Source organism: Bifidobacterium sp. VU/mBH4 (B4) (assembly GCF_058199535.1).
Genome location: NZ_JBVPQJ010000002.1, coordinates 230,687 through 288,357, shown reverse-complemented (window position 1 = coordinate 288,357; position 57,671 = coordinate 230,687). Strand labels below are relative to the sequence as shown.

48 protein-coding genes and 5 tRNA genes (2 of these 53 running past the window's edge) are annotated in these 57,671 nt (G+C 58.8%); 16 read left to right on the top strand and 37 right to left on the bottom strand.

Translation table 11 applies throughout. The features are described 5' to 3' along the window. On the bottom strand, nt 1-211 hold the 5' end (the start) of the coding sequence (locus AC0AII_RS04415; protein ID WP_490446268.1) for a UTP--glucose-1-phosphate uridylyltransferase. Its footprint begins 1,220 nt before the window's first position; only the first 211 of its 1,431 coding nucleotides appear in the window; it begins with the start codon at nt 209-211; its stop codon lies off the left edge, out of view. Between the two features lie 179 nt (nt 212-390). On the opposite strand from AC0AII_RS04415, the gene AC0AII_RS04410 reads away from it, so the two are divergent. Further along, a tRNA-Pro gene (locus AC0AII_RS04410) sits at nt 391-464 on the top strand. Between the two features lie 235 nt (nt 465-699). Here the strand turns inward: AC0AII_RS04410 and AC0AII_RS04405 are convergent. Further along, nucleotides 700-1,269: an ATP-binding cassette domain-containing protein gene (locus AC0AII_RS04405; protein WP_490446267.1), complete on the bottom strand. Its 570-nt coding sequence runs from the start codon at nt 1,267-1,269 to the stop codon at nt 700-702. A 225-nt stretch (nt 1,270-1,494) separates the two neighbouring features. Between AC0AII_RS04405 and AC0AII_RS04400 the strand changes: the two genes are divergently transcribed. Next, a complete protein-coding gene (locus tag AC0AII_RS04400) occupies nt 1,495-1,725 on the top strand; it encodes a hypothetical protein (RefSeq protein WP_490446266.1) in 231 nt (76 codons plus the stop codon). A gap of 272 nt (nt 1,726-1,997) precedes the next feature. On the opposite strand, the gene AC0AII_RS04395 is transcribed toward AC0AII_RS04400, so the two are convergent. The 4 genes from AC0AII_RS04395 to AC0AII_RS04380 all read right to left on the bottom strand — a co-directional run bounded on the left by AC0AII_RS04395 (nt 1,998) and on the right by AC0AII_RS04380 (nt 6,999). Then, nucleotides 1,998-2,294, bottom strand: coding sequence for a hypothetical protein (locus AC0AII_RS04395; protein WP_490446265.1), 297 nt, complete (start codon nt 2,292-2,294; stop codon nt 1,998-2,000). 1,614 nt (nt 2,295-3,908) lie between these two features. After that, nucleotides 3,909-5,450 (bottom strand): MBL fold metallo-hydrolase, encoded by a 1,542-nt coding sequence (locus AC0AII_RS04390; protein WP_490446264.1) that lies wholly within the window; start codon nt 5,448-5,450, stop codon nt 3,909-3,911. Between the two features lie 326 nt (nt 5,451-5,776). After that, a complete protein-coding gene (locus AC0AII_RS04385) occupies nt 5,777-6,544 on the bottom strand; it encodes an MFS transporter (RefSeq protein ID WP_490446303.1) in 768 nt (255 codons plus the stop codon). A gap of 2 nt (nt 6,545-6,546) precedes the next feature. After that, nucleotides 6,547-6,999, bottom strand: a complete 453-nt coding sequence (locus AC0AII_RS04380; protein WP_490446263.1) for a hypothetical protein — start codon at nt 6,997-6,999, stop codon at nt 6,547-6,549. Nucleotides 7,000-7,227: 228 nt separating this feature from the next. On the opposite strand from AC0AII_RS04380, the gene AC0AII_RS04375 reads away from it, so the two are divergent. From AC0AII_RS04375 to AC0AII_RS04355, 5 genes are all read left to right on the top strand, one after another. Then, a complete protein-coding gene (locus tag AC0AII_RS04375) occupies nt 7,228-7,377 on the top strand; it encodes a helix-turn-helix domain-containing protein (protein WP_198199079.1) in 150 nt (49 codons plus the stop codon). A gap of 152 nt (nt 7,378-7,529) precedes the next feature. Then, nucleotides 7,530-8,036: a hypothetical protein gene (locus AC0AII_RS04370; protein WP_490446262.1), complete on the top strand. Its 507-nt coding sequence runs from the start codon at nt 7,530-7,532 to the stop codon at nt 8,034-8,036. Between the two features lie 527 nt (nt 8,037-8,563). Next, complete coding sequence (locus AC0AII_RS04365; RefSeq protein ID WP_490446261.1) at nt 8,564-9,565, top strand: dolichyl-phosphate beta-glucosyltransferase; 1,002 nt, start codon at nt 8,564-8,566, stop codon at nt 9,563-9,565. 201 nt (nt 9,566-9,766) lie between these two features. Further along, nucleotides 9,767-10,909, top strand: a complete 1,143-nt coding sequence (locus AC0AII_RS04360; RefSeq protein WP_490446260.1) for an ArnT family glycosyltransferase — start codon at nt 9,767-9,769, stop codon at nt 10,907-10,909. Nucleotides 10,910-11,647: 738 nt separating this feature from the next. After that, nucleotides 11,648-11,974 carry a mannosyltransferase YkcB-related protein gene (locus AC0AII_RS04355; RefSeq protein WP_490446259.1) on the top strand — a complete coding sequence of 109 codons (327 nt, stop codon included), beginning with the start codon at nt 11,648-11,650 and terminating at the stop codon, nt 11,972-11,974. Between the two features lie 382 nt (nt 11,975-12,356). Here AC0AII_RS04355 and AC0AII_RS04350 read toward each other — a convergent pair whose 3' ends face one another. From AC0AII_RS04350 to AC0AII_RS04320, 7 genes are all read right to left on the bottom strand, one after another. Continuing rightward, entirely contained in the window at nt 12,357-15,179 is a 2,823-nt protein-coding gene (locus AC0AII_RS04350) for a TrlF family AAA-like ATPase (protein ID WP_490446258.1), read from the bottom strand. Nucleotides 15,180-15,893: 714 nt separating this feature from the next. Further along, the gene (locus AC0AII_RS04345; protein ID WP_490446257.1) at nt 15,894-16,427 is read right to left on the bottom strand and encodes a ClbS/DfsB family four-helix bundle protein; all 534 of its coding nucleotides are present in this window, start codon (nt 16,425-16,427) and stop codon (nt 15,894-15,896) included. 281 nt (nt 16,428-16,708) lie between these two features. Next, nucleotides 16,709-18,097: a hypothetical protein gene (locus tag AC0AII_RS04340; RefSeq protein WP_490446256.1), complete on the bottom strand. Its 1,389-nt coding sequence runs from the start codon at nt 18,095-18,097 to the stop codon at nt 16,709-16,711. A gap of 32 nt (nt 18,098-18,129) precedes the next feature. Continuing rightward, nucleotides 18,130-18,861 (bottom strand): ABC transporter ATP-binding protein, encoded by a 732-nt coding sequence (locus AC0AII_RS04335; RefSeq protein WP_490446255.1) that lies wholly within the window; start codon nt 18,859-18,861, stop codon nt 18,130-18,132. A 315-nt stretch (nt 18,862-19,176) separates the two neighbouring features. Next, nucleotides 19,177-20,217, bottom strand: coding sequence for a zinc-dependent alcohol dehydrogenase family protein (locus AC0AII_RS04330; protein WP_490446254.1), 1,041 nt, complete (start codon nt 20,215-20,217; stop codon nt 19,177-19,179). A gap of 302 nt (nt 20,218-20,519) precedes the next feature. Next, entirely contained in the window at nt 20,520-21,089 is a 570-nt protein-coding gene (locus AC0AII_RS04325) for an endonuclease III domain-containing protein (RefSeq protein WP_490446253.1), read from the bottom strand. Nucleotides 21,090-21,263: 174 nt separating this feature from the next. Beyond that, nucleotides 21,264-21,938: an HAD family hydrolase gene (locus tag AC0AII_RS04320; RefSeq protein ID WP_490446252.1), complete on the bottom strand. Its 675-nt coding sequence runs from the start codon at nt 21,936-21,938 to the stop codon at nt 21,264-21,266. A gap of 284 nt (nt 21,939-22,222) precedes the next feature. Between AC0AII_RS04320 and AC0AII_RS04315 the strand changes: the two genes are divergently transcribed. Further along, nucleotides 22,223-22,561 carry a metalloregulator ArsR/SmtB family transcription factor gene (locus AC0AII_RS04315; RefSeq protein WP_101432353.1) on the top strand — a complete coding sequence of 113 codons (339 nt, stop codon included), beginning with the start codon at nt 22,223-22,225 and terminating at the stop codon, nt 22,559-22,561. Between the two features lie 10 nt (nt 22,562-22,571). Then, nucleotides 22,572-23,300 (top strand): SdpI family protein, encoded by a 729-nt coding sequence (locus AC0AII_RS04310; RefSeq protein WP_198189723.1) that lies wholly within the window; start codon nt 22,572-22,574, stop codon nt 23,298-23,300. Between the two features lie 217 nt (nt 23,301-23,517). On the opposite strand, the gene der is transcribed toward AC0AII_RS04310, so the two are convergent. Both der and AC0AII_RS04300 read right to left on the bottom strand, forming a co-directional pair. After that, complete coding sequence (der, locus tag AC0AII_RS04305; RefSeq protein WP_490446251.1) at nt 23,518-25,626, bottom strand: bifunctional cytidylate kinase/GTPase Der; 2,109 nt, start codon at nt 25,624-25,626, stop codon at nt 23,518-23,520. Then, nucleotides 25,623-26,396, bottom strand: coding sequence for a pseudouridine synthase (locus tag AC0AII_RS04300; RefSeq protein ID WP_490446250.1), 774 nt, complete (start codon nt 26,394-26,396; stop codon nt 25,623-25,625). Before AC0AII_RS04300 ends, der begins: the two co-directional genes overlap by 4 nt. Nucleotides 26,397-26,566: 170 nt before the next feature. On the opposite strand from AC0AII_RS04300, the gene AC0AII_RS04295 reads away from it, so the two are divergent. Further along, nucleotides 26,567-27,796 carry an MIP/aquaporin family protein gene (locus tag AC0AII_RS04295; RefSeq protein ID WP_490446249.1) on the top strand — a complete coding sequence of 410 codons (1,230 nt, stop codon included), beginning with the start codon at nt 26,567-26,569 and terminating at the stop codon, nt 27,794-27,796. Nucleotides 27,797-27,802: 6 nt separating this feature from the next. Here AC0AII_RS04295 and AC0AII_RS04290 read toward each other — a convergent pair whose 3' ends face one another. From AC0AII_RS04290 to AC0AII_RS04210, 17 genes are all read right to left on the bottom strand, one after another. Continuing rightward, nucleotides 27,803-28,150, bottom strand: a complete 348-nt coding sequence (locus AC0AII_RS04290) for a DUF3017 domain-containing protein (protein ID WP_232349588.1) — start codon at nt 28,148-28,150, stop codon at nt 27,803-27,805. A 133-nt stretch (nt 28,151-28,283) separates the two neighbouring features. After that, nucleotides 28,284-29,657 (bottom strand): NAD-dependent succinate-semialdehyde dehydrogenase, encoded by a 1,374-nt coding sequence (locus AC0AII_RS04285; protein WP_198200569.1) that lies wholly within the window; start codon nt 29,655-29,657, stop codon nt 28,284-28,286. A 129-nt stretch (nt 29,658-29,786) separates the two neighbouring features. Further along, the gene (gene purH / locus AC0AII_RS04280) at nt 29,787-31,388 is read right to left on the bottom strand and encodes a bifunctional phosphoribosylaminoimidazolecarboxamide formyltransferase/IMP cyclohydrolase (protein WP_490446248.1); all 1,602 of its coding nucleotides are present in this window, start codon (nt 31,386-31,388) and stop codon (nt 29,787-29,789) included. Between the two features lie 52 nt (nt 31,389-31,440). Next, complete coding sequence (locus AC0AII_RS04275; RefSeq protein WP_490446247.1) at nt 31,441-32,817, bottom strand: cell division protein PerM; 1,377 nt, start codon at nt 32,815-32,817, stop codon at nt 31,441-31,443. Then, a complete protein-coding gene (gene sucD, locus AC0AII_RS04270) occupies nt 32,814-33,737 on the bottom strand; it encodes a succinate--CoA ligase subunit alpha (RefSeq protein ID WP_490446246.1) in 924 nt (307 codons plus the stop codon). Before sucD ends, AC0AII_RS04275 begins: the two co-directional genes overlap by 4 nt. After that, the gene (gene sucC, locus AC0AII_RS04265) at nt 33,734-34,948 is read right to left on the bottom strand and encodes an ADP-forming succinate--CoA ligase subunit beta (protein WP_490446245.1); all 1,215 of its coding nucleotides are present in this window, start codon (nt 34,946-34,948) and stop codon (nt 33,734-33,736) included. Before sucC ends, sucD begins: the two co-directional genes overlap by 4 nt. A 22-nt stretch (nt 34,949-34,970) precedes the next feature. Further along, the gene (locus tag AC0AII_RS04260; protein WP_490446244.1) at nt 34,971-35,555 is read right to left on the bottom strand and encodes an adenine phosphoribosyltransferase; all 585 of its coding nucleotides are present in this window, start codon (nt 35,553-35,555) and stop codon (nt 34,971-34,973) included. Between the two features lie 108 nt (nt 35,556-35,663). Continuing rightward, nucleotides 35,664-36,257: a preprotein translocase subunit YajC gene (locus tag AC0AII_RS04255; RefSeq protein WP_490446243.1), complete on the bottom strand. Its 594-nt coding sequence runs from the start codon at nt 36,255-36,257 to the stop codon at nt 35,664-35,666. 66 nt (nt 36,258-36,323) lie between these two features. After that, entirely contained in the window at nt 36,324-37,400 is a 1,077-nt protein-coding gene (gene ruvB, locus AC0AII_RS04250) for a Holliday junction branch migration DNA helicase RuvB (protein WP_229281692.1), read from the bottom strand. Between the two features lie 3 nt (nt 37,401-37,403). Then, nucleotides 37,404-38,015 carry a Holliday junction branch migration protein RuvA gene (gene ruvA / locus AC0AII_RS04245; protein WP_198184166.1) on the bottom strand — a complete coding sequence of 204 codons (612 nt, stop codon included), beginning with the start codon at nt 38,013-38,015 and terminating at the stop codon, nt 37,404-37,406. Nucleotides 38,016-38,058: 43 nt separating this feature from the next. Next, a complete protein-coding gene (gene ruvC / locus AC0AII_RS04240) occupies nt 38,059-38,640 on the bottom strand; it encodes a crossover junction endodeoxyribonuclease RuvC (protein ID WP_490446242.1) in 582 nt (193 codons plus the stop codon). Nucleotides 38,641-38,644: 4 nt separating this feature from the next. Next, nucleotides 38,645-39,400, bottom strand: coding sequence for a YebC/PmpR family DNA-binding transcriptional regulator (locus tag AC0AII_RS04235; protein WP_490446241.1), 756 nt, complete (start codon nt 39,398-39,400; stop codon nt 38,645-38,647). 61 nt (nt 39,401-39,461) lie between these two features. Then, entirely contained in the window at nt 39,462-40,748 is a 1,287-nt protein-coding gene (locus AC0AII_RS04230) for a glycosyltransferase family 4 protein (RefSeq protein WP_490446240.1), read from the bottom strand. Then, nucleotides 40,723-41,733, bottom strand: a complete 1,011-nt coding sequence (locus AC0AII_RS04225) for a phosphatidylinositol mannoside acyltransferase (protein ID WP_490446239.1) — start codon at nt 41,731-41,733, stop codon at nt 40,723-40,725. Before AC0AII_RS04225 ends, AC0AII_RS04230 begins: the two co-directional genes overlap by 26 nt. 4 nt (nt 41,734-41,737) lie before the next feature. Continuing rightward, nucleotides 41,738-42,412, bottom strand: coding sequence for a phosphatidylinositol phosphate synthase (gene pgsA, locus AC0AII_RS04220; protein WP_490446238.1), 675 nt, complete (start codon nt 42,410-42,412; stop codon nt 41,738-41,740). Between the two features lie 3 nt (nt 42,413-42,415). Continuing rightward, nucleotides 42,416-44,461, bottom strand: coding sequence for a threonine--tRNA ligase (gene thrS / locus AC0AII_RS04215; RefSeq protein ID WP_288804544.1), 2,046 nt, complete (start codon nt 44,459-44,461; stop codon nt 42,416-42,418). A gap of 76 nt (nt 44,462-44,537) precedes the next feature. Beyond that, nucleotides 44,538-45,368, bottom strand: coding sequence for a PAC2 family protein (locus tag AC0AII_RS04210; protein ID WP_015021823.1), 831 nt, complete (start codon nt 45,366-45,368; stop codon nt 44,538-44,540). A gap of 162 nt (nt 45,369-45,530) precedes the next feature. Here AC0AII_RS04210 and AC0AII_RS04205 point away from each other — a divergent pair. From AC0AII_RS04205 to AC0AII_RS04190, 4 genes are all read left to right on the top strand, one after another. Beyond that, nucleotides 45,531-45,603, top strand: a tRNA-Gly gene (locus tag AC0AII_RS04205). Between the two features lie 27 nt (nt 45,604-45,630). After that, nucleotides 45,631-45,701: transfer RNA gene (locus AC0AII_RS04200), tRNA-Cys, on the top strand. A gap of 23 nt (nt 45,702-45,724) precedes the next feature. Next, nucleotides 45,725-45,796: transfer RNA gene (locus AC0AII_RS04195), tRNA-Val, on the top strand. A gap of 31 nt (nt 45,797-45,827) precedes the next feature. Further along, nucleotides 45,828-45,900, top strand: a tRNA-Val gene (locus tag AC0AII_RS04190). A 601-nt stretch (nt 45,901-46,501) separates the two neighbouring features. Here the strand turns inward: AC0AII_RS04190 and AC0AII_RS04185 are convergent. From AC0AII_RS04185 to AC0AII_RS04175, 3 genes are all read right to left on the bottom strand, one after another. Next, nucleotides 46,502-47,155 carry a helix-turn-helix transcriptional regulator gene (locus tag AC0AII_RS04185; protein WP_101432380.1) on the bottom strand — a complete coding sequence of 218 codons (654 nt, stop codon included), beginning with the start codon at nt 47,153-47,155 and terminating at the stop codon, nt 46,502-46,504. A gap of 753 nt (nt 47,156-47,908) precedes the next feature. After that, on the bottom strand, nt 47,909-51,343 hold the full coding sequence (locus tag AC0AII_RS04180; RefSeq protein WP_490446237.1) for an RCC1 domain-containing protein: 3,435 nt from the start codon (nt 51,341-51,343) through the stop codon (nt 47,909-47,911). 257 nt (nt 51,344-51,600) lie between these two features. Next, on the bottom strand, nt 51,601-52,476 hold the full coding sequence (locus AC0AII_RS04175) for an undecaprenyl-diphosphate phosphatase (protein ID WP_029678827.1): 876 nt from the start codon (nt 52,474-52,476) through the stop codon (nt 51,601-51,603). Between the two features lie 145 nt (nt 52,477-52,621). On the opposite strand from AC0AII_RS04175, the gene AC0AII_RS04170 reads away from it, so the two are divergent. Next, the gene (locus AC0AII_RS04170; protein ID WP_490446236.1) at nt 52,622-53,416 is read left to right on the top strand and encodes a fructosamine kinase family protein; all 795 of its coding nucleotides are present in this window, start codon (nt 52,622-52,624) and stop codon (nt 53,414-53,416) included. A 10-nt stretch (nt 53,417-53,426) separates the two neighbouring features. Here AC0AII_RS04170 and dnaJ read toward each other — a convergent pair whose 3' ends face one another. Both dnaJ and hrcA read right to left on the bottom strand, forming a co-directional pair. Beyond that, complete coding sequence (gene dnaJ / locus AC0AII_RS04165) at nt 53,427-54,563, bottom strand: molecular chaperone DnaJ (protein ID WP_490446235.1); 1,137 nt, start codon at nt 54,561-54,563, stop codon at nt 53,427-53,429. 84 nt (nt 54,564-54,647) lie between these two features. Then, entirely contained in the window at nt 54,648-55,721 is a 1,074-nt protein-coding gene (gene hrcA / locus AC0AII_RS04160; RefSeq protein ID WP_144085722.1) for a heat-inducible transcriptional repressor HrcA, read from the bottom strand. A gap of 184 nt (nt 55,722-55,905) precedes the next feature. On the opposite strand from hrcA, the gene tkt reads away from it, so the two are divergent. Next, nucleotides 55,906-57,671 carry the 5' portion of a transketolase gene (tkt, locus tag AC0AII_RS04155; RefSeq protein ID WP_198200551.1) on the top strand. Its footprint extends 337 nt past the window's final position, so the window shows 1,766 of its 2,103 coding nt (coding positions 1-1,766); its start codon is at nt 55,906-55,908; the stop codon falls past the right edge of the window.

Below are 57,671 nucleotides of genomic sequence, written 5' to 3'. Positions count from 1 at the left end.
CGTCTAGGGCCATGTCCATATCCATGGAATCGTGGATGTCCTTGGTGCGGGGCACGTCCTTGAGCGGCGTGACATCCTTCTCTCGCACACAGGCCTTGGCTTCTCCCCGCCTCCAGGTTTCGTAGAGGTGACTGAACTGGTTGATGGAGACTTCGCTCATGCCCTTGTCGCGCATCTTTGCGGCCGAAAGGTCGAAAACGTCTGTGCTCATGGAACCCCTTCCGGGCTGGGACGACTTGCGGCCGACGCGGGTTGCGCCGACCGTCAAGAATCATGATAGCAAGTTGATCATGTGGCCCCGTCTGTCTGCACTTGTCTGCCGGGACTCGCCGGGCCATTGTCGGCCCGGTGACGCTGTGCTACTATCTCTACTCGGTGCTGATGCACCGTCGGGCCGTAGCGCAGTTTGGTAGCGCACTTGACTGGGGGTCAAGGGGTCGCGGGTTCAAATCCCGCCGGCCCGACGAGATAGCAATGATTCCAAGGTCTTAGGCCTTGGAATTATTTATTATCCGTATATTCTGCACAGGGCGCATATTTGACATATCACCGGTGCTTCTCGTTTTCGCTCTTTCAGTTGTACTGCGTTGCGGCGGATTGGGGCGGCATTTTTATATGAAAGGCACATGACAACCGGTATTTCACTAACTCGTATCCCCTAACTCGCATACCAATATCAGGCTGATGGGTGTCCTGGAATCATTCGACTTCCCAGCGGATTGAGCATACAGCTTCCAGAAGGCCTTCATCGTGGGAGACGACCACTAGAGCTCTGTGGTAGGGCGCCAGCACCTCGGCCAGAGCTGCCTGGGAGCGAAGGTCTAGATGATTGGTCGGTTCGTCCAGGATCAGTAGCTGCGGATGCTTCAAGAATCCGAGGCACAGCAATAGTTTGCGGCCCTCGCCCGCAGAGAGTTCGTGACCGGCCAGGAGATCTTCTAGGTCAGCGTTGAGCTGGGCGTAAGCCGACATCAGTTTCTTTCTCTGAGTCCCCGGCAGCGCAGCCGCGTCTTCCAGGGCCCTTTGTATTCGTGCCGAGCCAATGATCTGAGGCAGGATCAGCCGGGGCAGATCCGTGGGCAGACGGGCGGCAAGCAGCTCGAGCAAGGTGGACTTACCACGTCCATTCGGACCACTGATGCCGATGTGGTCTTTCGGCCTGATTCTGATGGTCTCTAGGGCTGGCCCATGCTGGCTGTCTACCCCGCTGTCTGTAGCTGCATTCCCGCGCAGATACAGGCAGAAGTCTTCGACGTCATGCCCTTCCATCTAGTCATGTAGGTCGCCGCCATCAACCCGGACCAGTTCACGTTTGTGGCCGGCTTCGGTCTGCAGGCTCATGCTCCCGCCATCGCGTTTTGCGGCAGTCTGTAGGTCGGCGTTCTTTCCGCTGGTCGTGGTGATGCGCGCGTCAGCCTGCCGATAGCCGCGGGCAACTGCCTTTCCCGAGGCCCCGGGCCTGGCCAGTTTGTGAGTGTTCCGTGCGTCGCGGCCGTGTGGATCGATTCGGCCTCCCTGCCGTCACGGGGCATCTACATGCTGGAGTTTCTGGAAGCGGGCAACCTTGAACCGCATAAGTCTGTCCAATTCCCGGCGATTGCCATCCAATTCCTTCGGGGTCTTCTGGGCGTGACGGTCTTCACTTCACCCTTCTCCTGCTCCTCGGTCCGCGCCAGCCTGCCCTTGAACTTGGTCAGCGTCAGCACATCGCCAGCCTGCGTGTGACGTGTGCGGAAAAACCAACGACCTAGGGCAGCTGGAGTCAATCAGGGCCCGGTCGTGAGAGATTAAAAGATCGATGCCTGCGAAACTGTCCATAGCTTGGCCGATGCGGGTCCTAGTCGCTGCATCCACATGGTTGGTCGGCTCATCCAGGATCAACAGGTCAAGTTTCCGGCTGAGGGAACAGGCTACTTTAGGCGCTTTGCCTCGCCGCCGGACAGGGTCGAATATCTGAAGGCCCAATCATCTGCTATGCCCAGGGTCCGCCTTATAGGCTACGGTCCGTTTCGACCCGTCGTTGGCGAAATCGTCGAGGTCACACGGTTGTTTGGCGATGTCCTGGGGGCAGTATTCGCAGACCAAGCCCTGGGTTTCGGGCTGATTCGTCCCTTGGTCGGCGATAGGTATCCGCGCAGAAGCAGAGCCAGGGTGGTTTTAGCGCAGCCGTTGTCGTCGAGCAGGGCGGTCCAACCCCGGTCCAGGATAGCGGGCAAATGCTCAAAAATGTCGTATGGGCTGTCCGGGTAGGCGAAGCCGAGGTCGGTGATAGTGATGATACTAGGGTTGGGCATGGGTTTCCTTTGATACTGATGCGGTCTGGTTCATCATAAGGGGAATCGTCGTCTGTGCCTAGCAGGTCGGTTGCTCCGCACGTCACCTTGTAGCTGCGGTCCACTGGCATCATGTGGGCATTATTGCGGCGGATGGTGCGAATGTGACCGGCAGGAGTTTTTGTTTGAGGAATCCCCCTGCTTGGGACTGTCGCAGTTAATAACCGGGTAGCTCATATTTTGGCCGCTTCATTAGGACGGAGGACTGGAAACAGAGCTCACCAATTTTGACGGTCTATGCCGACCGCCTAGGCAATGTCTCATCACAGAAGCAAGTCGAGATCCTCTTTCACTTGGATGGGACAGTCTTTCAGAATAGCTTTCCTCAATCAACTTTAACCTAGAATCTTCTCTTTTGCATGGAGCTGCCTCCGGAATGCTTGTTTCAGGGTTGCCTGTGGCGGTTTGGTCTAACAAGCCGGCAGGATTTTGATTCTCGCCGCTAGGCCTTTACGGATCCGAAAACGGCTCGGACTGGTGGACGGTCAGAGCTGATGTCCCCCCATACTGACCGGGACCACCAGGAGTGTACTAATGCAACTGCGGGAGCACGGCAGATAGGCATAATCAGATCCACCGCACTGGTTCTGGCTCAAGACGCCATCTCGTTTAGTCTCGTCTACGCCCAGTCTTAGCCCTGAGCAACAATCGAGTCTTGAAGTTTTGTTCGGCACCCGCACGATGTATAGTTAGTTTTGTTAGAAGTGGCCACTGCCTCCATTGCTTGCGAGGTGGAATCACATATTATAGCGGTTTTTTACTTGGAAAGCACGTGGAATGTGAAACTCCAACCAAGCTGCTATTTCACCCTAACCATATTTAGCGCGATTCTGCAGACCGGGCTCAGCTGCTTTTGAACGAAGTGTTAACAGGCATCAGCATTCAGAACCTCGCGGATCGTTTGGGGACGGTAGGCTATTTGCGTCTCACGGGTTACTGGTTTTCCTTAAGCCTAGTATGCTCATTGTATTCGTTATTATCGCAACCGCTTTCATAACCACCGTTTTCAGCTGTATTGGCCTACGTCTACTAATAGGGATTATTTTATAGAGTGCTTAACTGACTAGCAAAAGCAGTCTGCATAAAACCATCACTGGCATGCGGCAAGTACAGATCAACGGCTGCATCTGTCTCCTCAACCAAATGTCATATCCTCCTAGAGCAGATACAGAATCAATTTACTGTTACTTTGCTACAGGACATCTCTCACCATTATGAAGTATGGTCCCCACGTTTCAACTAAACAATCGCCTAGTGGCATTCGCAATTTCGTCGGCATCATCCTTCAAGCAAAGCAGCCTAATGGTTCCAAAAAAATTTGGTCTATTAAATCTACATAAACCATACACTGATGCCAATAGCATAAATCAGGAAGCACACACGTATTAGCCATTGAGTGAATATACGCCACGAGTTATATTGGCCGGAGTTCTTGAAAGTATTGCATTTCCATATAGGTGTCTTTTGTCTTGGCGGTTCCATGTTCACTCCTGCGCAAGCATTAGTAATTTTTCATGCGGCAAACTCACTTGGATACACCACTCCAATTATTTAGAATATTCTGATTAATATATACTACTTCCATTTTATTATCTCATGAAAAGTTGTATAAATTCTTTTCGTTACCAGAACTGGTATCATTCCACCTGAACGAATAGAGTTCATGGCCTCGGCATGCGGGTGGTGATATCTTTTGCGATAGGGATCACACGATAAAAGGCAAATAGCCCCTTGCATCAAAGCCGGTATTTCTCTGGTGGCAAAACCATTTCTAGACCCATGGTGCGGGGCAGCGCAACAACCAACTCTTTTTATTAGTTTACAGAAGTGTTTTATAAATTTTTTTACTAATTGATCTTTATCGAAATTTAAATCACCTAACCCCATCCATGACCAATAACAGTCTCTTTCACAGATTGAAGAGACTGGTATCCAGTCCGAACTATAATAGTGATGTAATTGTTCTTCTCTACTTTCCTTACCTTCATCATCTTCTATACAGGCAATAGGATTTTTCTTTTTATTACTACCTGAATTATCATGACTGTAACAAATTAGGTTTTCCGGGTCATAGGTACTTTCGTCAGATGACCCTGAGTATAATCGTCTTAATTCGAATTGGACTGAGAGGTTAGCTGCTCCTGAATACAGAGCTATGCTAGTCATGTTCATATCTTTGTAGCCGTAAATATCTTCGAAGGTTACGCCTCTCTTTAGAAGTTCTTCTGGCTTGTATAATTTATCAGTAATAATCTTATTGATGGTTTCTGTGTGAGCTTCTACGTATGGATCTCCTTTTGGGCGCGTCTTGTGCTGCTTTTCCGCTGATCTATAATCATCTAGTTTTGTTTTCGCAGACTTTAAAAATAATCCAATTAGTGTTTTACGAGCTTTCGCATTGAGAGCCGGAAATCCATCGTCTGGCTTGTTATAGTAAAAGGCGAGTCTCCAAAACGCTTTATGTGTTTCGTCGCTACTAACATCAATTTGCTGCGTATGGTTTATGATTAGAGGGTTGCCTGGAGAATTTGCGTTATCGGGAAATTCGTGGACTATAATTTCTGGATTCGAAGATTTATCTTCATTTGGCTTATCTGTCAATAAAATGACTTGCGGTTTGGGCAAGTCCATCCGTTCTCTGTTATTACGTTTATTGAGAGACAGGACATCGATGAAACCTTCTGTTCCCTTGTCTTCAAGACCTCTGATCAAACGTTTTGTACGTCCAGCAGAAGGCCAAGAACCTTTTAACCTTGCTTTGTCATTTATTGTCGCTGCAATAGTTTCGATTTCGAAAAAATTATCTTCTGGAGTAAGCAATGGAGCAATAAAGTATCTAACAGTGATTTCTTTTGTCACCTGGTCAAACAGATTAAAGTGATCTGCATGAAAATGTGACAAAATTAGATAGTCCAATGTAGAATCTGACTTATCTTTTAATCGTTCATGAACAAAATTAACACTTGCTATAGCACTGGAATTCTTCCCCCTTGCGCTCAAAGTGCCCGCATCATATATTATAGTTAATGGACGTTGTTGGCCAAACAACCATACTTCTTCATAATGGAATAGCCCTTGACCTACTGCCAAAGTCCAACGTTCAACTTCAAGTTGCATGATTACACTGTCATTCTGCTAGTACCAAAATCAGTATTCTACATTGATTTACAGACTTAATATCAAATCTTAGCTTCATAAGTTTGCATTGCAACTGAAACTGTTGCGGACGTAGGTGGCAAAACCGTACAGAAAGTACTGGCTATATACATGGTGTTGTCAGACCGCTTCCAATTCGTTTATAATAATCTCGCGCTAAAGCGTTTAACCCGAGTGAATTGTTCGACTACACCACTGTGAGGTGGAGCTTTCTGCCCAATTCTTGGAATAGCTTGTATCCCCTATTGGGCAGAATCAACAATGAATAGCGCTGAGCTGATCGAACGCTATCTGCTCAAGCTTCTTGACCTATGGCTCAGCAATTGGATGAGCGTATCGGCAGCGGGCAAAACAGTCTCTACGAGGGCCACTCTGGCCCATCCCCAAATTGTCAGGATTGGCGTCACTAAGGATGAGCCTATAGCCCCAGCCGTGTAATAGAGACTGAGATACACGCTGCTGTAATTGCCGGACTGAGGTGGATCGATGGATACTACGGCGACCTGGTTAGCTGTTTGGGCACTGAAGCAACCGGCATCAAAGTCGGCGAGCCCGGTCACGCAAAGAACGGAGTTACCGATATCAATGAGCAGGATAGCCGCACTGATTAGACAGCCAATGACAACGACATGCGGACCGTGACGGTCAGTCAGGCTGCCAGCCCATCTGGTCACAAACAGTCCCAGGACACCGGCGAGGCTATAGAGTCCAATCTGCGTAGGATTCAGACTGTACGGAGGTTTGGAGAGTGCTATCGAAAGGCCGACCCAGACAAGACTGAAAGCAGAAAAATAGAGCATGCCGGTTGCCGACGCCAGTCGAAGTGCTGGAGAAATGCGGAGCAATCGAGGAAGCGCTCGCATAGTGGCAAAGCAGGAACCTTTGTTGCCGGTTTGTTCCTGATGCCTAGGCAATATGATTGCGTCGAGCATGCCTGTCGCTACGCGCAGGGTTGCGAAGCAGGCGAGTATGCCGCGCCAGCCAAGCAAGCTTGTCAGGGTTCCTCCGACAAAACAACTGAGAAGAATGCCAGCCGAATTTCCTGCAAGAACGATTCCTACCCGACTGCTACGAACCTCAAGCGGCGTAAACGCCCGACGACGGAGACGGCTTCTGCAGCGACTTTGGAAGTGACCCCGACAAGTCCGAATACGCCTACCGATACTCCTGCAGTGGGAGCGCTTGCTGCGGCAGCTAGCACGACGGGAAGTCCTGCCAGTTGAACGGGAACTAACCGACCTGGCGAAAAGCGATTAGCCAACGGAACCAGCAGTACCAGTCCGATAAGATACCCGGCCATTACAGCAGTGACAATCTTCCCTGTGACAGCTGCTGAAACTCCAAAGTCAGTGGTGATGCTGCCGAGTGCCAGTTGTACCGCATATTGTGTCGCCAGCGACGTGCCAGAAGCCAAAGCAAGTGCTGTGGCTGCCAGCACAGTGATGATTGCACGGTTTCCGTGGTTTGATGTATCTTGCTGCTTTTCTTCTTCCGACGACGGATTAGTCATACAAGCACCGCCTCCGTTGCTTAGGCTGCCCATATGCGTTGAAGATGAAAGCCGCGGTAACGGTAATCATTATCCGCTAGTAACCGGCGCTGTCGTTGCCAGGAGTAATGAAACTGATGTGTTCACTCATCTGCACCCCTTCTTTCAGCGATATACGCCACCTCGGTAGTTAACAAAATGCAACCACTGAGGTAGTACTAGTGCTAATTGACTGGTGAGATTGAGTACGTGCCCAATACCACAAATCTCTTTTCAGCTCTCACCCGACTAGGCTTCAGCCGCTACGAAGCGAAGGCCTACGTTGCCTTGGTTGACCAACCGCCGATGAACGGCTCTGAGGTAAGCCGTCTGACAGAAATGCCGCCATCAAAGATATAGGAACGCTGGCTCGCCTTGAGGCAAAGGGCGCTGTCCTGGTTAACCATTTTGAACCAGCCCGATATACGACCGTATCGCCTAAGGATGTTCTCACCGTCCTCAAGGACAAGTTCGCAGCAGACCTGTTAACCGCTCAAGAAGAGCTTGCGGATTTGCCGGAGAATAGAGAACCGGGTCTGGTTTGGTCCCTGCACAGCCGCGATGCAATCGTGCAGACGTCAATCTGGCTGATCAACGAGGCGAAGCACAGTGTATTCGCCGGGGTTTGGGATGGAAAGATGGACGATCTTGGGCCGCTGCTTGACAAAGCTGCCGTCCTAAATCTTGACGTGCATGTCGCCATCTACGGCACCAGTACTTTGACGCACCCGCACACCTATGACATGAACGAATGCGGCGCCTCCGCCAGGTTGCGATTCTCTGGCCGACGTGTGGCTGTAGTGGTGGCCGATGATGATCACACCTTGGTTGCTTCTTTCGGTGACCGTACGCCTGACGAAGCCGTGCTTACCACCAACCCCGTAACCAGTTTGCCGGCCGTCGAGTACATCAAGGCGGATATTTCCGGTCGTCTCATGATCAACGCCATAACTCCGCAGGCCCATCAAGACTTGTTGAAGACTCAGAACATGCAAGACATGCTTGTGCATGTCGAATAATGGGTCTGCCCTTGAGCCATTGCTTTTAGACACAGTATTAGCCATCGATGGAGTGAAAAAGACTGGGTTTATGGTCAAGCAATTTTCGATTTACCAATCCTTCTGAAATCCAGCAAAGCTTGTCTGTACGTTGGGCCAATTGTTCCTGGTGGCTGCAGGAAAACAAACACTAAGATACAAAATTAATTGCATCTATATGGAACTTGTTTAATGCATTGCAGCAGTTGATTGAAGAATACCCTACAAAGGCACGAGCGCTTCCATAACCGTAGCTGACAATTTATAGTCTAGATATGTTTGCCAAATGCCGATAATTTTCTGTATCACGTAAATATCTATGGTTCGGGCATGATGGGGAGGGCATGCGATGCAAATTTGATCGCTCTGTAAAGGATATTGACCATTAATCTCGATACGGCTGTATCAGCAAACATTGAGAAATCCTCATGATTCTTTTTAAAGAGTCCAATCAGTTTATAAAGATAAGTTTGAGGAATAGCCCAAGAAGCTGCTGTTTACTATGAGGCATGAACGCAACGAATATTCTCGAAAGAGACATTGCTAGGCAGTCCAATGTGCCTGGCAGGCGCTCTTCTGGCAGCGGGCAAATCCCAGAGGGTGAGGTTGATTCGCCTATCTACTACGGCAGCCCAGCCGCGGTCGACGCCGATATTGTCATTCCTATATATAACGAGGAAGTTCAGCTGGCTGACTCCGTATCCACCTTATGCAGCTTCCTGGATCGTCACGCCAGAGATCTGACACCCTTTAGCTGGAACGTCGTGATTGCGGACAATGCCAGCACAGATGCCAGTTGGCAGATAGCCAAGGCTTTGTGCGACTGGTGCCCCAACCAGGTTCGTGTCTTGCACCTCGTGAGAAAGGGCCGCGGGTACGCCCTGAAACAGGCCTGGCTCAGCTCCAGGGTGGCAGTCGTCGCATATATGGACGTGGACCTATCCACTGACATCGGCTCTACGGGCAGCCTTATTCTTCCCCTGCTCCAGGGCGGGGCCGACATCGCCTTTGGCTCGCGTCTTATGCGGCAGTCTCAGGTCACTCGCTCTCCCAAACGTGAATTCATTTCGCGCACCTACAACCTCATGCTCCGCTCATATCTGGCGGTCTCCTTTCATGATGCCCAGTGCGGTTTCAAGGCCATTACTGCCCAGGCTGCACATGTCCTGCTGCCTCAGGTGAAGGATGACGAGTGGTTCTTCGATACGGAGCTGCTTGTGCGCGCCCAGCAGGCTGGGATGACCATGCTGGAGCTTCCTGTTCGCTGGGTGGAGGATGCCAGCTCGACGGTCGACATTCCCGACACGGTGAAGAAGGATCTGGAAGGCATGCACCGGGCCAGGGAGGGTATGGAGGCCCGAACCGTCGAGGAGATCCGTATTGACCTGGACTCCCCTGCCGTCTGGGATCAGATCCGCCAGTATGAGCTACGTGGGTTCCTCTTGCCTGCCAAAGAGGAAAACCCGCATTCACATATGCAGAATCCAGGCAAAGAAACTGCCGTTTGTTGAGCGGCTGACAGCAAACGAAATCTCGTACAGAAAGAGCAAACTACACTTATCATGAACGCTTCATTGGCTTCTCACAGCAGCTATGGCTTCTCCCAGCATTCGCGGACTTTCAATCCGCCACGATCAACAAACGCAGATGCAGTTGCTGATGAGCACGCTTCCCGCGCGTATATTCTGCCGCGACGGACCCGTGGAGACTGGGTGGTACTGGGAACCATGCTGTTTGCGGCCTGTGCAATATTCTTCATCAACCTTACGGCCTCCGGGTATGCCAACGAGTTTTATTCAGCTGCGGCCCAGGCTGGTTCGGTTAGCTGGCAGGCCTTTCTCTGGGGGTCCCTGGACTCAGGGAACGCCATCACCGTGGACAAGCCGCCGGTAGCCCTTTGGCTGATGGCGCTTTCCGTGCGCATCTTTGGTCTGAATTCCTTTGCCATCCTCCTGCCCGAAGCACTGATGGGGGTGGCGACCACCTACCTGCTCTATGCCACCGTGCGTAGGTACTGGGGCAACTGGGCGGGCATTGTCACCGGCTTCATCTTCATGCTCACTCCGGTAGCCGCACTCATGTTTCGCTTCAACAACCCCGATGCCTTGCTGGTGTTATTGATGACCGGTGCTACTCATGCGCTCCTCAGATCCATGGAGTATGCCAACCATCCTTCTGGCAATCGAAAGCGGACCTGGTGGATGGTCCTGGCCGGTGCTCTGATCGGATTCAGCTTCCTTACCAAGCAACTGCAGGTGCTGCTCGTACTGCCTGGTTTTGCCCTGGCTTTTCTTCTGGCCTCGCCTACAGGCATGGTTCGTCGCATCCTGGATTCATTGGCTGCCATTGCTTCCATGATCGTCGCTGCTGGCTGGTGGGTTCTACTGACAGTGATCGTGCCAGCCAGCGACAGACCTTATATAGGCGGCTCCCAGCGCAACTCCTTCCTTGAGCTCACCTTTGGCTACAACGGTTTTGGACGCTTGACCGGCAGTGAAGAAGGATCGGTCATACCTGGCCACGACCATAAGGGAGGCGGCATGCCGGCTGGTGGCGGTCGTGGCGGTGGCAAGTGGGGCCAGACTGGACTCAATCGTTTGTTCAGCGGCGAGTTTGGAACGCAGATTTCATGGCTGGCTCCTCTGGCTTTTGCAGGCATTGTCATCAGCTTGCTTGTTATCGGCAGGGCCTTCCGCACTGACGTGCGCAGGGCCAGTGTCATTGCTTTCGGAGGTTGGCTGACCGTCACCTGGCTCGTTTTCAGCTTTATGGCCGGCATTTTCCACCAGTATTACACCGTGGCTCTGGCACCTGCCCTGGCTGCGATGGTTGCCATCGGCGCATTCAGTTTGTGAATCGCCCGGGACAAGCTCTGGGCCAGGATCGTCACGCCGATTCTTGTCGCCTTCACGGCCTTCTGGGATTTCAGCCTGGCAGGTCGCTCCCAGTGGCTCCCCTGGCTGAAGTGGGCCTTACTCATAATCGGTCTCATGGGCGCCCTCGGTTTTGCACTGACTGGACTCTTGCGAATACGACGACTCGCTCTTGTAGCCCTAATTCTCTCAGTCGTAGGGCTTATGGCTGGACCTGCTGCATGGACGCTGTACACCGTATCCCAAGGACACATGGGATCAATCGTCCTAGCCGGACCTAACCTGACTTCAGGGAGCATGGATGGCGGCCCCGGTGGTATGCCCGGGGGTGCTCCTGGTGGCGGCCAGCATGGTGGTGGTCAGGCGGGCGGCATGGCACCTGGCAATATGCAGCAAGGTATGCCACGTGGTGACGGTGGTCCCATGGGCTCATATCAAATGGGTCAAGACCCGATGGATCAGCAGGGGCAGTCGAGCAAGCAGGGCCAGATACCCGGTGGTAGTTCGAATAGTCTACAGGCTCCCAGCATGGGTTCTCAAGGGCCAGGTCCCATGGGCCAGGATTCCACGGGGTCACATGGAGAATCCAGCTCTTCGGGTGCGCCCTACATGCACTCACAGCGCAGGGGCAAATCTGGATTCCAGGGTGGACCAGGAGGCAGAAGGATGAAAGGAGGGAATCTACTTGGTGGAGGCCGGTCCAGTTCCAAGGTCGTCGGCATGCTGGAAAAGTCATCCGACTCCCATCGCTGGGCTGCTGCCACGACAGGATCCCAGCAGGCGGCGGGCTATCAGCTGGCCTCTGAAAAGCCGGTTATGGCCATTGGCGGGTTCAATGGTTCCGACCCCTACCCCAGCTTGGAACAGTTCAAGCAGTACGTGAAGGATAAGCAGATTCATTACTACATAGCTGGTGAAATGGGTGGCCATCAGATGGGAGGTTCCGACACCGCCACAAAAATCTCGCAGTGGGTAGCCAAGCACTACACCGCAACCACGGTTGATGGAGTCACTGTGTATGATCTGACCCAGCAGAAGGCTCGGTAAGCGGCGGGAGCTCAACTCCCAAGAAGCAGACTTGTCATCTGTCGGTTAAAAGCATTGATTACCACTTTACTAGGAAATGTATGATGACGGTGAATACTACATAAAATGTTAGTCTACTACATATCTTTATTGCTTTAACTAATCAAATAAAGCATAGAATTATCCAACGCTGTAACACCAAGATGGTGTTACAGCGCTTTTCTTTATTAAGATCTGACTTAAAATGAATATGGTTTATGCTATTTCTTGCATAATCCTTATGCAGCCAAGTAAGTGTCATGACTAAACGACAACATAATAAAAGTTAGACCAACATCGACTAAAGACAACATGTAAAAACCTTCTTTTGCCGGTATTTGTAATGATGTAATCAAAAAAAGCATCAAATAAGCTTGTATTTTTCTTCCCTTTTCTGAAAAGCTTCTGCGCCTCCATCAAGGATTTCACACGCGTGTTCTCTAATGCCACATTTCTCCAGAACTGTTTGGCAGTTTACGTCATTTGGTTTTGAGTATTCCAGTGAACCAGACAAATATGAAAACAGTTTGTGATTCGCATTTTTGCGGTCTTCGCCATCACGATTTGCTACGATGACCTCTTCAGAATCAGCACCAATCACCAAATTTGCGTTATGCGTTACCATGATTATTTGGCGCTTCTTCTTGCTTTTAACTAAATAAGGAACGATTGTGTTGTAGATAGATCTACTATCAAGATCATCCTCTGGCTGATCAATGAGTAACGGCCATGGTTCGTCAGAATCGCTCAAAATTAAGGTCAATGCAAACAGCGCTTGTTTTCCAGGCGTCATTGATGATTTTTCGAAGCCACCAATATGATCGTTGTCCAATATAGCCCCGAATCGAATCTCGTCTGATAATTTAAAAACGTCTATTGCAGCATTGACCTTTTCATATCCCTTATTTACTTCGAGTGAGTTATTGAACAGTGATTTCAGGAAAGCCTCTGGTTCGTCTTGTGCTTTGATATAATTGATATCATCTCCTCTGTGCTGAATATAATCGTTATTAGAACGTCTATTAAATTCACGGTTTGCTTGCTCAATGCTACTGGGATCAATTCCCTTCTCAACTGTAAAAGTTAATTCTTCAAACTCTCTACCAGCTGAATTAAATTGGCTTACAAAGGATGAAATTAATTCTCTACGCGTAACCAAAGCTCGGGTTAACGATTTAATGCTTTCAGCATTTTTATTATAATACGATTTTATCTTTTCTTCTATGACTTCAATATTTTTGATATTCTTTTCGAGAGTCGTTATTTTTTCCGAAATACACGATATTTCTTTGTTCTCTTTATCTTTGTTTATGAGCTTAGAATTTGTTTTCTGGATTGATTTAATTTGTGATTTTGTATCCTGAATGGCAATTTCCAATTTGGAAGCATACTGATTGATTATCTGCTCAATTTGAGATGTAAGTTTCTTTGCCGTACTTGTTTGGAGGTCAGTAATTATGTTCACCAAGTCAACGGGAAGGTCTGTTAGCTCAGGCTCTATTTCGATATGAACAGCTATAGTGCCAGGTTGTATATGAACTACATTCTGATTGTTGCTGATGTCTTTAGGGAAAACCGACATCAGTATTTTACGGTTTTTGTCCAGCTCCTCTGAAGTACTCTTTAGATCTGCTATCTCCTTTAATATATTTTGTAACATTTTTAGGTCATCACTGGATAAACCATTACTTTGTATAGAGTTTATTTTGTTATGTAACTCACTTATTTCCTTTGAAATTGCTTTCGAATCACCACAGTTGCGTAAATTATTTTTCTCTTGCTTAATTAGTTCAGAGTTGGAAAACCAGGATTTTATAGATGTTTCGATTATATTTTCCGTCTGTTTATTTCGTGTTTCGTAGTATTCATATGCAGCTTTAACTTCAGGATATTTGTTGAACAGAACAGGACGTATCTTACTAGTAATTTCTTTAGGTTTCTCACTTAAAGAGTATAGACCGTTCTGCGGAATGTAAATCACGCGACCACCTACACTACCAGATAGCCATTCTACATGGCATGAATCATGTTTTACATCATCCCATGTATATCCTGCTGCCGGTCCCACTTGATTTTTATCAGGTATATTTGACACCTTAAGTTGAGTTGCAACTGTAGAGTCTGGATCGACTGCATAAGCTATATGAGCGAGTAATGCTGACTTGCCTGATGATCGACTGCCGATAATTGAGTTTAAATTTTTGTTTAGTACAATCTTTTCAGGAAAATTAGAATTACTAGGAAAGGTAATTGTATCTATAATATGATAAGTATGTTTTTCATCAGGTTCGTTTGGTTGTAGTGCTACTCGATCTTCGGGTTCAACCAGTGTTTGCAATAACCCGCTATATGTAAGATCTGCCTTGATCCATAGCACGTTTCGATGATCTCCACCAGTGTTAATGCTCTTCCCGAGGCGTTTATTCAAGTCATCAAAATTATGTGCGTCAGATCCGTCGAATACTGGCTTAGCCTTGACCTTTTCATCTGTTTCGAGACGAGTTACATCTAGAAAATAGTCGCGTGAACTTTCGTTTGCAAACACTGCATCTGAAAACTTATCTATCTCATCAGTGAGTAGTTTCTTTCTCTCTATTCCGGCACCACCTGGCCGGATCCCATCGCCTTTGGCTGAGACTACAACTAACAAATATTGCTGACGATGCTCTGGAACGAGTGCATTTGGTCCAAAAGTATCTTTTATTGCTGCTTCAATGGCTTTTTTGTCGACGGTGGCTTTCTTGAACTGCTCTTCTGTATCTAATTCATCACAAGAAACAGATCTGCTGTCCGGGCCGATAGTTTCACTAGTACGTAATGCATGCATGAAATTATTAATTTCTGCTTGATCCAAGTTGGGGTTGAACAATAAGTGAATATTAATAACTTCACCAGAACGATTAACTGCCGTTGTCAAACGTAATTCAAGATTTGGAATAAATAGTTTATCGTCCTGAGGGAATAAAAACCTATAGTGCTTCCTTGCTAAGAAGAAAGTGTTTAAGGAGAAGTAATCGGTCAGTCCAAAAGCCTGTACATCAGAATCATGAAGAATTGTGCAGAACCGATCTAAAACAGTGCTGTTCTCTTCTATGCTACCGTATCCATTATTCAATTTTGTTCCAGGAAGGTGAACATGGAGATCCCATTTGCGCCACTCAGAGCCTCTTTCGAAATGTATAGTCATTACCAAACTCCCCTAATCGACAGACTGTTCAATCAATACAATTGTATATAACACGTTGTACTGCGACGTGCTTCTTTATATTTTGGAGTTACGCAAATATCTAAGAGAATTATGAGTTCGTCTTATTGGCTTATCGTGGTTTGATCTTGTTCCTGCTCCACTAGCCACAAAAGAATACGGAACTTCCGTAGTTTGGTATAAGCGTATCCCAACCTTTTATTTATGCGCTTCTGTAAACTAATTTGAGAGAGTCGTAAACCGTTTTGATGTAGAACTGGTTTCACTACTTCATATTTTAAATTCAGCAAAAGGACATATTCATGTCATTGACTTATACACGTTGATCATCAGACATGCTGAAATTTGCTGCTAATGCTGGTAATGAAAATAGAGTTCTCGGTTGTCACCCATAAGATCTATAAATGACAACTCAAAAAGCCTGCAACAGGTGTATGGAAACTCCATTGACACTTTCGAAATTCTGTGCAAGTTGAATAGCTAGATTTAAATCTATCTACTATCAGGTTGGTATGTTTGGCCATCAAAAAGAACAAAGGCAGATTCTGCGGAAATACACATTCTCAAATAGCATCTGTCCTAAAAACTGCAGAGAATATGCTTTTCTCTTCATATTTATGTTGTCTCGCTCCATAACATAATAAGGGTTGGTTTTGTTCATTATTAGATTCATTAACAATACTCCAGTTTTTGCCGTTATTTGCGCCCCTTCAAGTACTTCCGTATCTTCTTCAGGGCCCAGTCGTAATGGCTGGAGGTCGAAGAGATGAAGGCGGCGCCCAAGGTAGAGTTTCCGGTCCATGGGAGGGCGCCCTTGGTGAATAGCTGTTCGTTGGTGAACGATTGCGCCAGGGCCATGACCTTCTTATGGGATTCGATAAACAGGTTCAAGGCCTGATCGTAGGTGGTGTCATCATGCTTGTCTCGCAGCTTCACATTCATCTCGCCGTAATTGCGCCAGTTGTAGCCGTCCGGAAGAAAGTCGTGGGTCCTGCCCTCCTGGTTGTCTTCCACCCAGTTCAACAGCAGCTGATGCCACTCGTAGAGATGGACGAGCACGTCCTTGATGTTCCTGTCGCGTGCCCAATGGGCCCCCTTCTCCTTGCTCAGGTCGAAGGAAAAGCGGCCATTGCGTTCTTCGGGTGTCAGCGGCTCAAGCAACGCCACGAGTTTGTCGAAGCCATCATCAGCCGCCTTGATGAGTTCTTCCTTGGTGGTAGGTCGTGCCATGACGGTCCTCCGTTTGTCTCTGGTCGACAAGATTTGACTGGTCCATCGTCACCTGTCTCGGTTTGTCATCGACTGTACCCCATATGGGCCTTGCAAATGCTCGTGTGTAGGAAATCGTCGCGAACTCAAGTGCTTACAGTTGCACCTACCAATTACATACATCAAGCCGAGCGCTACATATACCGACTTAATTTATTTAACAAGAGCCATGAAGGAATGACAGAGGTCGGCAGGCTTGCTGTGGCTCAAATATGTACCCGGCTGTATGCAGCGGGACTTTATTACTCGCCGATGGCATGCGATATGACACTGACTGAGTTCTCGAATCTGGTGGTCAGGGCTTGGATTCCTGTGGCTGCGGCACCAAGCAGGGATGCGATGAGCACCACTACGATCCAAGCGCCCCATTGCACGCTCATCTGTGCTTTGCCCATAAAGCGTGAGAGCATGAAGGTCAGGGATGAGGTGCAGAGCAAGGTGATGACGAGGGAGAACAGTGTGCTGGTAATCATAGTGATGATGCCGTCAAGTGCGCCCAATACTCTCAGCTGGCCGATTCCGGCACCTGATACGTAGGTCAGCGCCAGATCAAGTCCTCTGCCTTTGGAAGTGATCAAGGTGCCTGCAATTGCACCTGTTATCGCGATGATCAGTGGCGGTCCAGTGAGCGCCAGGAGACTCGCAAACATGTCTGCGGTCGCCGGAACAGTGCTGTCTGGTGTGGGGGGCAAAGCGACTTGCATGGTGGTGATCATCGTGCTCAACCCTCCGCTGACGGTCATCAGCAATGACAGACCTGCAGTCATCGGGATGATCGCCGCTCCCTGGCGCTGTATGCTGCCGACAGCCTGCTGGCCTGCCAGCCTCCAGGTTCTGGATGGCAACGCCACAATACGCGTCCATATCGCGGTGAAGCCGGGCAGGAGGTATGGCGCGAAAGCCGCCAGCGAGAATATCAGGAGGAACATGCCGCCCATGGCGAAGGCAAGAAATACCGTCATCTGATCTGGAACGGCATCGCTGCTCATCTGACTGGCACGAGGGTTAGTTGCAAGTGTAAAAGCTGGAATCAGCAGCATACAGCCCGCGCCAATCAAGCATATGGTCCCCAGAAGGAAGCGGAAGACGCCTATCCGCTTTGGCGGATTCTGGGATTGCCTGAGTGCTTCCATTGGTCGTATTTTCGAGAGCGAACGGATAGTCAACAGGGTGCTTATGAAGATGGGCGCAGCGCTGAAAGCGAGGCCCTTGCCCAGCGAATTGAACAGGTGGCTGCTGGCATATGTCAAATGCAAATCTAATGGATTTGTCACCATGGCGAAGATCAAGGGCGTAATCACTGGCAGCAAAAGGCAGGTGGCTGCAATAGACAGGATGAATAATCCCATGACTATCAGCAGATTCCAGGCCAGCAGTTGCCAAGGCAGAGCGCCTTGTAAAACCATGAGCGCCAGTTGATGCCGTCGTTGATTCAGTGCTGAGTTCATGACCCATAGCAGCACAGCTACGGTGATGATCACGCTGAATGCTAAGGCGGGACCAGTGTATGAGGATCCAAGTTCCTGCTCCGGGCCCTGATAGTCCTGATCAATGATTGCGGCGACCGCGATGAGGGAACAGATGACAGTCTGGGATACGACCATGGCCAGCAAGACGGCGCTCCAGACCATGGGCGCTGCTTTGAGTTCGGACAGAGCGCCTCTCATGCCATGGGCGCTTTCGCAGAGAATGACTGGCTGATACGGCCATCGCGCACGGCAAACAGCCGATCGCACTGGCCTGCCACCTCATTGTTATGCGTCACCAAAACGATGGTTTTCTTTTCGTGGTTGGCAAGTTCCTTCAGCACCGATATGACCTTTTCTCCGGATTCCTGATCCAAGGCGCCAGTCGGCTCGTCCGCGAATACCACGTCTACGTCGGATAACAGGACGCGGGCCAGGGCAACACGTTGCTGCTCGCCGCCCGACAGCAGGGTGACGCTTTTCTTTTTCTGATCGATCAGGCCAAAGTACTTCAAGAGGGAATCCGCCGTCTTTCTGGGAAAGCGGGATCCGCGAAGGGTGAATGGCAGAGCCAGATTCTGCTCGACTGTCATGCTGGTGATCAGGTTGTAGGACTGGAATACGAAGCCTAGATGTTGGCGTCTGAACTTGGTCATGGCCGACAGCCCCAGACGGGTTATGTCCTTGCCCAGCAGAAGCACATTGCCACTAGTGGCCTTCTCCAGCCCAGCCAGGCAGTACAGCAGCGTCGATTTGCCGCTGCCTGACGGCCCTATGATGCCGGTCATCTCCCCCGGATAGGCAGTGAATGCTATGTCATTGAGAATGGTTAGTGAATCGCCGCGGCGCGGGGAGACCACCATGGACAGCCCCGTAGCTTCAATCGTTGGTGTCGGGCCTCTGCTCACGCTTACGTTGGGGTTATTCATAGTTGCATCTTTCCCTTGGATGATCATCGACAACCTTCCAGACCGAGGCATCTACGCTCAGTAATGCTGATTCGCCTCGCAGATGTCATGTGCCCTCGTTCGTCGCTTGACCCTGTATGACGGTCATCCTTGTCGTCATCAGTCACTTCCATTGATATCAGCGAAAGAAGGGATGAAATACCCTGATTTACCCTGAATTATCCCTGACTCGGCCCTGATATTTTCGGAATAAGAGGTATGTTCAGGCAGGCATGCTTACGCGGCGCCACCGGTAATGTCAGCAGCGCCGAGAATCAGCTGATTACTGCTGCAGCCTCATTCGCCAACAAGCAGCAGGGATTTGATGGCGGTGCGCTGGTCCATGGCCTCATAGGCCTCCTGGATGTGATCCAAGGCAAAGCGCTTGGTGAAGACCTTGCCTGGCTGGATGCTGCCCTTGAGCACTTGGTCAAGCAGCAGATGCCTGTCATATGTGGTGACTGCGGCCGTGCCTCCTCGCAGACCGACATTGCGCCAGAAGAGCTTAGAGGTGTCCATGGTGGCCTGCTGCGGCACACCCACCCTGCCGACCACTGCGCCGGGCCGGGCCACCCTGACGGCGGTATCGGTGGACAGTTCGGTGCCCACGCATTCCAGGACGGCATCGGCTCCGGCTCCGTCGGTGAGGGCCATGACTTGCTCTACAGCAAGGTCTCCGCGTTCAGCCACAATGTCAGTGGCCCCGAATTCACCCGCCAGCTTCTGGCGGTCCTCATGCCGGCTCATAGCGATGATGCGTTCGGCCCCACGCAGCTTGGCTGCTATGACTCCGCACAGACCCACCGCCCCATCGCCCATGACCACGACCGTGTCGCCTTCTTTGACCTGGGCTGTTGCGGCTGCATGATAACCGGTGGCCATCACATCGGAGAGGGTCAGCAGGGAGTCGAGCATGTCGTCGCTGTACTCCTCAGGTTGGCCTGGAATCTTCACCAAGGCCCAGTCCGCGTTGGTGAATCGCAGATACTCGCTCTGATAGCCGCCGCTCCCCCGCCTGTCCGGATCAAGGCAGTCACCGTCGAAGCCGGCCCTGCAGGCCGCGCAGTGCCCGCAGCCATGGGTGAAGGGTGCTATGACGAAGTCACCAGGTTTGACATGAGTGACATCCGAGCCCACCTTTTCGACCAGGCCGATGGCCTCGTGCCCTACATTGCTGCCTGAGGGCATTGAGGAAATCCCCCGGTACCACCACAGGTCGGATCCGCACACGCAAGCCCGGACGACCCGAATCACAGCATCTCCGGGCTTTTCGATGGTCGGCATCGGTGCTTCCTCCAGCTCGATGCGGCCTGGCTTCACAAACTTTGCTGCCTTCATGCTCTTGCTCCCCATTCTTCACTACCTGGCGTATTTGCCTGCCAAGTATGCGGATGAAACATAGTCTACGGAGTTCAATCCGCTTGAAGTCAAGTCAATACCTTATTGTGCGCGATTCATAGAGGTGCGGACAGAATTGTCACACAGGAATACGGGTCATTAGTTGCAGTCATATATAGGTGCTTTATAGGCCGTAGAAGGCTTGCTATGTATGAGGTCGCGTATTGAGGTATTGTCATACACCTTGTGACAAATCGTATGCATCCTGGCATGCACGTCATACCGAACCGCAACGATTCAACTCACTTGGAGGAGCTTTCAGGACTGCCAAGCTCCTTAAGGAAGGCGGCATAGGCTTGGGGATTGCGATGGTTTTTGCCTGCTTGGACGATCAGCCCGTGGTATTCGCGCAGGTCGTTGAGCGGCCATTGATCAATCTGAATAAAATCCGCCTCGTACTCTTCGCCCTCCTGGTATGACCGCAGGGAGGCCCATCCCAGACCGTCCAGCATCCGGCGTGCATAGGCGTCCCAGATGAAGCAAGGCTGGCCGAAGGCATAAAGCCGTATGACATCCGCCGTTTCGCGTCCAACCCCGGCAATGGTGAGCAGGTCGTCACGCAGACCTTCATCCGCGCAGTCCTCAACATCGGCCGTGCGGATGCCGTGAGCCAGCAGCCACTGAGCCAGGGCTTTGCAGGTACGTGCCTTGGCCTTCATGAAGCCGCTTGATCTGATCAAGTTTGTCAGCCTTGTCAGGTCGACATCGGCCATGTTGCAGGGGTTGAGCAGATCGGCTTTGCGCAGCTGCTCGATGGACATGGCCGCGTTTCCCCAGGCTGTATGCTGGACCAGCACCGCTCCGATCATCATCTCGAAGTCGGTCTCTGCCGGCCACCAATTCTGCAATCCCAGGCGAGCGAGCAAACGTGAATACAGCCACTTTGAGCAACCGGCATTTATCCTGCCTGCATTGCCCATAACGCCTCCACCAAACTATTTGACGCTTTTCATGGTAACAGCTGGCTCAAGCCGGTGCGGAGCGAGTCAGAGAATGGCAGGCGCCTGGACGAAGTCAGTGATAGCGCCATCAGCCTCAGAGCGGATGGCATCCCAATCCTTGGCCGAAGACTGGTCGTACATGGCCCAGACCTTCATCCCAGCGCGTTTGGCCGAATCGACGGCGACCAGAAGATCCTCGAACACTGTGCAGTGGTCAGGCGCGACGCCCAGCATCCGTGAAGCCAACAGGTAGATTTCCGGCTCCTCCTTGCCAATGCTTTTGGCATCATCCACGCTGCAGACCTGGTCGAAACAATCGGTCATCCCAGCGTGCTTCAGAGCAGCCTGTCGCAGGCGCGGAGGGAGGCTGGTTGCCACAGCCAGGGCGGCACCGCTGGCTTTTAGCGCTTGCAGGTAATCGAGTGCATGTGGCTTGGGCTGCACAGCTGTGGCGTAGAGCAGGAGTGCGTCCTCGTTCCACTCCTCCACAAGATCTTCTGGGCGCTCGTCAAGGTGGAAGCGGTCGATGGTGTATCTGGCGATGGCACCTGTCTGCATGGAGGCCACTGCAGAGGCGTAATCGTCCGGCATGGGGATGTTGCGACGAGCAAAGAAACGTTGGTCGATTTCCTCCCAGACTCCCATAGAATCCAAAAGTGTGCCGTCGAGATCGAAGATAGCGGCCTTGCCAATGTTGACTTTTATTCCATTTCCGCCCATGCCGCCAATTCTCCTATTCGCCGAAGTTATTCATAGTAGCATGATCTCGGATCAGGTCTGGCTAACTGGATTTGAGCCAATGTTCTCCCCGATCAGCCTTGGCTTCAGAAAAGTAGGTATGTTCAACAGTTTAATATTGCCATGCAAGCTATTAATCTCAGCGATTGTCAATTATTTTGCGCTCAGTGAGTGAAAAGCGCATAAAAGTTGAAGAAGATATACAATATTGGTTGAAACAATGTTAGCATGCAAATACTAGAGAAAATCATCGAAAAAGGAGTCTTATGGCTATTCAAGAAACAACAGCGGCTCTGGCTGATCCCCTGCGTCGTCGTGTGCTGGATCTTTTGGAGCAGGGCGGCATGGAGGCTGGACGCCTGGCCGAAAAGCTGGGAATGACCCCGTCCAAGCTGTCCTATCATCTGCGGAAGTTGAAAGAAGCAGACCTGATTGTCGGCCACAAGCAGGGCACCAGGGTCATCTACGAACTCAATCTGAGCGTGTTGGACAGCACTATTCAGTGGCTCTACCGCCTGCGGACCAGCGCCAGCGACAAGAGAAGTCTGCCCGAGCCGCGGACTGTGAGCAAGGAAACTGGTTCGACGGCGGTTTCCGAGTCCTAAGGAGACTCTCATGGCGGATGGTAGCAAAGCGGGTCGGTTCGTCCCGACCCTTGTCGCGGCTCAGTGGTTGCCGGGGATAATCATGCTGGGCGTAAGCCGCATAGTGGTCAATCGCCTGCCGAATGAAAACGTCCCGCTTCATTGGAACGCTCAGAACCAGGTGGATCGCTGGGGCTCTCCCCAGGAGCTGATTTGGATACCCTGCTTCTGTCTGGTCATTGCGCTGATTTGGACTATCCTCATGCTCGTCCTGCGCGCATATTTGATTAAACGTGGTGATGAAGCGGGGCATACCTTGACCGTTTTTCTGCTGGGTGGTCTATGCATGCAGATTATTTTTGCGGTTTTAGATCTGTTCGAATTAGCTGTTGCTGATCCGCATTGGGGGTGGTGGCCGACGGATTTCGGCATTGATAAGGTCGCCATGCTTTTGACCGGTCTGACTCTCATAGTCATCGGCAATCTTGCTCCTAAAACCAGACCCAACGGCATCAGCGGTTTTCGAGTGCCAGGTGCCTACGCCAGCCGCGAGGCTTGGCGCCGTTGTCAGCAGTTTGGCGGGGTGCTCTTCATGATTCTGGGCGTGGTCATGATCCTGTCTGCCCTGGCTTATAGCGGAGTCAGACTCTACTGGACCTGCGGAACCGCTCTGGCAATCGTCCTTGTACTCATATGTGCCTATGGTTCATACGCTGGCAGAAAGTATGCCGGGCAAGGAGGACCTGTCTACCACCGCTAGTGCTTATATGCAATGAGTGGTTTGAAGGAGACTGCAAATAACAGATCTGCATATACGTAATGGGGACTATCTGAATCTTTTGGAAGGATTTGGAGGTCCCCTAAATACAACAAATGTCCAGAAACACAGTTCTTTCTACAAGGATTTGCAGACAAGGCCGTCTAGTCGAGAAGGCAAGGTCCCTGGGCCAACTTAAGAGCCGGGCCAGGGACCTTTTTTATTTGCGCTTCTTCTTTTCGCGGATATGCACCGAGATCTGGATGGGAGTGCCCTCGAATCCGAATTCCTCGCGCAGGCAACGTTCCAGATAGCGGCGGTAGCCGTGCTCCAGGAAGCCGGTGGCGAAGATCACGAAACGCGGTGGCCTGGTGGAGGCCTGGGTGGCGAAGAGAATCCTTGGCTGCTTGCCGCCCCGCAGAGGATGCGGGTGCGCGGCCTGAACCTTGCCCAGGAAGGAGTTGAGCTTGCCTGTCGGTATGCGCTTGTCCCACGATTCCAGAGCAGTGCGCATGGCCTTGGCCAGCCGGTTGGTGTGCCAGCCGGTCTTGGCAGACAGGTTGACCCGCTCGGCCCAGGTGACCCGGTCGAACTCGGTCTGCCAGAGCCGCTCAAGACGCTGACGGCCGAAGTCGTCCAGCAGATCCCACTTGTTGAAGACCAGGACGATGGCCCGGCCAGCATCCACGGCCTGGCTCATGACCTTCAAGTCCTGATCGGCGATGGGCTGGGAGGCATCGAAGAGGATGAGCGCCAGCTCCGAGCGTTCGATGGCCGCCTGGGTGCGCAGGCTGGAGTAGTACTCGGCCCCCGAGATCTTGTGCAGGCGGCGCTTGATGCCGGCGGTGTCGATGAAGAGCCAGTCCTCGCCGTCCACCTGGACCACCTGGTCGACCGGGTCGCGGGTGGTGCCGGCCACATCGTGGACCACGGCGCGCTCCTCGTGGGCCAGCTGGTTGAGCAGGGAGGACTTGCCCACGTTGGGCCGGCCGACCAGGGCCACTCGGCGCAGGCCTTCCGGGGTCAGGAAACCCGAGGTCTTCTCGGCCTTGCTGAGCTGTTCCAGCGCGGCGTCCAGCAGGTCGCCTATCCCCCGGCCGTGCATGGCGGAGATGGCATAGGGTTCGCCCAGGCCCAGCTTCCAGAATTCGGATGCGGTGTAGTCGGCCATCCGGTCATCCAGCTTGTTGACCGCCAGGACGACCGGCTTGCCTGCGGCCCGCAACATGGTGACGATCCGCTCGTCGCTGGCGGTCAGTCCCACCTGGCCATCCACGACTAGAATGACGGCATCAGCCAGGGATACGGCTACCTGCGCCTGGGAGGCGATGGCGGATTCGATGCCCTCCACGTCGCTCTCCCAGCCGCCGGTGTCCACCAGCTTGAACTGGGTGCCGGCCCACTCGGCCTCATAGCTGACCCGGTCCCGGGTCACGCCAGGGGTGTCCTCGACCACGGCGGCACGGCGTCCGAGAATCCGGTTGACCAGAGTGGACTTGCCCACGTTGGGCCTTCCCACCACGGCCAGCACGCCTACGGCCTTGGGACCATGGTCCTGGTCATCCTGGTCCTGGGAGCCGCCCTCCAGCAGGGCGCGGTCCTCTTCATCCAGCTCATAGTCGTCCAGGTTGCGGGCATACTCGTCGTAGGATTCCTCCTCCATGGCCGAGGAAACCAGATCGATCAGGACCTGCAGGGTCTGCTCGAAGGTCAGATCGGAGTTGTCCACGGTGGTCACCCCGTCAGCGGCGCTCATGAAGGAGGTGACCTTGGAATCCCGGGCATCCCGGGCAGCCAGATCCTCGGCACCGGCTGATCCGGACTGGGCCTGGCCGCTGCGGCGGGCCTGGCGGACCTCCTCACGGGCTGTCAGCAGCACACGGACCTGAGCATCCGGAGCCACCACCGTGGTGATGTCCCGTCCTTCGGCCACCACGCCCCGCTCCTGGTCAGCCATGATGGCCCGCTGGGCGGCGATGAGGACATGGCGCACGGCTGGAATCGAAGAGACCACGGAGACATGTTCGGAGACCCTGGTGGAGCGTATCGCTTCATCCACGTCACGGTCGTCAAGGCTGACAGTAGGATGTTCGGGGTCCAGTCCCATGACCAGGTGGCCACCGGTGATGGATTCGGCCACGGCCTCAGTGATCGCCTCCTGGTCGGGCTGGTCCGCGTCCAGGTCCAGCCCTCGGTCCATGCACCAGAGGGTGACCGCCCGGTACATGGCGCCCGTGTCCAGGTAGGCCAGGCCGAAATGCTTGGCCAGGGCCCGCGAGGTGGAGGACTTGCCCACTCCCGCAGGGCCATCGATGGCGACGGTGATCACAGTCCGACCTCCTTATCCAGGGCCTTGATCTCGGCGGCGGAGAGCACCCGGTAGGAGCCCGGACGGATCTCGCCAAGCCGGATTGGGCCGATCTGGGTGCGCACCAGCCGGGTCACCGGGTAGCCGATGGCGCCGAAGATGCGCCGGACTATACGGTTCTTGCCCGAGTGCAGAACGACCTTGACGATGGTGTGCTCGCGGTTGTGGTCGATGATGGCGCAATGGTCCAGGCGGATGAGGCCGTCGTCCAGCTCCACCCCTTGGCTGACCAGCCGCCGGCAGACGTTGCCGCCAATATGGCCGTTGAGTGTGGCGATATAGGTCTTCTCCACCTCGTAGCGCGGGTGCATGACGTGCTGGGCCAGCTCGCCGTCGTCGGTCATGAGAATGAGGCCCTCGGAGTCGTAGTCAAGCCTGCCCATGTGGAAGACCCGCTCGTAGCGGTCCCCAATGATGTCGCGCAGAGTGAACCGACCCTTGGGGTCGTCCATGGTCGAAAGGACCTTGCGGGGCTTGTTCAGGGCCAGGGTGATGTGCTTGTCGTTCAGATGGATGCGGGATCCATCCACGCGGATCTGCTGGCGGGAAGGATCCACCCGGCTGCCCAAGGTGGTGACCAGCTCGCCGTCGACCTCGACCCTGCCCTGGGTGATGATCTGTTCGCATTTGCGACGAGAGCCGAATCCGGCCTGGGCCAGCACCTTCTGGAGGCGGATGCCTTCCTCCCCCTGTTCGCGCGCTCTGATCGCCTGTGTGTATGGATGTGGCATCGTTCTCCCAACGTGGCCTGATAAATATGTAACGGATGACGTTCTGGGCGACCGCAGCCGCCGAAAGGTCATATCATACTATATCGGAGCCTAGGGAAGTGTTGTTGGCTTGCCCTAAGCTGGAAACTGTTGTTATTCATTGTCGTCGAAGGGATTGCAAGGTGGGGAACATGACTATGGAAGCAAGTGCTGAGCCGGTCCTCGAACAGGCCGACGGGCAGGTTGCCGCAAAGCCCGTCCGCAGGCGGATCAGGCCCCGTGATGTTCGTTGGATTCGTGCGGCCGCAGAGCTGGTGGGCACCTTCCTGATCTGCGCGGTCATCTACCTGTCCTACAGCTTCGGCCAGCTGGTCATGGGCCAGCCCAGCGTGGTGCTGCCGGTCCTGGGAACCGCCCTGACCTACCTGGTCGTGACGGCCATGCTGGGCGGCGTATCCGGCGGCCACTTCAACCCCGCCGTGACCGTGGCCGCTATGTTCACCTCGCAGATCAGCATGGTGGACGGGCTGATCTATATCGTCGCCCAGGTCATCGGCGCTATTGGCGCCGGTGCACTCGCCGTCGCCCTTGTTCCGGTCAGCAAGTCCGTGCCGGACAGGACCTGGCTCATGTTCTCGGTCAACGGTTTTGCCGGCGGATCACCCGCTGCAGCCACCTTGGGTCAGCAGCACATCGCCTTCGGGGCGCCCATGGCCATCGTGGTTGAACTGATCGGCTGCATGATCGTGGTGGCTGCGGCTATCACCACCCTGCGCTCCGACGGCCGCGCCCGTCGCAACCATGCACTTTATACCGGGCTGGCCTATGGCGTCGGCGTGCTGGTCACCTACCCCATCACCTGCTCGGGACTGAACCCGGCTCGCTCCACGGGCATCGCCATCTTCGCCCAGTCCAAGCACATGGCTGTCAGCCCGATCTCCCAGCTCTGGCTCTTCTGGATCTGCCCTCTGCTGGCTGCCTCTCTGGTGGCCCTGGTTATCATCATGACCAGCATCATCACCGACAACATGGCCATGCGCGCCATGGGCATCGCCACTGATGCGCAGCCGGATGTCCAGGCACAAGCAGAAGCTGATGCCTTCGCCGCGACCGGTGTCCCGGATCAGACGGGGGCTGAGGCACAGGCTGACGCATTTGCAGCCGCTGGTGCCCAGGCCTCCCCTGCTCCGGTTCAAAACACCGCTGCTGAGGCTGCAGATGCTGCCGACACGGTTACCCCGGCAGACACTCCGGCTCAGGCTGTCGATGTATCGGCTCTCTCCGATGCCGATGCCGATGCCGGAACCATTCCCGATCTGCAGGTCGAGCCCCTTCATACTGCTTCGGAAGCAGCAGACAGCGACGATCAACCCGAAGACAAGCCTGCTGAAGGCTCAACCAGCGAGGATCGAAAAGCCTGAAAGGGGTCACAGCATCAGCTGAATGCTGGTGTAGGTGACCAGAAGGCCAAGGCCCAAGGCGATGCTGATGAAGGCGTCGAAGGGCACTGACCGCACCTTCCAGGGACTGCGATCCTTGAGGATCAGACGCAGAGCGCCGCACACCAGGGCCGCGACGGACACCAGTCCAGTCGCGGCCCATGTGTATCCGCAGAAGGCCACGAGCGCGGCGACCAGCACCACCAGAAAGATGATGTCCTCGCAGATTGGACGGCCCTCATGAGCCTCCGAGACGAAAGGATGGCCTCGACCTGATGTCTTGGGCGGCTGCGGAGGCTTGAGGTCCGGATTTTCGGCCTTGTCTGCGTCTGTCATGCTCTCCTGCCTTCTGCACTTGCACTGTCGGTTCGAGCCTACCAGCGCTGCTGACGCAAAGCGACCGTGCCGCCATCGTTCTTGGACGATGATGGCACGGTCGCTGGTTCAACAAGAAGTCAGGGCAGTCCGATCAGTTCTTGTGCTGGAAGATCAGATGCTCATTGGCGAAGGTGTCGAAGCCCAGGCTGTAGAGCTCGCGGCCGTAGCCGGAGTTCTTGATGCCGCCGAAGGGCAGCTCGGGCATGGTCACCCAGCCGCCGTTGATGAAGGTCATGCCGGTCTCGATGCGACGGGCCAGGGCATCAGCATGCTCGGTATCCGAGGAGAAGACCACGCCGCCCAGACCGTAGCTGGAGTCGTTGGCCAGTTCGATGGCTTCATCCTCGTTGGCTACCTTGTAAATGGAGGCCACAGGGCCGAACATCTCCTGGTTGTAGACGGGGTTGTCACGGTCGATGTCCGTCAGAACCGTTGGGGTGAAGAAGGCCCCCGGCGAATCGTAGGGCTTGTTGCCGTAGGCGACCTTGGCTCCACCGGCCACAGCCTTTTCGACCTGCTTGGCCAGGTTGTCGCGGGCGGAGACCATGCACATGGGGGCCAGCGTGGTTTCGGGGTTGCTGGGATCGCCCAGAACCGCGTGTGAGAAGGCGTCGACGATGAGCGAGACGAAGTCGTCGTAGCGGTTCTCCGTGACGATGAAACGCTTGGAGGAGGTGCAGACCTGGCCGGCGTTCGTCAGCCTGGCGCCTGGGGCCACCTTCTTGAGCAGATCCCAGTCAGCATCGTCCAGAACGATGAAGACGTCGTTGCCGCCCAGCTCCATGGAGGACTTCTTCAGGTGGGCTCCGGCCGACTTGGCCACGGAGGCGCCGCCGCGCTCCGACCCGGTCAGGGCCACGCCAGAGACGCGTGGATCAGCGATGGCACGATCCACCTGGTCATAGTTGATGAAGAGGTTGGTCAGGCTGCCCTCGGGGGCTCCGGCCTTGGTCACGGTCTCCTCGAAGGCCACAGCCGAACCGGGCACGTTGGAGGCGTGCTTGAGGATCATGGGGTTGCCCAGAATGAAGTTGGGGGCGAATACACGCATGATCTGGTAGTAGGGGAAGTTCCAAGGCTCCACCATGACCAGGACGCCCGTGGCCTGCTTGACGTAGTAGGCATCGCCAGCGGGGTTGTCCAGGGGGACGGGAGCCAGCAGCTCCTCGGCATGGTCGGCGAAGTAGTCGGCGATGTCTGCGCACAGCTCCACCTCAGCGCGGGCCTCGCCCACCAGCTTGCCCATGTCCCTGGTCAGGTTGGCTGCCAGAGCATCCTCATCCTGACGGAAGAGCTTGGCCACCTGGTGCAGCTGAGCGGGACGGTCGCCAGGGCCCTCCTGCTTACGCCAGGTCTTGTAGAGGTCATGGCCGCGAGCCAGGGCATTCTCCAGATCCTCGTCGGTGGCATCTGGATAGGTCTTGATCAGTTGGTTGTTAAAAGGATTGACTGTCTGATAGGTCACAATATCTCCTTCGATTATGGGTCCCAGTCAGCATCATCGCTGGTCAGTTCATTCAGCATATCACTGCAGTGGACCCCGCGGTCAACGAATTTGCCAAAGGGCGACATTCGACCGCGGGGTCCGATTTGATCAGTGGAAGAAGTGGCGGGTTCCGGTCAGATACATGGTCAGATCGGCGTCCTGGGCGGCCTTGATCACCTCGGGATCACGGATGGACCCTCCCGGCTGCACCACGGCCCGGATGCCGGCCTGGATCAGATACTCAAGACCATCTGCGAAGGGGAAGAAGGCATCGGATGCGGCCACCGATCCCCTGGCGCGGTTACGGCCCTCATCCAGGGTGTTGGCGCGCTCGACTGCCAGATGGCTGGAGTCCACCCTGTTGACCTGGCCCATGCCGATGCCCACGGTGGCCCCCTGGTTGGCCAGGAGCACGGCGTTGGACTTGACCGAGCGGATGGCCCGCCAGGCGAATGTCAGATCATCCATGGTCGCCTGGTCGGCGGGGTTGCCGGAGACCAGACGCCAGGTGGAGGGATTGTCTCCCGGGGCGTCGATCAGGTCGGGCGTCTGCACCAAGGCTCCCCCGTCAATTTGACGGATGACCGGGCGCTGACGCGGGCGGCGTTGCACAGACAGGATGCGCAGGTTCTTCTTGGTCCGCAGCAGGTCCAGGGCCTCGGGCTCATAGCCTGGTGCCACAATCACCTCGGTGAAGACCGGCTTGATCTGCTGGGCCATGGTCAGCGTGACCGTGCGGTTGGCGGCGATGACCCCGCCATAGGCGCTCATGGGGTCGCAGGCGTGGGCTCGGCGGTGGGCCTGGGCGATGTCTTCCCCCACGGCCAGACCGCAGGGGTTGGAGTGCTTGACCACGGCCACTGCGGGCAGGTCGGGGAAGTCCCAGACCGAGCGCCAGGCGGCGTCAGCGTCCACATAGTTGTTGTAGCTCATTTCCTTGGCCCCGCCCAGGTGCTCTGCCGCAGCGAAGCCGTCCCGGTCCAGCGGGTCCAGGTAGAGGGCGGCCTTCTGGTGGGGGTTCTCGCCGTAACGCAGCTGGCTGGCCAGACGCCAGGTGCGAGTCAGTGCCGGGGCCGGTTGCTGATCTTCAGTTTTGTCCTGCTTGTCGTCGACCCATGTGCGTGCAGTCCACTCGGCGATGGCCGCGTCGTAGGAGGCGGTCAGGGCGAAGGCTTTGGCAGCCAGACGTCCGCGCTCGGCCAGGCTGAACCCGGTGCCGGAGGCGATGCGCTCGGCGGCCAGGGCATAGTCGTCCGGGTCGGTGATGACAGCCACGCTGGCATGGTTCTTGGCAGCGGCGCGAATCATGGCAGGTCCGCCAATGTCGATGCGTTCCAGGCACTGGTCTGCGTCGGCGCCCTCGAGGACGGTCTGCTCGAAGGGGTAGAGGTTGACCACCACCAGGTCGAAGGGGGCAATGCCCAAGTCCTTGAGTTGCTGGACATGGTCGGGATTGGTCATGTCGGCCAGCAGCCCGGCGTGGATGTGCGGATCCAGGGTTTTGACCCGGCCGTCAAGGCTCTCGGGAAAACCGGTGACCTTTTCCACCGGGGTGACCTGGACGCCCAGATCCTGCAGCTTCTTTGCGGTGCTGCCGGTGGAGACGACCTCGGTGCCTGCCTGGCGGAAGGCCGATGCCAGGGCCTCAAGGCCCTGCTTGTGGTAGACCGAGACCAGCGCTCGGTTGATGGTTCGATTCGTGGTGACCATGGAAACTCCTACTCCTATGCTTGAATGCCGAGGCGCCCCGCCACCTTCGGATCTACTTGCCTGGTCTGCGGGTGGACGAGACCTGTCGTGGTGTGTCTGCTCGGTCGGTTGCCTTGGGCTCCTTTCCCTCCTGACCGCGTGATTGGTTGTGTTTTTCCTTGTTTTCCGCCTGGGCGGAAGTCTTTTTGGCGTCTGCCTGGCGCAGATAGTCAATCAGGACGTCCTTGATGATGATCAGGGCGGCGATGACAAGTGCCAGCAGCCATATTCCCAGCAGGCCGACCCCCAGGGAGGTCCCGATCATGCGCAGGGAGGAGGCTATGGGCACGCCCACTCCGGCCAGTCGCTGGCGGCCCAGGGCCCCGTTGGAGAGCTGGAAAAGCAGGGCAAGACCGAGCAGGGTGACCAGCCAGGCCAGGGCCGTGGCTAGGGTTGCCATCAGGAAGCAGACTGCCGTATCGCGGGACTTCAGCCCCGCTTGACGCACGGCAGCGTGAATGCTGACACCCCAGGGCCCGGTCAGCAAGAGAATGCCAACAACCACTCCGGCCAGCAGGGGCAGGTTGAGCAGGAGCAGACGAACCCCCTGCCGGGAGACCGGCTCGGGGAAAAGCCCAAAGAGAGGCAGCGAGGGCAGACTGGAGGCGTGGCCGGACCAGAGGGTGAAGGTGGCCAGTTGGCCGATCCTGAAACCGTCACCGAAGAGCCAGGAGGCAGCCCAGATAATCAGATTGGGCAGCCAGGCCAGGGACGCCAGGCTGGTCATTACTGCCGAGGCGGTGCCCATACGTGTCAGTTTGAACAGGCGGCCCACGTCTCCGTGATAGAGAACAATCCAGATGATCAGGGCGATCAGGCCGGCGGCCAGCATGGCGGCCAGGAGGATCAAGCCGGCCGTGAGCCCGAGCCGGATGGTCCTGCGGACCTGGACCGGCAGAACCTCTTGAATGCGTTTGGTGAAAGCCTGGCGGAACGGTTCAGAGCGGACCCAGGCCCAGCCGTAACCCAAGAGGAAGACCAGGCTGGTCCGCAAAAGCATGACCGGGGTGGTGTCCACCTGGATGGTCTGGCTGCCCTGCATGAGGATGAGGCTGCAGAGCACCCAGACGACCAGGCCGGCGATGCAGCCGCCGACGGACATGCCCAGTCGGCTGACCAGGGAGCGGATCATCCAGATCAGCAGACCGGTCAGCAGCAGGGGGATGATGGTCAGGGTCAGGGCTCCGGCTGTGAACCCGCAGCCTTGGGTGAGCAGGGTGATGGTTTCTGTCAGGGCCACGGTGGCCATGGACAGGGAGGGTCCGCCCTCCTCGATGGAGATGATGAGCAGGAGCAGGGCCATGCAGGCCCCGAGGGCGACGGTGAAGATAAGTATGGCTAGGAAGGCCTCTAGGGCCCCCCGGAGCCATACTTTCACCCTGTCGGTCATATGATGGCATGCTCCCGCAGCAGGTCGCGGGTCAGCTGGGCGGTCTCGCCGGGTGTGGTGCCCACCTTGATGCCGACGGACTCCAGCACTTCCTTCTTGTCTGCAGCCGTGCCCTTGCCGCCCGAGATGATGGCTCCGGCGTGGCCCATCTGCTTGCCTTCGGGGGCGGTGAAGCCGGCGATATAGGCCACGATGGGCTTGGTCATGTGGGTGGAGGCCCAGTGGGCGGCCTCCTGCTCAGCCGAGCCGCCGATCTCACCGATCATGACGCAGGCCTTGGTTTCGGGATCGCGGTTGAAGGCCTGCAGAGCCTCTAGCATGGTGGTGCCCACAATGGGGTCGCCGCCGATGCCCAGGCAGGCGGTGAAGCCGATGGAGGACAACTCCCCCATGAGCTGGTAGGTCAGGGTGCCGGACTTGGAGACCAGGCCAAGCGGGCCGCGACCGGCGATCCCCTGCGGGATGATGCCCAGGTCTGCGCCGACGCCGTTGGGCCGGTCGGACATGGTCATCAGCCCCGGGCAGTTGGGGCCGACGATGCGGCAGCCGCGTTCCCTGGCCAGGGCCACGCAGTAAGCGGTATCGGCCACGGGAATGCCCTCGGTGATGACCACGATCAGGGTGATGCCGGCCTCGATGGCCTCGACCATGGCATCCTTGGCGAATCTGGGCGGCACGAAGACCACGGAGGTGCGGGCTCCGGTCGCCTCACGGGCTGCTGCGCAGTCGGCGTATACGGGCACATGACGGGGCTGGCCGTCCGGACCGTCGAAGTCTACCGTCATTCCGGCCTTGCGGGCGTTGACCCCGGCCAGGATGTTGGTGCCTGCCGCCATCATGTGGGCCGTGTGGACCATGCCCTGGCGACCTGTCATGCCCTGAACCATGACGGGGGCGCCGTCTTCAACGAAGAGGGTCATCGTCCCGTCTCCTTTCCTGCCTGAGCGGCCAGGGCCACGGCCTGGTCCGCCGCCTCCTCCATGGTGCGGGCCACCTTGAGCCGAGGCTGTTGGGCCTTGGCCAGCAGGTCCAGTCCCTCGGCAGCCTCATTGCCGTCGAAGCGGACCACGATGGGTCGCTTGTCGTCCTGATCTTGCTCGCCCGCAGCGTTCACGGCGGCCAGGATGCCCTGGGCCACCTGCTGGCAGGAGGTGATGCCTCCATAGACATTGACCATGACCGAACGTACCTGGGGGTCGGAGAGGACCACGTCCAGGCTGGTGCGCATGACCTCGGGCGAGGCGCCGCCGCCGATGTCAAGGAAGTTGGCGGGTCCAACAGGAACGCCCTGTCGGCGTCCCGACCCGGCGACCGCATCCAAGGAGCTCATGACCAGTCCTGCACCGTTGCCGATGACGCCCACCTGGCCGTCAAGATGGACGTAGTGCAGGCCTGCGGCCTTGGCCTTGGCTTCCAGGGGGTCGACCTGCGCCGGGTCCGTGAACCGTTTCCAGCCGTCGTGCCGGAAGGCCGCATTCCCGTCCAGGGAGATCTTGGCATCGAGGGCATCCAGGTGCTTGGTGGCCTCGTCGTCCGGGTCGCCCACCTTGGCCAGGGGGTTGATCTCGACCAGGGTCGCATCGCTGTCCTGGAAGGTGTGCCACATGCCCAGAAGTATCTGCGCAGCCTGCTCCAGATCCGCGTGGTAGAAGCCGATGCGCTCGGCCATGGTGCGGGCGGCCTGCCTGTCGAAATCCTCCAAGGGGCCGATGTGCAGGCGCCGGACCGATTCGGGGTGCTCGCGGGCGATGGTCTCCACCTCGGTGCCGCCGCTGGCCGTGGCCAGGACATCGTAGTCCCGGGAGGCGCGGTCTACTGAGATGGACAGGTAGTACTCGTGCAGGATGTTGCGGGCCTCGGTGACCAGGATCCCGCTGACCGGGTGGCCGTCGATGTTCATGGGCAGGATGGTCTGGGCAAGAGCCACGGCCTGCTCGTGATTCTCGGCTCGTTTGACGGCTCCGGCCTGTCCTCGGTGGCCGATGGTGGCCTGGCCCTTGATCATGCAGGGATAGCCGATGACGTCGGCTGCCTGGCCGGCCTCTTCTGCGGTTGAGGCATAGACGGCCCTGGGTTGGGAGATGCCATGTTCAGCGAGCAGCTGCCTGGCCTGGTATTCGTACAAATCCATGGTGAAGGTCCCCCAATCGTGCTCAGGCGGGCATGTTCATCAGGCAGGTCACCGGGTAGGCACCCAGGGCCTTGCGGCCGTCCAGACCGTTGAGCTCCATGACGAAGCTGAAACCGGCCACCTGGCCCCCGGCCTGCTCCACCAGACGTGCCGCTGCTTGGGCGGAACCGCCGGTGGCGATCAGGTCGTCGACAATCAGGACCCGCTGGCCAGGGCGCAGGGAGCCCTGCTCGATTTCGATGCGGGCGTTGCCGTATTCAAGGGCGTATTCCTGGCTGTAGGTGGGCTCGGGAAGCTTGCCGGCCTTGCGCATGGGCAGGAAGCCCTTGCCCAGGTCGCAGGCCAGCTGGGGGCCGATCAGAAAGCCGCGTGCCTCAAGCCCGGCCACCAGGTCGAAGTCCTCCGGCTTGACGGGCAGGGTGCGCTTCATGGCGTCGAGGATGATGGCCAATCCTCTGGGATCCGACATGGCCGGGATGAAGTCCCTGAAAAGGATCCCCTTCTTGGGAAAGTCCGGAATGGTACGGATCAATGAGATCAGATAAGCGGCGTCATCATCGCCCACCTGCTTAAGTTCTCCAACCTTGATATCGTCCGATTGAGCCATGATCTTCTTTCTGTTTTGCTCCTTGGAAGTGGTTGCCGGGGCCATCATACGCGCGCCGCGTTTCCGTTCAGAGTCAGCCTGACGGGAGGTGTGGCGCGCGTATGATGTTCAGGACTTGGCGGAAGTCGAATCCGAAGCCTTGGAATCCTCGGACGCCTCCGATTCGTCAGCGTCATCGGACTTTTCCTCATCCTCAGTCTCGGCCTTGTCTGATTCGTCTTCAGGATCCGGCTGGGTATCCGACTTAGCCTCGGCATCATCCTTGCCTTCTGAGGCGGCAGAGTTTTGGGCGGCAGTATCATCGGCGGCGGTTTCCTCATCGTCGGCATTGTCGCTGGCTTTGTCGTCTTCTTCAGCGGCGGTGACCTCGGCGGGCGCATCCGCGTCCTCGGGCAGGGGGTTGCCGTTTTCGTCAACCTCGTCATCGTGGATATAGGCCGGGACGATGGGCGGCTTGGTGATGGCCTGGATGCGCCAGCGGGACTGCGATCCCTCGGAGTCGATGACCACCTGCTCCTTCTCCAGGTCAACGGAGACGACCTTGCCCAGAAGGCCCGTGGTGGTGGCTACTTCGTCACCGGGCTGCAGGGACTGGCGGAAGTCCTGGACGGCGGCCTGCTGCTGTTTACTCTTGCGGGAGCTTCCCCACATCATGGCGATCATCAGGGCGATGATGACGATCATGAAAATCATGGATCCCATGGTTGTTTCCACTCCTTGTTTCGACGGGTATCAAACGGCGCTATGCATTGCTGCGAAGACCCCAGTCTAGAACAGCTTCATGACATCCTCGGGCGGTTTGCGGCCCAGGTGCTCCCAGGCCTTGGAGGTGGCTACACGCCCCTTTGGGGTGCGTACCAGGAAGCCCTCACGCACCAGGTAGGGCTCACAGACCGTCTCCACCGTCTCGGCCTCCTCGCCCACCATGGCGGCCAGGTTGTTCAGGCCCACGGGACCGCCGTCGAAACTGTTGACGATGGCCTTGAGGACGGCCAGATCCAGGCGGTCCAGCCCCTCGGAGTCGATCTGGTAGAGGGCCAGGGCCTGCTTGACGTCATCAGGGCCGACCTGGTCAAGATCGTGGACTATGGCCCAGTCGCGCACACGGCGCAGGAGGCGGTTGGCGATCCTGGGCGTGCCACGGGAGCGCAGGGCCAGCTGATGGGCGGCGTCATCCTGCAGAACGATGCCCAGGACCCTGGCCGACCGCTCGACCAGCTTCTCCAGCTCCTCCTCCGGGTAGAAGTCCAGATGGGCGGTGAAGCCGAAGCGGGCCCGCAGGGGCGAGGGTAGCATGCCCTCACGGGTGGTGGCGCCGATGACCGTGAACCTGGGCAGGGTCAGCGGTATGGAGGACGCGCCGGGGCCCTTGCCCACCATGACATCCACCCGGAAGTCCTCCATGGCGATGTAGAGGAGCTCCTCGGCGGCCCTGGGCAGACGGTGGATCTCGTCGATGAAGAGCACCTCGCCGGCTTCCAGGGAGCTCAGGATGGAGGCCAGGTCGCCGGCATGCTGGACTGCCGGGCCCGAGGTGACCCGGATGGGCACCTCCAGCTCGTGGGCGACGATCATGGCCAAGGTGGTCTTGCCCAGGCCAGGAGGGCCTGCCAGCAGGATGTGGTCCGGGGCCACGTCCCGCTTTTTGGCGGCCTTCAGGAAGAGTCCCAGCTGGGCCTTGAGCCGGGGCTGGCCGATGAACCCGTCCAGGGTTTCCGGACGCAGCTCCTCGTCACTGACAGGCTCGCCTTCGATGGGCCGGGCCGAGACCATCCGCAGGGATTCCTCCTGGGCGTCGCCGTTCTGGGAATCGATGTACCCCGTAGACATCTGCTTGTCAGCCATGGGTCAGCGCCCCCTGTCCAGCCGGGTCAGGGCCTGCTTGAGCACCTTGGGAATGTCGGCCGACTGCAGGGGCAGGGAGTAGCCGCCCTCGCTGCAGGTCTGCTCCACGGCCTGCTCGGCGTCACGCTGCAGCCAACCCAGGGAGATCAGCCCCTCCACCACCTGGTGGGCACCATCGTCGGTCTGGGCGGGTCCCTGCCTGCCTGTGCCGGCATCCAGATCCAGCTTGCCGGAGAGTTCGAGGATGATCTTCTGAGCGCCCTTTTTGCCCAGGCCAGGCGCCCGGGACAGGGCCGCAGCATCGCCGTCGGCCACGGCCTGGGCCAGCTGGTCCGAGTTCAGGGTGGCGAGGATGGACAGGGCCACGCGGGGCCCGATGCCGCTGACCTTCTGCAATTGGGCAAAGAGCGATTTGGATGTGCGGCTGAGGAATCCGTAGAGGGTCAGCGCGTCCTGGGTCAGGGAAAGGGCGGTGTAGACGGTGACCGTGGACTCGGCCCGCATGGAGGCCAGGTCCGACTGGGGCATGCGCACCTCGAAACCCACCCCCGAAACATCGATGACGGCAGAGCCTGTTTCGATGGCGGCCACCCGCCCGGTCAGCATTGCCAGCACTTGATCACCCCTCGATGGAATTCGAACGTCTGTTCGAATCAGCTTACATGTCTCGCTGGACTCCCCGATGCCTGCCGTACTTGGCGGAGGCCTGGGCCCACTGACGTTGGGCCTGGGTCAGATGCTCCTCGCGCTCCCCGCCCTGGATGGCGCCGGCGGGCCTGAGGGCGTGGCAGATGGCCTGGGCCAGAGCGTCGGCGGCATCGGCGGGCTTGGGCAGCTGGTTGAGCCCCAAGATGCGGGCCACCATCCGCTGCACCTGGATCTTGTCGGCCTGCCCGTTGCCGGTCACGGCCATCTTGGCCTCGGTGGGGGTGTGCAAGGCCACGGGAATGCCTCGCTGCGCCGCCCCCAGCATGGCCAGCCCGGCCGCCTGGGCGGTTCCCAGCACGGTGTTGTGATTGGACTGGGCGAAGACCCGCTCGATGGAGACGACGTCGGGGCTGAAACGGTCCAAGGCGGTCGTCAGCCCCTGGTAGATGGCCAGCAGCCGCAGGTCCTGGCTCTGTTCGGGGTCTGAGCGCACGACGTCCACATGAACAAAGGAAAGCCGGCGCGATGCACCGGCTTCAATGACGCCAACGCCGCATCGGGTGAGCCCCGGGTCGACGCCGAGAACGATCATAGAGTCACTCGTCGTCCAACTGGGCCATGACCTCGTCGGGGGCGGTCCAGTTGCTGTAGATCTCCTGCACGTCGTCCAGGTCGTCCAGGTTGTCGATCAGCTTGGAGACCTTGCGGGCGGAGTCCAGGTCCAGGGTGACCTCGCTCTTGGGGTTGAGGACCAGGTCGGCGGAGTCGTAGTCCATGCCCGCGTCCTGCAGGGCCTTGCGGACGGTGACCATGTCGCCGGGGGCTGTCAGCACGGTGTAGCTCTCGCCGTTGTCCTGCACATCCTCTGCACCGGCCTCGGCGGCCTTTTCGAAGACCGTGTCGTAATCCAGGCCATCCGAAGGGACGATGATCTGGCCCTTGCGCTCGAAGTTGAAGCTGACCGACCCGTTCTGGGCCAGGGAGCCGCCGCCCTTGGTCAGGGTGGAACGGACCTCGGCGGCCGCGCGGTTGCGGTTGTCGGTCAGGCACTCGATGATGATGCCCACGCCGGCAGGAGCGTAGCCCTCGTAGACGATGGTCTCGTAGTTGGCTGCTCCGGCCTCCTCGCCCGAGCCGCGCTTGACGGCCCTGGTGATGTTGTCCGCGGGCACGGAGGACTTCTTGGCCTTGACGATGGCGTCGTAGAGGGTGGGGTTGCCGTCGGGGTCACCGCCGCCGGTGCGGGCGGCGATCTCGATGTTCTTGATCAGCTTGGCGAAGAGCTTGCCACGCTTGGCGTCGATGGCTGCTTTCTTGTGCTTGGTGGTCGCCCACTTCGAATGCCCTGACATATGTCTCCTGACGGTACGAATGCGTAAACGAATGGAATTCTAGTTCCGCTCTTCGACAATTTTACGGGTTTTCAGGCCCGTTCGTGGGGGCTTCATCGTAAGGAGAACCACCCCTGCGGCCCACCAGTCTGCCCAGCAGGCCACGGCGATGATCGGGCCTGGCCGCCAAGGCACGGGCATAGACATCCAGAACCTGGTCGGTGACCCGCTCCCAGTCGTAGTCGCTGGCCCGGCGCATCCCGCACGAGGCCAGATCCAGGCGCGTGGGTCGGTCGTCCAGCAGGCCCAGGACCGCCCGGGCGCAGTCCTGGGGGTCTTCGTTGGCGAACAGCCGTGCGCTGTGGCCGTTCTGGGAGACGTCCTTGAATGCTGGCAGGTTCGAGGCCACCACCGGGCAGCCTGCCGCCATGGCTTCGACCAGCACAATGCCAAAGCTCTCTCCCCCGGTCTGCGGGGCCACATACAGGCCAAGGCTGTGGTAGAAGGAGGCCTTGTCCTCGTCGCTGATCCGGCCCAGGAAGGTGAAGCGCCGGGCCAGTCCGGGATCGACGGCTTCGAGTATCTCCCGGGCCTCCGTTTGGCCGTCACCGGCACAGAGGAAGCGGGCTCCGGGCACGCGCCGAAGAATGGCGGGTGCGGCCTGGGCCAGAATCCTGAACCCCTTGCGTTCCTCCTTCATCCGGCCCAGGAATCCGATGGTAGGTTCCCGCTCGCTCCCCTGCCATTCCGGGCGCGGCCGGGCATTGCGCAGGGCTCTGGTCTCGATGCCGTTGGGGATGATCTGGCTGGGTATGCCCGGCTCCAGCAGGTTCCGGGCGTTCTGCATGGCCGATGGGCTGACGAAGATGGCCTGGCTGATGTTGGCCAGGTATCGGCGCAGGTAGCGCCTGGTCAGCCTCAGGGCCAGCGGGGTCGTATCGAAGGCCGCATGGAAGGTGGCCACATAGGGGCAGGGAATGAATCCGGGCCTCAGGGGCTTGTGGCTCAGGGAGGGCACCTCGGGCTCGTGCAGGTGCAGGATGTCGAAATGGCCCTGCCTGACCCACTGCCGGGTTTTGTGGCCGGCCACGCCGAAGTAGCTCAGGTTGGCCACGGATCCGTTGTAGGGAATGGAGAAGGAGGAGCCGGTGGTATGCACCCAGAGGGGCATGTCCTGGGTGCGCCGGCCCGGGGCCAGAACCTGCACCTGGTGGCCGCGCTCTATAAGATGCCTGGCGAAGTCGCGGATGTGCAGTTGGACGCCGCCCGGGGTCTCGAAGGAGTATGGCGAGATGATCCCCACCCGCAGAGGCGCCTTGATGGCGGCCCGCTCCGGATCCCGCTCAGGCCTTTGTTCGGGTGCCTTCATGCCCGTCACCTCCCTTGTTCTCGGATGCCTGGGCCAGGATGAAGTCCGGCAGGTCGTGCATCCGGGAAAGATCCAGATCCTCGAGGAAAATCGGCTGGAGCATGTGCCAGTCCTCGGGATGCTCGCGAATGCCCTGGGCCCACTGGTCCACCCAGGCCTGGGTCAGGTCGTTGATGGCCTGCTCCCGGGGCATGTCCAGGTAGGGCTCGATGGGGATGGGCCCGTCCACCTGGCAGACATAGCCATAGGGGGCCTTGGCCTGCCGACGGCGCTCCCCCGTCAGCCTTTCCCTGTGCATGTTCACGGTATACAGGGGCAGACGGGCATCCAAGGCGATGACGGCAGGTCCGGCAGCCACGCGAATCCAGGAGTCGAAGGCCTTGACGAAGACGCCTCGGCGGCTCAGGTCGCGGTCGGCCAGCAGGGGCACCACCTGGTCGGGCTTCCGCAGCAGGGTCGTCAGACGGCCGGTGATGTCCGGCTCGCCGGTCAGCAGGATGTTCATGCCCAGGCGGCGACGGATGTCCGCAAAGGTGTTGAGCATGCCCTGGTCCCTCAGCCGCTCGGCCACCGTGGTGACCTGGCCGACCGTGGAGCAGGCCCAGAAGCCCGCGTAGTCCCAGTTGCCCTGGTGGCCCATGCCGATGGGCAGGGATCGCAGGCCGATGTCGGTCTTGGCCGGCTCCGGGTAGGCGCTGCCGCCGCCGTGTATGCGCGCCAGCAGCTGCTCCTTGGTGCGGGCGCCCACGGTCAGAGCCTCGACGAAGTAGACGAAGTAGGAGCGCATGCCCTGGCGTGAGGTGCGCCGCAGGCTGCGACGGTCGGCCTCCGGCATGACATGGGCCAGGTTGCGCTCCAGCTGTCTGACGCCGCCTATCCGGAACAGCCAACACAGGTCGGCCGCCGCCAGGAAGAGGCCGCGCAGCAGCCCCTCAGGCACCAGACGCGCATGCTGCGCCAGAAAGATGAGCAGTCGGTCCGGCATAGGCTCACTCGTGGTTGGGATTGGCAGGCTGCGGGTTGCGGCCCATGTCCTTGGCGACGTGGCTGATCCGCTGCCAGACGGTGACGATGCCCAGCAGGGCCAGCAGGACCAGGAAGCAGCTGAGCACGGCCAAGGGCAGCCCGGCACCGGTCAGGGCCATGCCCACCAGGATGATGACCAGCCGGTCCGACCTGGTGGCGATGCCGTTCTTGGCCTCGAAGCCCTCGGCCTCGGCCCGGGCCCGGGCGTAGGAGGTGACGAAGGAGGTCATGATGGCGAAGAGCGCAGCAGCCATGCCCACCTGGGCCCAGATGTCGGGACCCTGGTGGCTGCCCTCGGCCACCCAGGCCAGCTCGTGGCGGCGCAAGAAGATGATGACCCCGGCCAGGACGGCCCAGTCGGCTATCCGGTCAAGGGTGGAGTCCAGGAAGCCCCCGAACTGGGTGCCACCGCCGGTCAGCGCGGCCACGGACCCATCCAGGGAGTCGAAGGCCACCAGGATGGCCAGGACGATGGCCCCGGGCAGGAGCCAGCCGGTGAACCCGGTCGCGATGGCGACCAGGGTGGTGCCTACGGCTCCGCTGATGGTGACACCGTTGGCGCTCACGCCCAGACGAACCAGGCCGCGGGCGATGGGGGCGATGATGCGCTTCCAGGGGCGTCGTAGATGCTCGAACATTGGTCAGTCCTGACTGCAGGAGGTGTTCGCTCGGAAGTCGTCCGCCGAGTTGATCTGGGCACGGACCTTGATGGCCTCGTTGATCCAGGCGCGGGCCTGCTCCACGGGCACCCCGTTGAGCTGGCTGCCGTCGCGGAAGCGGAAGGAGACCGCGTTCTTGGAGACGTCCTCCTCGCCGGCGATCAGGATGAAGGGGGCCTTGGACTTGGCCGCGTTGCGGATCTTCTTGCCGAAGCGGTCATCGGAGCGGTCGATCTCGCAGCGGACCATGTCGTCGCGCAGCTGGTCCAGCAGGTGCTCCAGGTGGGGGGCGAACTCGTCGGCCACGGGCACGGCCTGCACCTGGACCGGGGCCAGCCAGGCCGGGAAGGCGCCGGCGTAGTGCTCCAGCAGGATGGCGAAGAAGCGCTCGATGGAGCCGAAGAGGGCCCGGTGGATCATGACCGGCCGCTGGTGGGAGCCGTCGGCGGCGATGTACTCAAGCTGGAAGCGCTCGGGCAGGTTGAAGTCCAGCTGAATGGTGGAGACCTGCCAGGTGCGCCCGATGGCATCGCGGGCCTGCACGGAGATCTTGGGCCCGTAGAAGGCGGCGCCCTCGGGGTCGTCGACCAGTTCCAGCCCGGAGTCCTTGGCCACCTCGGCCAGGGTGTTGGTGGCCTCCTCCCAGACCTCGTCGGAGCCGACGAACTTGTTGGGATCCTTGGTGGACAGCTCCAGGTAGAAGTCGTTGAGGCCGAAGTCTTTCAACACCTTGAGCACGAACTGGAGCAGGTTGGTCAGCTCCCCCTTCATCTGGTCCCGGGTGCAGTAGATGTGGGAGTCGTCCTGGGTCAGGCCGCGTACGCGGGTCAGGCCGTGGACCTCGCCGGACTTCTCGTAGCGATAGACGGTGCCGAACTCGAACAGCCGCAGGGGCAGCTCCTTGTAGGAGCGCTGGCGGGACTTGAAGATCAGGTTGTGCATGGGGCAGTTCATGGGCTTCAGGTAATAGTCGAAGCCCTGGCGGGTGACCTTGCCATTGGCGTCCTTCTCCTCGTCCAGGTGCATGGGCGGGTACATGCCGTCCTTGTACCACTGCAGGTGGCCCGAGATCTCGTAGAGGTGGCCCTTGGTGATGTGCGGGGTCTGCACGAAGGAGTAGCCGTTGCGCCGGTGCATCTGACGGGAGTAGTCCTCCATGGCGTTGATGACGGCCGCGCCCTTGGGGTGGAAGACGGGCAGGCCGGGCCCGATCTCGTCCGGGAAGGAGAAGAGGTCCATCTCGGCGCCCAGCTTGCGGTGGTCGCGGCGGGCGGCCTCCTCCAGACGGGCGGTGTAGGCCTTCATGTCGTCCTTGTTGGCCCAGGCGGTGCCGTAGATGCGCTGGAGCATGGGGTTCTTCTCGTCCCCGCGCCAGTAGGCGGCGGCCGTGCGCATGAGCTTGAAGCTGCGGATGTAGCGGGTGTTGGGCAGGTGGGGACCCCGGCAGAGGTCCTTCCAGACCGTGTTGCCCTCGCGGTCCAGATTGTCGTACATGGTCAGCTCGCCGCCGGTGGCCACCTCGGTGGCCTCCTCGCTGTTGATCTCGGCCTCCTTGGCCCCGATCAGCTCCAGCTTGTAGGGCTGGTCGGCCTCCTCCTTGCGGGCCTCCTCCTCGGTGACCACGCGCCGGCGGAAGCTCTGGGAGGACTTGATGATCCGCTTCATCCGCTGTTCGATCTGCTTGAGGTCGTCGGGGGTGAAGGGCTTGTCCACGTCGAAGTCGTAGTAGAAGCCGTCCTTGATGACCGGGCCGATGCCCAGCTTGGCGTCCGGGCGGATCTCCTGGACGGCCTGGGCCATGACGTGGGTGGCCGAGTGCCGCATGATGGCCAGTCCCTGGTCGCTCTCCAGGGTGATGGGCTCGACCTTGTCGCCCTCGTGCAGGGGTGTGTAGAGGTCGCGTGGCTGCCCGTTGAGGTCGACGGCGATGATGTCCTTGTCGTCAGCAAAAAGCTGGACGCCAGTCTGATCGGCCGCCACCTCCTTCCGTTCGCCCTTGACGATGATGGAGATGCTCGACTGTGTCATGAATGCCGTCCTTGCTATCGGAGCCCGCGTTACAGGGTGCAGGCTGGACATGGTTATCGAGCCACAGCCTAGGTCGTCACTCAGACAAGGAGGGGCCTTTGTTGCCCATGGAGCGCAGGTAATCCTCGGCTTCCCGGACCAGCTCTTCGGCGGCCGGCTCGTCCACCTGGGCCTGGTCGACATCCATCTCCAGACGGTGGACGTAGTTGGCCAGGTCGTCGTTGCAGCGCAGCAGCATGCCGGCCTGGGCCTTCCACTCGGCGGCCTTGCGGGGCAGCTCCCCCTCGTCCAGGTGGACGCCAAGCATGGCCGAGAGCCTTTGCAGCAGCTGCAGGGTGCCCTGGGCGCACTCGTCGCTGCCCAGATACTGGGGCACGGAGACCCAGATGGATTCGGTGCTGTAGCCGTCCTGGGTGGCCAGGGCATCCAGGACGGTGGGGATGCCTATGGGGCCGGAGTGGCCGTCGGTGTCGGTCTTGGGCTGGTCGCCGGCCAGGTCGTCGATGGGCAGGGGCCTGGTGTGGGGGCAGTCGGCGAACATGGCGCCCAGGGTGATGATGGCCTCGGCCTCATCGTCTTCGGCCCAGTGAATGCTGCGCCGGCAGAAGTCGCTCCAGTGGTAGTTGGGCTCCGGGCCCATCTCCAGCAGGAGGGTGTGGGTGTCATCAATCTGCACCCGGTAGATCTTGGCAGAGGGCCAGATGATCCGCCGCCGACCCTGCACATGGCAGAGCATGGGCCGTGACATCTGGTAGTCGTAGAACCCGTCGCCCGGAATGCTGCCGATCTCGTGGGACTCGTAGACGTTCAACAGGTGGCGGATGACGTTGGTCGAGGCTGAGCACGCATCGTTCCAGCCATCGAAGGCGGCCACCATGGTGCAGTGCTGCCTGGCTTCTTCACTCATACCTCTCACCCTACCGGTAGGAAGCCTTGTATTTCGCGGCTTTGCCATCAGCGGAGGGTGGCTCTATGACGCGGCGACACGCGCTTTTTGCCAAGTGCGGAGGTCTACGCTACAGTAGTGCAACGTGCTTCGGCAGTCACCACCACGGTGAAAGTTGAAAGTGCGGGCATAGCTTAGTTGGTAAAGCGCGACCTTGCCAAGGTCGAGACCGCGGGTCCGAGTCCCGTTGCCCGCTCGAGGTTTCGAGCAGTTTAACCAATACGGTGGGTTAGCCAAGCGGTTAGGCAGCGGCCTGCAAAGCCGTATAGACGAGTTCGACTCTCGTACCCACCTCTCTCTCGAAACGAGAATGACCCGGGCGGTTGGCGCAGAGGTAGCGCACTTCCCTGACACGGAAGGGGTCACTGGTTCGAATCCAGTATCGCCCACGAGGATCACTTCGGTGGTCTTTCCCAATCCGGGCGATTGGCGCAGCGGCTAGCGCACTTCGTTCACACCGAAGGGGTCGCAGGTTCGATTCCTGCATCGCCCACCTGGATTTTCCCCTCTCCCCTATCTTTCATCTAAGGTCAGTTTTCAGTCAGCGATCGGCAGCCTACAAACCTTCTGAATTATCAGTGATCGTATTCCCCATGATCCCCGACTAATGATTCCTTCTGCAGGAATTTAGGTAATAAATTATTGTTACCAATACAAACGAGGTTTGCTCTTCATGCTCACCTACAGTGGTCGTATCCGCTCAATTGCGCACTGTCTGGCGCCTGCAATGCCGGTTGTCATGGCGGATAGCGAACGGAGTGTTGAGCATGTCCGGGACCTTGTGATAATTTGCTCTTAGCAACAGGTCGGGGGACCTGCCAGAAACGGGAGTACCTGATGCATCCTTGAAGAGGTGATAGCATGAAGAAAGGCCTAGGCCAATGAGGGCACGTAACTAGCCTGGCTGATTCTGCACTGCATCACAGCTTGAGGAAACTGTGGGCTCCCTGTTTTACCTATGAAATACTTGCGTGGTCTGTATGTGCGACCACGTTCCGGTTGTCGCCAGTGGCGGCGGCCGTGCTGTAAAGCTCCTCCGGCGGCACAGAAATATACCCCCCTCTCCTGCCGCCGGAGGTTTTACTTTTTAGGCCCTATTTGAGGGCCTGCAGGTACCGGTAGAGGGTGGGGATCGAAATCTTGAGCTCGGGGGCGACGATGCCTACCGCGCCCTTGATGAGGAAGATGCCCCGGTCCTTGATGTTGCGGATGATGTCCAGCCTGTCCTGCTTGGTCAGCTTGTCCATGGGGATGTTGAACTGGCGGACCTCATCCCTGGTGATCCTGCGGATGTTCTCGGCAGGTTCCTCGCTCACGTGGCGGCGGGAGGTCTCGGTGGAGATCTGCACATCGTTGGAATCGATCGAGGACAGGGTCTGCAGCACATGCGCCGCCTGCTGCAGCTCGGTGATGTTGATGCTGATGCAGAGCAGGCCAATGACGGTCTGCTCCTGGTTGCGGATCAGGTAGGAGGAGACGCGGAACTCATGCTTGTTCAGGCGGCGCCCACGGTAGTCGGAGACGAAGTCGGCCCCGTCCTGGTCGGCCCGTATGGCCAGCTGGAGCGTCTGGTCGGTAATCCCGTCGCCCAGGGAGCGTCCGGAGAGCTGGCCGTTGCGGATGAAGACGATGGAATTCTCCGGGCGGGTGATGTCATGCACCACAATCTCGGCCATGGGACCGAAGGAATCGGCTATGAATTCTGCCAGGGGAAATACCTCTTCAAGGTTGTCTACTGTGAAATGCATGGCTGATCCTCAACATCCTAACAGGGCGGCTTGTAGCCACCGGTTGGTGCTGCGGGAAGCGAAAGGCATTGGATGGCGTGATATGGTCCATCACCTCCATACCAGCCAATCGGCCTCCTCTACTCCCGTATATTAGACCTTCTTTTGCGCACTTCTGTCCGTTGCATACGGCCTATTGAGGCCGCAGGAGAGCCGAAGTACCGAAGGAGTTTTCATGGTAGCGCACGAAAGCGGCTGAATCTTGCTTTTCGCAAACCCGGCCAGTCGTAACGGACTCGATGCCACAAGGGAGCCGCTTCCCACGAACCCTGCAGGACAGGATGAGAGGGGAAACCTGGTAATCCTGGGGAACCGAGTGATTCAGCAGCTGAGGATAAGTACCTGTGGCGTGCCTAGGACATAATGCATGAACAATGTGAGGCTGGTCACGTGTTTTGGTGTCGGCTTGATCTGAAAGCGACTTTGCCAAAGATATCGAACTGGCTTATGTGGGGCACATAATGGAATGAGCAAACAGCGGCCAGGCTGGCTGGGGTTGTGTGCCCATGGTCGGCCTGGCCGTGTTTCCCTCTCTCCCGGGCTGGTACGGGGGCGTGCATGCCTGCCCCTCGGCTTCCGCCTGCAGAAGTGTGGTGGGGGCGCGGGAGGAAAGTGTCGGGCTCTCTTGGGGTTTGAGCCTTAGATGACACGTTTCCTCCCTGCTCCCCCTGTATGGGCCGGGGGCGGGGGGATTGATACGCCGCCCGGCCTTTCTTACTCGTGCGAAGCGTGCAATAGTCGGCGTGTTTCCTGCCGGTGGCGTCGTGAGGCGAGGACCCCGCCCATGCCGGTCATGCCGGTGGCCAGGGCGAGCAGGATGCCCTCCCCACCGGCGCGGGGGAGCACGCCTGCAGGCAGGTACGTGTATCGGAGAGAAGTGTCCGGCGTTTGGGGTGCGCCGCCCAGCGTGTAGTCCACGCTGACCGTGACCATGCCCGGCTGGTGCGCAGGCGTGAACACGGTGACGCTATTGCCATCACCGCGCGTCAAACCTGATACGGCGGTCTGGTCGAATCTGACACCGGTGATCACCAGCTGCAGGTTGAAGACCACCGGCACAGGAACCAACCTGGTGTTTGTGGTGTTGTCGCCGAGCTGGCCATACTGGTTGTTTCCCCATGCCCAGGCGTTGCCGTCGCTGCCCACGGCCAGCGAATGATGGTGTCCGCCGCTGACCTGTGTGGCCTTCAGTCCTTTGCCCGTATCAGTAGGTTTGGCGGGGTCACGCACGCGCACAGGAACCCGATTCACATTGGGGCGGCTGCTGTCGTTGTTGCCGAGCTGGCCATACAAGTTGCATCCCCAGGCATATACGTATCCGTTGCTGTCCACGGCCAGCGAATAATCGTATCCGGCGCTGACCTGCACGTACGTGTTGCGGTCGGGCGTCTTCACCCTGACCGGCGCATTCCGGTCGTTGCCTGTCCCGTCGCCGAGCTCGCCAACGATATTCCATCCCCATGCGTAGGGGTTCCCGTCGCTGCCCACGGCCAGCGAATAATTGCCTCCGGCGCTGACCTGCTGGTAGGTGAAGTCTGCTGGCAGGTCCGGGTAGGTCTTCCGGTCGGGCGTCTTCACCCTGACCGGCGCATGCCGCTCGATGGTTGTCCCGTCGCCGAGCTGGCCACTGCTGTTGTATCCCCAGGCGTAAACGTTGCCGTCGCTGCCCAGGGCCAGGGAATGAGAGTATCCGGCGCTGATCTGCAGGTAGGTGAAGTCCGCTGGCAGGTCCGGGTACGTCTTCCGGTCGGGCGTCTTCACCCTGACCGGCGCATACCGGCGGCTACTCGTCCCGTCGCCGAGCCGGCCAGAGTCGTTGTATCCCCAGGCGTAAACGTTGCCGTCGCTGCCCAGGGCGAGGGAATGCCAGGCTCCGGCGCTGACCTGCAGGTAGGTGAAATCCTCCGGCAGGTCCGGGTAGGTCTTGCGGTCGGGCATCCTCACCATGACCGGCGCATGCCGGTCGGTGGTCGTTCCGTCGCCGAGCTGGCCATGGCCGTTGTCTCCCCAGGCGTAAACGTTGCCGTCGCTGCCCAGGGCCAGGGAATGAGAGGCTCCGGCGCTGACCTGCAGGTAGGTGAAATCCGCAGGCAGGTCCGGATACGTGCTGCGGTCAGGCATCCTCACCATGACCGGCGTAGTCCGCCTGGTGGTTGTCCCGTCGCCGAGCTGGCCATCGCCGTTGTATCCCCAGGCGTAGGCGTTCCCGTCGCTGCCCACCGCCAAGGAAAAACCATAGGAAGTACTACCGTCGTATGTTGATCCGCTGATCTGGTTGAATCTGATGCCGCGGCTGGCGTTGTCGGGCGGGGTGATGGTGGCGGGTTCCCTGCCCAGCTGGCTGCCCTTATTGGGGCTGATGCTCCACTTGGTGTTCCGGCTTGCCGGCGTCCAGTGGGCGGCCAGGGTCAGGTCCTTGTCGACGGGCCTGCTGAAATCATAGGCGATCTGACCGGTGAACCAGCCGTCGAACAGGAAGCCTTCCCGCACAGGGTCGGGGGAGGGGCGCTTGACCCTCCCGTACGGGGCGGGGACATGCTGGTCCGCTGGTTTCGGGTTTCCGCCGCCCGTGTCGAAGCGGACCGTGAACGCGGATCCTGGTTCAGCAGCCCGTGCCAGCGGCTGGTCGACCGTGTACGCAAGGCTCCTGGCGAAAGGCTGCCCGTCCTGCCTGCCCGTGATAAGGATGGCGGCTGGTCCGGGCTTGCGGGCGGGGATCTGCACCTGCCAGGCATCGTTCTTCGCAGTGAGTTTGAGCGGCTGGCCGTCCAGGCTGGCTGATGCCAGGGTGGGCGCCTGTGCGGTGCCTAGCCTGTCGGGTTTGCCGGGCTGGCCCTGCCCGTCCAGACTCCACGCAAGCATGCCGCCCTGCCTGCTGATGGCGGTGATCCTGCCGCCGTCAGCGGCGGCCCGCACGTACTGCTGGCTCCCATCATCCGCGCGCATGGGGGCTTCGCCGGGCTTCCAGGCCCAGACAAGACCCTTGGAATCAACCAATGCCGCTTGTGCAGCATCACTGCTTATTGCTGCGACGGCAGAATGGTCGGACACAATCAGCAATTCTGGCTGGGTTTGTCTGTTGTCCAGATAACTGGTCTGGCCGGTTGAGTCCAGAAGCACAAAGCCATGATCCGTGGCTGATATCTGAACAATTCGGTGATCAATCTTGACGAGTTGGATCTGAGCGGTATCAATGGCATCCGGCTTCCAAGCCCAGATTTTGCCCTTGCTGTCCATGGCGAGCAGGCGATCAGCATTGCCAGCCACCTTCATTGCTGAGGCCTGGTTGGGCAGACTTATGGCCTTTCCTGTCGGCTTCCCCATGCTGGTCCATGTGCGTATACCGCCATCCTGATCCACTGCTACGAGGTGGTCAGAAGCCATGGCAATGCTGGTGTACGTCGTGGAATCTGCGTCAAGCAGGGCAGGCGTATCCCCGCCTTTGCTCCAGGTGTAGATGCGGTGGTCCCTGCTCAAGGCCGCAAAGCCGTCATGGCCAACTATCCCAGTCATGAATCGCACGTCACCGCGTTCGCCCTGAGGCGATGGCACCTGAACAGGCATTTCAGCCTTTGATGTCCAGATGTACAGGCGGCCATCGCCGGTCACGCCGATCAGCTTGTCGTCATGGGCTTCCAATGCGCTGAACGATGGTGAGTCCGCACTCGGGGGTGTGATGGTGATGCTGGTGCTGCCGGAAGCCGGACCATGGTCGGGGCTGAGCGCCCAGTCAGTCACCGGGGTCCACTTGGCCTTCAAGGTGATGTCCCTGGTGATCGGGGTGCGGAAATCCATCATCGCGTCATGCTCGGACCAGCCGTCGAAACGGTAGCCGTCGCGCTTCGGATTATCGGCAGGAGGCGACGCCAAGGAGCCATCCGGCACAGTTACATGTTCCGTTTTGCTTCCATCGGCAGGGTCGAACACCACAGTATGAGCATCAGCAGCAGACTGGGTCCCAGCAAGTGAATAAGAGCTGGATGGCGAGATTCCAAGGGATTGGGAAGAACCTGTCGGGGTTTGAACAGGGGAAGAAGAAACAGATGACGTCGTCAGCGGCGACGGGGAAGGCAGACTGGTCGGTTGGAGATCGCTCAGGGAACCGTTATCTACCTGAGCGGTATAACGACCCCCCCCCCCCGTTGACATCTGAGCCGGAGGCGAAGACGGTGCCGGTGGCCATGCCGGTCAGCAGCAAGGGTATCAGCACCATTGCTGACATGAGCGACCGCAGGCCAAACCCATGCGTACGAGAACCGGCAGACGTCGACGACGAAACCACAGCAAACCTCCCCAAAGGATTCAAACGCTTGGCTGACCCAGTCCCCCGCAACCATGGGCAGCGCATGAGCAAATCGTATCATGCAGCCATCCGAGCGTCGAATCCCCCGGCAATTCACCCAGGCTCAGCTTGCCGCCACGCCGCCCACTGCGGGCAGGGCGCCAACCATGAGCATGATGGCCACGAAGATGGCCAGGCCGATCCGGTAGATGACGAATCCCCGGTAGGAGAAGCGCGAGACGATCTTCAAAAAGGCGATGATGACGATGTATCCCAGCAGGAAGCTGACCACGGTGGCGCAGATGGTGGCCCCCCAGCCGGGGAAGGCGGCGTCCGCGTTGATGTTCTTCAAGGATTTTACCGTCTCGAGGATGCCGGCGCCGAAGACGGCGGGGATGGCCATGAGGAAGCTGACCCGGGTGGCGGACTCGCGGGTGTAGCCCAGGGCGCGGCCGAAGGTCATGGTGCCGCCCGAACGGGAGACGCCGGGGATCAGGGCCAGCATCTGCCCGATGCCGAAGAGCAGGGCGTCCCGGGCGCTCATCTGGCGGATCTCCTTGTTCTGGCGGCCGTGGCGGTCGAAGTAGTCCAGCAGCAGGCCGAAGACGATCAGCACCACCACGGTGATCCAGAGGTTGCGCAGCTTGGTCTCGATGATCTTCTGGAAGAGCAGGCCCGCCACCACGATGGGCAGGGTGCCCAGAATGATGTACCAGCCCAGGGCCGCGTCATGGTCCTTGGAGCCCATCCGCTCACGCCAGGAGGAGCCGTCCTTGCCGGCCAGGCAGCGGAACCAGTGGGTCAGTATGCGGGCGATGTCATGCCGGAAGTAGAGCAGGACCGCCAGCTCGGTGCCGAATTGGATGATGGCCGTGAAGGCCGCGCCCGGGTCCTGGCCCAGCAGGCCGCCCACGATGCGGATATGGGCGCTGGATGAGACGGGGAAATACTCCGTCAGGGCCTGCACCAGGCCGAACAGAATGGCTTCGAAGAAATTCATGGACCCCTCTTGCTATGTCGGACAACAATGGCAAGCATAGCCACCGCGCAGGGCAGGCAGAGCCAAGGGCCGGGCATGTCTCGCAGAATGCCCACAATGGGTCTTGTCGGAATCGACGACTCGACGAATAGGGGTGTGGATCATCATGGCCAAGACCTACAGAAAATCCAGGGGCGGGGCCCCGGCGGGATTCTTCGAGTGCGAGGGGCGCGGGCTGCAATGGCTGGGCCAGGCCCAGGCGCAGGGCGGTCCCCGGGTGGTGGACGTCTACGACTGGGGCCCGGACTACCTGGACATCGAAGAGGTGACCTCCGCCTCCCCCACGCCCGGCGCGGCCTACCGCTTTGGCGCCCAGCTGGCCCATATGCATGATGCCGGGGCCGACCACTTCGGCTCCGCGCCCGAGGGCTACACGGGCACCTGCTACTTCGGACCCCTGCAGGATCCGCTGCCCATGGACGTGGGTGCCTGGGACGACCCGGCCACCTACTGGGCCAAGGGGCGGCTGGAGCCCATGGTGGGCATGGCCATGGATCGGCGCGCCCTGAACCGCGAGGACATGAAGATGACCGAAGAGGTGATCCAGGCCCTGCCGGAGCTGCTGGGCGCAGCCGCCAATGACAAGCCCGCCCGGGTCCACGGGGACCTGTGGAGCGGGAACGTCATGTGGACCAGGAACGACGGGAACACCCAGGCCGTCCTGATTGACCCTGCGGCCCACGGCGGCCACCGCGAGGAGGACCTGGCCATGCTGCAGCTGTTCGGCATCCCCTACCTGGGGCAGATTCTGGACGGCTACCAGAGCGTGCATCCCCTGGCGGCCGGCTACCAGAACCGGACCACGCTCTGGCAGCTCTACGCCATCGCCGGGCACTGCGCCTTCTTCGGCGGTGGCTATGTGAGCGAGTACCGGTCCATGTGCAGGTCGCTGCTGGGCTGACTCAGCCGACTCAGCTGAAGATGTCCTTGAGCTTGCCGAAGATCCCCTTGCGGCCCCCGACTCCGGCAGGCTTGGCACTCTGCGGGACCTGCTTGGCTTCGGAGTCGTGGCTGTTGGCGAAGTCTTCAATCAGGCGGCGCTGATCGTCGTCCAGCTTGGTGGGGATCTGGACCAGCACGTGGACGATGATGTCGCCGCGCTCCTCCCGGTTGCCGAGCCTGGTGACGCCCAGGCCCTTGATGGTGATCTCCTGGTCAGGCTGGCAGCCGGCGGGAATGTCCACCTGGCGCTGGCCGTCGAAGGTCTCCAGGTCGACCTGGTGGCCCAGCACGGCCCAGGTCATGGGCACGGCGATCCAGCAGTGCAGGTCCTGGCCGCTGCGGGTGTAGTGCTTGTCGGGCTTGATGGTGATGTCTATGTACAGGTCGCCGGCGGCACCGCCGCCTTCGCCCACCTCGCCCTGGGAGGCCAGCCGCAGCCGGGAGCCGTCAGCCACGCCTGCGGGCACGTTGACGCCCACCTCGCGACGGGTGCGCACACGGCCGTGACCGTTGCAGACCGGGCAGGGGTGCTCGATGATGGTGCCGTGGCCCTCGCACCGCTCGCAGGGTGCCTGGCTCATCATCTGCCCCAGCAGGGTCCGCACCACCTTCTGGGCATAGCCCTTGCCGTTGCAGACCGGGCAGGTCACTGGGGAGGTCCCCTTCTGGGCCCCCGAGCCGCCGCACTCCTGGCAGAGGCCGTAGGTGCTGATGGGGGTGCGCACCACGCCGCCGAAGATGGCGGTCTTCATGTCCACGGAGACTTGGGCCAGGGCGTCCCGGCCCGGCTGGGTGCGTGGAATGGGCCCCTGGGTGGTGCCTCCGAAGCCGCCGCCGAAGAACTGGTTGAAGACGTCGCCCATGTCGAAGGGGCTGCCCCCCTGGGAGGCCTGGGGATCGTTGGGATCCACGCCCGCGTCGTACATGCGCCGCTTCTCGGGGTCGGAGAGCACCTCGTAGGCGCTGTTGACCTCCTTGAACTTGTCCTCGTATTCAGGCCCGGCGATGTCCGGGTGGTACTTGCGGCTCATCTTGCGATAGGCACGCTTGATGTCCTGATCGCTCGCGCCGCGCTCGACTCCCAAAACCTCGTAGTAATCTGCCACCGATCATCCTTTTCGTTTGATGCCCTCTCGACCCATAGTTGCATGGGCCCACGATACCTATGACTTATGCTGCTGCCCTGACGGTCACGGCTCCCCGTCGCCGGCCAGGAAACCGGTCAGATAGGAGGCCACGGCACGAACCGCGCTCATGGTCGCCGGATAGTCCATATGGGTCGGACCGATGGAGCCCACAAAGGCCACGGGCTCGTCCGCTTCGGAGCCGTCGGTCTGCCTGGACCGGGCATGCCCGTATCCGCTGGTCACCACCGAGGCGTGGGCCAGCTCCGGGGTCCGGGTCTCGGTGCCGATGGCCACGCTGACTCCGTTGCTCTCGCGCGAGAGCTCGCTCTGGGCCCGCATGAGCCGCATGAGCACCACCTGCTCCTCCAGGGCATCCAGCAGCGAGCCCAGGTCCCCCAGGGAGACGGCCTGGCTGTGGGTCAGCTGGGAGGTGCCGGCCATGTAGAGGCCGCTGGTCTGCTCCCGGGTGGCCATCTCGTCGAAGACCGTGGCCACCAGGCGCAGCATGGACTTGTCTCGGCCCTCGGTGAGGGAGTCGGCCAGCATGCGGCAGCGGTCGGCGGCGCGGTCCAGGGGCAGGTCCTGGCACTGTCGGTTGATCTTGTCGGACAGGTCCGCCAGGGCGTTCGGGTCCTCCTGCAGGGGCCCGTGCAGGGTGCGCTGGACCACCCGGCCGGTGTCGGTGATGACCACCATAAGTACGGTCCCCCGGCTCAGTCCTATGAGCTCGGCCCGGCGCAGGTTCGAGCTGGCCAGGGAGGGCGAGGCCACCACGGCGATCTGCCCGGTGATCTGGGCCAGAAGCCGGGCGGCGTGCTGCAGGGTGTCCTCCAGGTTGACCGACCCGGACAGGAAGGCGTTGATCCCCCGGCGCTGGGCGGCGGACAGGGGCACGATGGTGGCCAGCCTGTCGACGAAGTAACGGTAGCCCTTCTGGGTGGGGATGCGGCCGGCCGAGGTGTGGGGCTGGACCAGGTAGCCCTCGCTCTCCAGGGCCGCCATGTCGTTGCGCACGGTGGCGGAGCTGACTCCAAGCTGATGATTTCTGGTGAGCGAACCTGACCCTACCGGCTCGCGAGAACGAATATAGTCCTCGACGACCGCGCGCAGCACCAGCATGCGTCTGGTATTAGGCAATGTCGCTCCTTCCGTCATGGTTTCATTATTAGCACTCGGGCCATGAGAGTGCCAAAATGTCGCGCGAAGAGCCGAATTGTGTCGTCTCGAACCGATACGATGGAAACGCAATGTGAAGGTAATCGAACATTTTCGACACAAGTCGAACATGAAGACCTCTGAATTGGAAGGAAAGCAGCACCATATGGCAGATTTCACATGGTCCGAACTCGATGAGCGGGCTGTCAAGATGGCCAAGGTCCTCTCGGCCGACGCGGTCGAGAAGGCCGGAAGCGGCCACCCCGGCTCCCCTATTTCGCTGGCGCCCATCGCTTACGCGCTCTACCAGCACTTCATCCGGCACGACCCCAACGACCCCGACTGGGTTGGGCGTGATCGGTTCATTCTTTCCGGCGGCCACGCCTCGCTGACCCAGTACGTGCAGCTTTACTTCTCCGGGTACGGACTGACCCTGGACGATCTGAAGCGCTTCCGCACCGCCGGCACCAGGACCCCCGGCCACCCCGAGTACGGCCTGACCCCCGGCATCGAGATGACCACCGGCCCGCTGGGCCAGGGTCTGGCCTCGGCCGTGGGCTTCGCCTATGGTCAGCGCTACGAGCGCGGTCTGCTGGATCCGGACGCGCCCGAGGGGCAGTCCCCCTTCGACCATAAGGTCTGGGTCATCTGCGGCGAGGGCGACGTCGAGGAGGGCGTCTCCTCCGAGGCCAGCTCCCTGGCCGGCGACCAGCGCCTGGGCAACCTGACCGTCATCTTCGATGCCAACCACATCCAGATCGAGGGCGACACCCGCATCGCCCTGGGCGAGGACATCCTCAAGCGCTACCAGGCCTACGGCTGGTACACCGACGAGTTCAGCTTCATCCAGCCCGACGGCTCCTACAAGGAGGATGTCGAGGGTCTGGCTGCCGTCCTGGAGAAGGCCGAGCAGGTCACCGACCGGCCCAAGTTCATCAAGGTGGACACCCTGATGGCCTGGCCCACCCCCGGCAAGACCAACGATCCTTCAGCCCACGGCTCAGCCCTGGGCGCCGAGGCCGTCGCCGGCCTGAAGAAGACCTTGGGCTACGACCCTGAGCAGAGCTTCCAGATCGACGAGGAGGCCCTGGCCCACGCCCGCGAGGTCGCCCAGCGCGGCCTGGCCGCCCACAAGGACTGGGACGAGAAGTACCAGGCCTGGCGCAAGGCCAACCCCGACAAGGCCGACCTCTACGACCGCATCCATGCCGGCAAGCTGCCCGAGGGCTTCGACAAGGCCCTGGACGACCTGGAGGCTGGCTTCGAGCCCGGCTCCAAGGTGGCCACCCGCAAGGCCTCCGGCGCAGTCATCAACGCTCTGGCCCCCATCATGCCCGAGCTCTGGGGTGGATCCGCCGATCTGGGCGGCTCCAACAACACCAACATCAACGGTGCCGTCTCCTTCGCCCCCGAGGCCGACAAGACCGTCCAGTGGCCCAAGGCCAGCAAGTACGGTCGCCAGCTGCACTTCGGCGTGCGTGAGTTCGGCATGGGCGCCATCACCAACGGCATCCTGCTGGGTTCGGACACCAGGCCCTACAACGGGACCTTCTTCCAGTTCAGCGACTATGAGCGCCCCTCGGTGCGCCTGGCCGCCCTGATGGACATCCCCAACCTGTATGTCTGGACCCACGACTCCGTGGCTCTGGGCGAGGATGGCCCCACCCACCAGCCCATCGAGCACCTGACCGCCATGCGCGCCATCCCCCAGATGGAGGTTGTGCGCCCGGCCGATCAGTACGAGACCGCTGAGGCCTACCGCGCCTTCTTCGAGAAGGACAACACCCACCCCACGGCCATGATCCTGACCAGGCAGGGCGTGCCCACCCTGGAGGAGACCAAGGCCAAGGCCCGCGAAGGCGTGCGCAAGGGCGCCTACGTGCTGGTCGACACCGAAGGCCAGCCGGATGTGCTCATCATGGCCACCGGCTC

Excerpts from the sequence above, each read along its gene's own strand:
- AC0AII_RS04345 (WP_490446257.1), bottom strand. The coding sequence starts at position 16,427 with ATGGCACGACCTACCACCAAGGAAGAACTCATCAAGGCGGCTGATGAT.
- ruvC (WP_490446242.1), bottom strand. The coding sequence starts at position 38,640 with ATGATCGTTCTCGGCGTCGACCCGGGGCTCACCCGATGCGGCGTTGGC.
- AC0AII_RS04350 (WP_490446258.1), bottom strand. The coding sequence starts at position 15,179 with ATGACTATACATTTCGAAAGAGGCTCTGAGTGGCGCAAATGGGATCTC.
- AC0AII_RS04180 (WP_490446237.1), bottom strand. The coding sequence starts at position 51,343 with ATGTCAACGGGGGGGGGGGGTCGTTATACCGCTCAGGTAGATAACGGT.
- AC0AII_RS04320 (WP_490446252.1), bottom strand. The coding sequence starts at position 21,938 with ATGGGCGGAAATGGAATAAAAGTCAACATTGGCAAGGCCGCTATCTTC.
- AC0AII_RS04405 (WP_490446267.1), bottom strand. The coding sequence starts at position 1,269 with ATGGAAGGGCATGACGTCGAAGACTTCTGCCTGTATCTGCGCGGGAAT.
- AC0AII_RS04315 (WP_101432353.1), top strand. The coding sequence starts at position 22,223 with ATGGCTATTCAAGAAACAACAGCGGCTCTGGCTGATCCCCTGCGTCGT.
- thrS (WP_288804544.1), bottom strand. The coding sequence starts at position 44,461 with ATGACACAGTCGAGCATCTCCATCATCGTCAAGGGCGAACGGAAGGAG.
- sucC (WP_490446245.1), bottom strand. The coding sequence starts at position 34,948 with ATGGATTTGTACGAATACCAGGCCAGGCAGCTGCTCGCTGAACATGGC.
- AC0AII_RS04230 (WP_490446240.1), bottom strand. The coding sequence starts at position 40,748 with ATGAAGGCACCCGAACAAAGGCCTGAGCGGGATCCGGAGCGGGCCGCC.
- purH (WP_490446248.1), bottom strand. The coding sequence starts at position 31,388 with ATGGTCACCACGAATCGAACCATCAACCGAGCGCTGGTCTCGGTCTAC.
- AC0AII_RS04290 (WP_232349588.1), bottom strand. The coding sequence starts at position 28,150 with ATGACAGACGCAGACAAGGCCGAAAATCCGGACCTCAAGCCTCCGCAG.
- AC0AII_RS04310 (WP_198189723.1), top strand. The coding sequence starts at position 22,572 with ATGGCGGATGGTAGCAAAGCGGGTCGGTTCGTCCCGACCCTTGTCGCG.
- AC0AII_RS04235 (WP_490446241.1), bottom strand. The coding sequence starts at position 39,400 with ATGTCAGGGCATTCGAAGTGGGCGACCACCAAGCACAAGAAAGCAGCC.
- AC0AII_RS04335 (WP_490446255.1), bottom strand. The coding sequence starts at position 18,861 with ATGAATAACCCCAACGTAAGCGTGAGCAGAGGCCCGACACCAACGATT.
- AC0AII_RS04225 (WP_490446239.1), bottom strand. The coding sequence starts at position 41,733 with ATGCCGGACCGACTGCTCATCTTTCTGGCGCAGCATGCGCGTCTGGTG.
- AC0AII_RS04340 (WP_490446256.1), bottom strand. The coding sequence starts at position 18,097 with ATGGTCTGGAGCGCCGTCTTGCTGGCCATGGTCGTATCCCAGACTGTC.
- AC0AII_RS04355 (WP_490446259.1), top strand. The coding sequence starts at position 11,648 with ATGCTGGAAAAGTCATCCGACTCCCATCGCTGGGCTGCTGCCACGACA.
- AC0AII_RS04380 (WP_490446263.1), bottom strand. The coding sequence starts at position 6,999 with ATGACTAATCCGTCGTCGGAAGAAGAAAAGCAGCAAGATACATCAAAC.
- pgsA (WP_490446238.1), bottom strand. The coding sequence starts at position 42,412 with ATGTTCGAGCATCTACGACGCCCCTGGAAGCGCATCATCGCCCCCATC.
- ruvB (WP_229281692.1), bottom strand. The coding sequence starts at position 37,400 with ATGGCTGACAAGCAGATGTCTACGGGGTACATCGATTCCCAGAACGGC.
- AC0AII_RS04330 (WP_490446254.1), bottom strand. The coding sequence starts at position 20,217 with ATGAAGGCAGCAAAGTTTGTGAAGCCAGGCCGCATCGAGCTGGAGGAA.
- sucD (WP_490446246.1), bottom strand. The coding sequence starts at position 33,737 with ATGACCCTCTTCGTTGAAGACGGCGCCCCCGTCATGGTTCAGGGCATG.
- AC0AII_RS04390 (WP_490446264.1), bottom strand. The coding sequence starts at position 5,450 with ATGCAACTTGAAGTTGAACGTTGGACTTTGGCAGTAGGTCAAGGGCTA.
- AC0AII_RS04170 (WP_490446236.1), top strand. The coding sequence starts at position 52,622 with ATGGCCAAGACCTACAGAAAATCCAGGGGCGGGGCCCCGGCGGGATTC.
- AC0AII_RS04260 (WP_490446244.1), bottom strand. The coding sequence starts at position 35,555 with ATGGCTCAATCGGACGATATCAAGGTTGGAGAACTTAAGCAGGTGGGC.
- AC0AII_RS04175 (WP_029678827.1), bottom strand. The coding sequence starts at position 52,476 with ATGAATTTCTTCGAAGCCATTCTGTTCGGCCTGGTGCAGGCCCTGACG.
- AC0AII_RS04185 (WP_101432380.1), bottom strand. The coding sequence starts at position 47,155 with ATGCATTTCACAGTAGACAACCTTGAAGAGGTATTTCCCCTGGCAGAA.
- AC0AII_RS04365 (WP_490446261.1), top strand. The coding sequence starts at position 8,564 with ATGAACGCAACGAATATTCTCGAAAGAGACATTGCTAGGCAGTCCAAT.
- AC0AII_RS04300 (WP_490446250.1), bottom strand. The coding sequence starts at position 26,396 with ATGCCACATCCATACACACAGGCGATCAGAGCGCGCGAACAGGGGGAG.
- AC0AII_RS04255 (WP_490446243.1), bottom strand. The coding sequence starts at position 36,257 with ATGGGATCCATGATTTTCATGATCGTCATCATCGCCCTGATGATCGCC.
- AC0AII_RS04295 (WP_490446249.1), top strand. The coding sequence starts at position 26,567 with ATGACTATGGAAGCAAGTGCTGAGCCGGTCCTCGAACAGGCCGACGGG.
- AC0AII_RS04325 (WP_490446253.1), bottom strand. The coding sequence starts at position 21,089 with ATGATGATCGGAGCGGTGCTGGTCCAGCATACAGCCTGGGGAAACGCG.
- AC0AII_RS04395 (WP_490446265.1), bottom strand. The coding sequence starts at position 2,294 with ATGCCCAACCCTAGTATCATCACTATCACCGACCTCGGCTTCGCCTAC.
- AC0AII_RS04210 (WP_015021823.1), bottom strand. The coding sequence starts at position 45,368 with ATGAGTGAAGAAGCCAGGCAGCACTGCACCATGGTGGCCGCCTTCGAT.
- AC0AII_RS04275 (WP_490446247.1), bottom strand. The coding sequence starts at position 32,817 with ATGACCGACAGGGTGAAAGTATGGCTCCGGGGGGCCCTAGAGGCCTTC.